This is a genomic window from Brevibacterium yomogidense (assembly GCF_900163715.1).
GTDB lineage: Bacteria > Actinomycetota > Actinomycetes > Actinomycetales > Brevibacteriaceae > Brevibacterium > Brevibacterium yomogidense_A.
The window spans coordinates 403,701-461,371 of record NZ_FWFF01000001.1; the positions used below are offsets into that span (position 1 = coordinate 403,701).

The 57,671-nt window shown below is 67.7% G+C and carries 51 protein-coding genes (1 of these 51 only partly in view); 15 read left to right on the top strand and 36 right to left on the bottom strand.

All coding sequences use genetic code 11. The features are described 5' to 3' along the window. Together FM105_RS01640 and pknB are read left to right on the top strand one after the other, a co-directional pair. On the top strand, positions 1 to 1,114 hold the 3' portion of the coding sequence (locus FM105_RS01640; RefSeq protein WP_087003680.1) for a protein kinase domain-containing protein. It extends 767 nt beyond the left edge of the window; only the last 1,114 of its 1,881 coding nucleotides appear in the window; its start codon lies beyond the left edge, outside the window; the stop codon is at positions 1,112 to 1,114. Further along, complete coding sequence (gene pknB / locus FM105_RS01645) at positions 1,111 to 3,018, top strand: Stk1 family PASTA domain-containing Ser/Thr kinase (RefSeq protein ID WP_087003682.1); 1,908 nt, start codon at positions 1,111 to 1,113, stop codon at positions 3,016 to 3,018. Before FM105_RS01640 ends, pknB begins: the two co-directional genes overlap by 4 nt. 160 nt (positions 3,019 to 3,178) lie before the next feature. Here the strand turns inward: pknB and FM105_RS01650 are convergent, their stop codons facing one another. The 9 genes from FM105_RS01650 to FM105_RS01690 all read right to left on the bottom strand — a co-directional run bounded on the left by FM105_RS01650 (position 3,179) and on the right by FM105_RS01690 (position 12,600). Then, positions 3,179 to 3,766, bottom strand: coding sequence for a flavin reductase family protein (locus FM105_RS01650; RefSeq protein WP_306298545.1), 588 nt, complete (start codon positions 3,764 to 3,766; stop codon positions 3,179 to 3,181). After that, a complete protein-coding gene (locus FM105_RS01655) occupies positions 3,756 to 4,121 on the bottom strand; it encodes a hypothetical protein (RefSeq protein WP_087003688.1) in 366 nt (121 codons plus the stop codon). The genes FM105_RS01650 and FM105_RS01655 overlap by 11 nt, the downstream gene beginning before the upstream one ends. Then, positions 4,118 to 4,543: an SRPBCC family protein gene (locus FM105_RS01660; RefSeq protein ID WP_087003694.1), complete on the bottom strand. Its 426-nt coding sequence runs from the start codon at positions 4,541 to 4,543 to the stop codon at positions 4,118 to 4,120. Before FM105_RS01660 ends, FM105_RS01655 begins: the two co-directional genes overlap by 4 nt. Before the next feature lies 1 nt (position 4,544). Then, on the bottom strand, positions 4,545 to 5,714 hold the full coding sequence (locus tag FM105_RS01665) for an LLM class flavin-dependent oxidoreductase (protein WP_087003698.1): 1,170 nt from the start codon (positions 5,712 to 5,714) through the stop codon (positions 4,545 to 4,547). 99 nt (positions 5,715 to 5,813) lie between these two features. Next, positions 5,814 to 6,626, bottom strand: a complete 813-nt coding sequence (locus FM105_RS01670) for a helix-turn-helix transcriptional regulator (protein ID WP_087003701.1) — start codon at positions 6,624 to 6,626, stop codon at positions 5,814 to 5,816. Positions 6,627 to 6,773: 147 nt separating this feature from the next. After that, positions 6,774 to 8,054, bottom strand: coding sequence for a TRAP transporter substrate-binding protein DctP (dctP, locus tag FM105_RS01675; protein WP_087003704.1), 1,281 nt, complete (start codon positions 8,052 to 8,054; stop codon positions 6,774 to 6,776). Positions 8,055 to 8,199: 145 nt separating this feature from the next. Next, positions 8,200 to 9,780, bottom strand: coding sequence for a long-chain-fatty-acid--CoA ligase (locus FM105_RS01680; RefSeq protein WP_087003707.1), 1,581 nt, complete (start codon positions 9,778 to 9,780; stop codon positions 8,200 to 8,202). A 49-nt stretch (positions 9,781 to 9,829) separates the two neighbouring features. Further along, entirely contained in the window at positions 9,830 to 11,293 is a 1,464-nt protein-coding gene (locus tag FM105_RS01685) for a phosphotransferase family protein (protein ID WP_087003710.1), read from the bottom strand. Continuing rightward, positions 11,290 to 12,600, bottom strand: a complete 1,311-nt coding sequence (locus FM105_RS01690; protein ID WP_087003712.1) for an acyl-CoA dehydrogenase family protein — start codon at positions 12,598 to 12,600, stop codon at positions 11,290 to 11,292. Before FM105_RS01690 ends, FM105_RS01685 begins: the two co-directional genes overlap by 4 nt. A gap of 196 nt (positions 12,601 to 12,796) precedes the next feature. Here FM105_RS01690 and FM105_RS01695 point away from each other — a divergent pair, with 196 nt between their 5' ends. Then, a complete protein-coding gene (locus tag FM105_RS01695) occupies positions 12,797 to 13,474 on the top strand; it encodes a TetR/AcrR family transcriptional regulator (protein ID WP_087003715.1) in 678 nt (225 codons plus the stop codon). Here the strand turns inward: FM105_RS01695 and FM105_RS01700 are convergent. The 3 genes from FM105_RS01700 to FM105_RS14840 are packed head-to-tail and all read right to left on the bottom strand — an operon-like array spanning position 13,460 to position 15,140. Beyond that, positions 13,460 to 14,107, bottom strand: coding sequence for an anthranilate synthase component II (locus tag FM105_RS01700; RefSeq protein WP_179207012.1), 648 nt, complete (start codon positions 14,105 to 14,107; stop codon positions 13,460 to 13,462). The genes FM105_RS01695 and FM105_RS01700 overlap by 15 nt on opposite strands. Then, positions 14,107 to 14,271: a hypothetical protein gene (locus FM105_RS14760; RefSeq protein ID WP_087003721.1), complete on the bottom strand. Its 165-nt coding sequence runs from the start codon at positions 14,269 to 14,271 to the stop codon at positions 14,107 to 14,109. Before FM105_RS14760 ends, FM105_RS01700 begins: the two co-directional genes overlap by 1 nt. Beyond that, positions 14,271 to 15,140 (bottom strand): class E sortase, encoded by an 870-nt coding sequence (locus tag FM105_RS14840; protein WP_256970143.1) that lies wholly within the window; start codon positions 15,138 to 15,140, stop codon positions 14,271 to 14,273. Before FM105_RS14840 ends, FM105_RS14760 begins: the two co-directional genes overlap by 1 nt. 715 nt (positions 15,141 to 15,855) lie before the next feature. On the opposite strand from FM105_RS14840, the gene FM105_RS01715 reads away from it, so the two are divergent. Further along, positions 15,856 to 16,542 carry a cell division protein CrgA gene (locus FM105_RS01715; protein WP_256970144.1) on the top strand — a complete coding sequence of 229 codons (687 nt, stop codon included), beginning with the start codon at positions 15,856 to 15,858 and terminating at the stop codon, positions 16,540 to 16,542. A 10-nt stretch (positions 16,543 to 16,552) separates the two neighbouring features. After that, the gene (gene yczE, locus FM105_RS01720; protein ID WP_087003731.1) at positions 16,553 to 17,218 is read left to right on the top strand and encodes a membrane protein YczE; all 666 of its coding nucleotides are present in this window, start codon (positions 16,553 to 16,555) and stop codon (positions 17,216 to 17,218) included. Positions 17,219 to 17,372: 154 nt separating this feature from the next. Here yczE and FM105_RS01725 read toward each other — a convergent pair whose 3' ends face one another. The 3 genes from FM105_RS01725 to FM105_RS01735 all read right to left on the bottom strand — a co-directional run bounded on the left by FM105_RS01725 (position 17,373) and on the right by FM105_RS01735 (position 19,904). Further along, positions 17,373 to 18,554 (bottom strand): pyridoxal phosphate-dependent aminotransferase, encoded by a 1,182-nt coding sequence (locus tag FM105_RS01725; protein WP_087003734.1) that lies wholly within the window; start codon positions 18,552 to 18,554, stop codon positions 17,373 to 17,375. Positions 18,555 to 18,651: 97 nt separating this feature from the next. Continuing rightward, positions 18,652 to 19,368: a rhomboid family intramembrane serine protease gene (locus tag FM105_RS01730; protein ID WP_087003736.1), complete on the bottom strand. Its 717-nt coding sequence runs from the start codon at positions 19,366 to 19,368 to the stop codon at positions 18,652 to 18,654. Further along, the gene (locus tag FM105_RS01735; RefSeq protein WP_087003739.1) at positions 19,365 to 19,904 is read right to left on the bottom strand and encodes a peptidylprolyl isomerase; all 540 of its coding nucleotides are present in this window, start codon (positions 19,902 to 19,904) and stop codon (positions 19,365 to 19,367) included. Before FM105_RS01735 ends, FM105_RS01730 begins: the two co-directional genes overlap by 4 nt. A 188-nt stretch (positions 19,905 to 20,092) precedes the next feature. Between FM105_RS01735 and FM105_RS01740 the strand changes: the two genes are divergently transcribed. Next, the gene (locus tag FM105_RS01740) at positions 20,093 to 20,929 is read left to right on the top strand and encodes a hypothetical protein (protein WP_087003742.1); all 837 of its coding nucleotides are present in this window, start codon (positions 20,093 to 20,095) and stop codon (positions 20,927 to 20,929) included. A 135-nt stretch (positions 20,930 to 21,064) separates the two neighbouring features. Here FM105_RS01740 and FM105_RS01745 read toward each other — a convergent pair whose 3' ends face one another. Beyond that, on the bottom strand, positions 21,065 to 22,672 hold the full coding sequence (locus FM105_RS01745; protein WP_087003745.1) for a PucR family transcriptional regulator: 1,608 nt from the start codon (positions 22,670 to 22,672) through the stop codon (positions 21,065 to 21,067). A gap of 158 nt (positions 22,673 to 22,830) precedes the next feature. Here FM105_RS01745 and FM105_RS01750 point away from each other — a divergent pair, with 158 nt between their 5' ends. Further along, positions 22,831 to 24,324 (top strand): CoA-acylating methylmalonate-semialdehyde dehydrogenase, encoded by a 1,494-nt coding sequence (locus tag FM105_RS01750; RefSeq protein ID WP_143275783.1) that lies wholly within the window; start codon positions 22,831 to 22,833, stop codon positions 24,322 to 24,324. A gap of 38 nt (positions 24,325 to 24,362) precedes the next feature. After that, the gene (locus FM105_RS01755; protein ID WP_087004279.1) at positions 24,363 to 25,805 is read left to right on the top strand and encodes an aspartate aminotransferase family protein; all 1,443 of its coding nucleotides are present in this window, start codon (positions 24,363 to 24,365) and stop codon (positions 25,803 to 25,805) included. Positions 25,806 to 25,974: 169 nt separating this feature from the next. Here FM105_RS01755 and FM105_RS01760 read toward each other — a convergent pair whose 3' ends face one another. From FM105_RS01760 to FM105_RS01780, 5 genes are all read right to left on the bottom strand, one after another. Next, positions 25,975 to 27,498, bottom strand: a complete 1,524-nt coding sequence (locus FM105_RS01760) for an AMP-binding protein (RefSeq protein WP_087003748.1) — start codon at positions 27,496 to 27,498, stop codon at positions 25,975 to 25,977. Further along, positions 27,495 to 28,706 (bottom strand): C4-dicarboxylate ABC transporter substrate-binding protein, encoded by a 1,212-nt coding sequence (locus FM105_RS01765; protein WP_179207013.1) that lies wholly within the window; start codon positions 28,704 to 28,706, stop codon positions 27,495 to 27,497. The genes FM105_RS01760 and FM105_RS01765 overlap by 4 nt, the downstream gene beginning before the upstream one ends. A gap of 140 nt (positions 28,707 to 28,846) precedes the next feature. Then, a complete protein-coding gene (locus FM105_RS01770; RefSeq protein WP_179207014.1) occupies positions 28,847 to 29,359 on the bottom strand; it encodes an aconitase X swivel domain-containing protein in 513 nt (170 codons plus the stop codon). After that, positions 29,349 to 30,674 carry an aconitase X gene (locus FM105_RS01775; RefSeq protein ID WP_087003758.1) on the bottom strand — a complete coding sequence of 442 codons (1,326 nt, stop codon included), beginning with the start codon at positions 30,672 to 30,674 and terminating at the stop codon, positions 29,349 to 29,351. The genes FM105_RS01770 and FM105_RS01775 overlap by 11 nt, the downstream gene beginning before the upstream one ends. Then, positions 30,671 to 31,276: a GntR family transcriptional regulator gene (locus FM105_RS01780; RefSeq protein WP_256970145.1), complete on the bottom strand. Its 606-nt coding sequence runs from the start codon at positions 31,274 to 31,276 to the stop codon at positions 30,671 to 30,673. The genes FM105_RS01775 and FM105_RS01780 overlap by 4 nt, the downstream gene beginning before the upstream one ends. Before the next feature lie 130 nt (positions 31,277 to 31,406). On the opposite strand from FM105_RS01780, the gene FM105_RS01785 reads away from it, so the two are divergent. Continuing rightward, a complete protein-coding gene (locus tag FM105_RS01785) occupies positions 31,407 to 33,647 on the top strand; it encodes an oxidoreductase (RefSeq protein WP_256970146.1) in 2,241 nt (746 codons plus the stop codon). Between the two features lie 116 nt (positions 33,648 to 33,763). Here FM105_RS01785 and FM105_RS01790 read toward each other — a convergent pair whose 3' ends face one another. From FM105_RS01790 to rraA, 5 genes are all read right to left on the bottom strand, one after another. Next, positions 33,764 to 34,876, bottom strand: coding sequence for a 5-methylcytosine restriction system specificity protein McrC (locus tag FM105_RS01790; protein ID WP_143275784.1), 1,113 nt, complete (start codon positions 34,874 to 34,876; stop codon positions 33,764 to 33,766). Between the two features lie 4 nt (positions 34,877 to 34,880). Then, positions 34,881 to 36,791, bottom strand: coding sequence for an AAA family ATPase (locus FM105_RS01795; RefSeq protein WP_087003767.1), 1,911 nt, complete (start codon positions 36,789 to 36,791; stop codon positions 34,881 to 34,883). Positions 36,792 to 37,068: 277 nt separating this feature from the next. Further along, a complete protein-coding gene (locus tag FM105_RS01800; protein WP_087003769.1) occupies positions 37,069 to 40,047 on the bottom strand; it encodes a DEAD/DEAH box helicase in 2,979 nt (992 codons plus the stop codon). Beyond that, on the bottom strand, positions 40,047 to 40,754 hold the full coding sequence (locus tag FM105_RS01805; RefSeq protein ID WP_087003772.1) for an alpha/beta fold hydrolase: 708 nt from the start codon (positions 40,752 to 40,754) through the stop codon (positions 40,047 to 40,049). The genes FM105_RS01800 and FM105_RS01805 overlap by 1 nt, the downstream gene beginning before the upstream one ends. Then, positions 40,751 to 41,230, bottom strand: a complete 480-nt coding sequence (rraA, locus tag FM105_RS01810) for a ribonuclease E activity regulator RraA (RefSeq protein WP_087003774.1) — start codon at positions 41,228 to 41,230, stop codon at positions 40,751 to 40,753. The genes FM105_RS01805 and rraA overlap by 4 nt, the downstream gene beginning before the upstream one ends. A gap of 169 nt (positions 41,231 to 41,399) precedes the next feature. Between rraA and FM105_RS01815 the strand changes: the two genes are divergently transcribed. The 5 genes from FM105_RS01815 to FM105_RS01835 all read left to right on the top strand — a co-directional run bounded on the left by FM105_RS01815 (position 41,400) and on the right by FM105_RS01835 (position 46,057). Then, positions 41,400 to 42,461, top strand: coding sequence for a pirin family protein (locus FM105_RS01815; protein WP_087003777.1), 1,062 nt, complete (start codon positions 41,400 to 41,402; stop codon positions 42,459 to 42,461). 68 nt (positions 42,462 to 42,529) lie between these two features. After that, on the top strand, positions 42,530 to 42,931 hold the full coding sequence (locus FM105_RS01820; RefSeq protein ID WP_087003780.1) for a GNAT family N-acetyltransferase: 402 nt from the start codon (positions 42,530 to 42,532) through the stop codon (positions 42,929 to 42,931). Positions 42,932 to 42,933: 2 nt separating this feature from the next. Further along, the gene (locus tag FM105_RS01825; protein ID WP_256970147.1) at positions 42,934 to 43,467 is read left to right on the top strand and encodes a carboxymuconolactone decarboxylase family protein; all 534 of its coding nucleotides are present in this window, start codon (positions 42,934 to 42,936) and stop codon (positions 43,465 to 43,467) included. A gap of 124 nt (positions 43,468 to 43,591) precedes the next feature. Continuing rightward, positions 43,592 to 45,145 carry a flavin-containing monooxygenase gene (locus FM105_RS01830; protein WP_218777886.1) on the top strand — a complete coding sequence of 518 codons (1,554 nt, stop codon included), beginning with the start codon at positions 43,592 to 43,594 and terminating at the stop codon, positions 45,143 to 45,145. A 102-nt stretch (positions 45,146 to 45,247) separates the two neighbouring features. Beyond that, positions 45,248 to 46,057 carry an alpha/beta fold hydrolase gene (locus FM105_RS01835; RefSeq protein WP_087003784.1) on the top strand — a complete coding sequence of 270 codons (810 nt, stop codon included), beginning with the start codon at positions 45,248 to 45,250 and terminating at the stop codon, positions 46,055 to 46,057. 40 nt (positions 46,058 to 46,097) lie between these two features. On the opposite strand, the gene FM105_RS01840 is transcribed toward FM105_RS01835, so the two are convergent. From FM105_RS01840 to FM105_RS01880, 9 genes are all read right to left on the bottom strand, one after another. After that, positions 46,098 to 46,997, bottom strand: a complete 900-nt coding sequence (locus tag FM105_RS01840) for an SDR family oxidoreductase (protein ID WP_087003790.1) — start codon at positions 46,995 to 46,997, stop codon at positions 46,098 to 46,100. A gap of 78 nt (positions 46,998 to 47,075) precedes the next feature. Beyond that, entirely contained in the window at positions 47,076 to 47,723 is a 648-nt protein-coding gene (locus FM105_RS01845) for a TetR/AcrR family transcriptional regulator (protein WP_087003793.1), read from the bottom strand. Continuing rightward, positions 47,720 to 49,369, bottom strand: a complete 1,650-nt coding sequence (locus FM105_RS01850; protein ID WP_087003796.1) for an AMP-binding protein — start codon at positions 49,367 to 49,369, stop codon at positions 47,720 to 47,722. Before FM105_RS01850 ends, FM105_RS01845 begins: the two co-directional genes overlap by 4 nt. Positions 49,370 to 49,414: 45 nt before the next feature. Beyond that, positions 49,415 to 50,161, bottom strand: coding sequence for an SDR family NAD(P)-dependent oxidoreductase (locus FM105_RS01855; RefSeq protein ID WP_087003799.1), 747 nt, complete (start codon positions 50,159 to 50,161; stop codon positions 49,415 to 49,417). An 82-nt stretch (positions 50,162 to 50,243) separates the two neighbouring features. Beyond that, positions 50,244 to 51,389, bottom strand: coding sequence for an acyl-CoA dehydrogenase family protein (locus FM105_RS01860; RefSeq protein WP_087003802.1), 1,146 nt, complete (start codon positions 51,387 to 51,389; stop codon positions 50,244 to 50,246). 34 nt (positions 51,390 to 51,423) lie between these two features. Further along, complete coding sequence (locus tag FM105_RS01865; protein ID WP_087004289.1) at positions 51,424 to 52,281, bottom strand: enoyl-CoA hydratase-related protein; 858 nt, start codon at positions 52,279 to 52,281, stop codon at positions 51,424 to 51,426. A gap of 130 nt (positions 52,282 to 52,411) precedes the next feature. Continuing rightward, positions 52,412 to 53,713, bottom strand: coding sequence for an amidase (locus tag FM105_RS01870; RefSeq protein ID WP_087003806.1), 1,302 nt, complete (start codon positions 53,711 to 53,713; stop codon positions 52,412 to 52,414). A gap of 25 nt (positions 53,714 to 53,738) precedes the next feature. Further along, complete coding sequence (locus FM105_RS01875) at positions 53,739 to 54,695, bottom strand: phosphotriesterase family protein (RefSeq protein ID WP_087003809.1); 957 nt, start codon at positions 54,693 to 54,695, stop codon at positions 53,739 to 53,741. A gap of 162 nt (positions 54,696 to 54,857) precedes the next feature. Continuing rightward, entirely contained in the window at positions 54,858 to 55,769 is a 912-nt protein-coding gene (locus FM105_RS01880) for a LysR family transcriptional regulator (protein WP_087003812.1), read from the bottom strand. A gap of 71 nt (positions 55,770 to 55,840) precedes the next feature. On the opposite strand from FM105_RS01880, the gene FM105_RS01885 reads away from it, so the two are divergent. After that, positions 55,841 to 56,899 (top strand): YeiH family protein, encoded by a 1,059-nt coding sequence (locus FM105_RS01885; RefSeq protein ID WP_087003816.1) that lies wholly within the window; start codon positions 55,841 to 55,843, stop codon positions 56,897 to 56,899. 46 nt (positions 56,900 to 56,945) lie between these two features. Here FM105_RS01885 and FM105_RS01890 read toward each other — a convergent pair whose 3' ends face one another. After that, entirely contained in the window at positions 56,946 to 57,602 is a 657-nt protein-coding gene (locus tag FM105_RS01890; protein WP_256970149.1) for a GntR family transcriptional regulator, read from the bottom strand. Positions 57,603 to 57,671 lie beyond the last annotated feature (69 nt).

The following is a 57,671-nucleotide window of genomic DNA, read 5'->3' on the forward strand; positions in this document are numbered from 1 at the left end:
GGACTCCGGCGAGGCACTCGCGAAGGCCGCCCGATCGCTGCGCTCCGGAGACACCGCCGGCGCCGAGGCCGCAGTTCCGCAGATGCTCGCGGGCGCGGCTGCCGGTGCGGCCGCCTCGGACGCCGTCACGCGCGCCTTCCACCAGCCCGGTGACGAGGCGACGCGGGTCATGGACCCGGCGGCGGCCTCGGCGGCGGCAGCTCCGGCAGCCGCACCCACGACGGAGACCCGCGCGCTTCCGCAGCAGGGCGAACTCGATGAGAATCCCGAAGGGGAGCTCGACGAGGACGACAAGAAGATGGGCACCGGGATGAAGGTGACCATTGGCGTGCTCATCGCGCTGGTGATCGCGGGACTGGTGTGGGTCGGGTGGATCTTCTTCGGATCCCCCGGCGAGCCGGAGCCCACGGGGACCACGACGCCCACGGCGGAGTCGACCGAGGAAGACGCGACCATCGAGATCGACCCGAACGACTACGTCGGCCAGTCCGAGGGGACGGCGACGCGGAACCTCGAGCAGCAGGGGCTCGTCGTCGAGTCCGTGGAGGCGGAGTCTCAGCAGGCCGCCGGCACCGTGACGAACGTCCGCTCCGGCAACAACGGCTACGTGTTCTCCGAGGGCGACACCATCACGATCGAGGTGTCCTCCGGCCCCGCCGAGGCGCCTGAGCCCGAACCGGAACCGGAGGAGCCGGGCAGCGATTCGGGATCCGACTCCGACAGCGATTCCGGATCGGACGGCGGCAGCGAAGGCGGCTCGGACTCGAGCAGCGGCTCCGACAGCGGCAGCGACTCGGGATCCGATTCCGGCAGCAACGGCGGTTCCAACTCCGGTTCCGGCAGCGACTCCGGCAGCAGCGGTGGCTCAGGTACCAACAGCGATTCTGGTTCGAACGGCGGCAGTGACAGCGGTTCCGATCCCGGCGCGGAATCTGACGCCGGTTCGAACGGCGGCAGCAACGGCGGTTCAGATTCTGGGAGCAACAGCGGTTCAGGATCCGACGACGGCGCTGGTTCCGGCTCCGACGGCGGCAGCAACGGCGGCGGCGATGAAGACGTGCAGTTCGGTTCGGAGAACTTCCGCACCGATGCAGCGAACGGAGGCCATCCATGAGCGAGGTCCGCAAGCTGTCCGATCGCTATGAGATCCGACGGGTCATCGGCCGCGGCGGTATGGCCGAGGTCCACGAGGGCGTCGACACCCGTTTGGGCCGACGCGTCGCGATCAAGCTGCTGCGCTCCGACCTCGCCCGCGATCCCAGCTTCCACACCCGGCTCGAGCGCGAGGCGCAGTCCGCTGCCAGCCTCAACCACCCGGGCATCGTGTCCGTGTACGACTCCGGCGAGGAGCAGTTCGCGGAGCCCGGCGGCGGGACGATCACGGTCCCGTTCATCGTCATGGAGTACGTCGAGGGACAGACCCTTCGCCAGGTCCTGTCCGAGCACGGTCCCCTCACGGCCACCGAGGCACTCGACGTGGCGGCGGGGGTGCTCGCACCGCTCGAGTACAGCCATCGCAACGGCATCGTCCACCGAGACATCAAGCCGGCGAACGTGATGCTCACGCCCGAGGGCGACATCAAGGTGATGGACTTCGGGATCGCCCGCGCGCTCGAGGACACCGGGTCGCTCACGCAGACCCAGTCCGTCGTGGGCACCGCCCAGTACCTGTCGCCGGAGCAGGCGCGCGGCGAAGTCGTCGACGCGCGCTCCGACCTCTATTCGACCGCGTGCCTGCTGTACGAGCTACTCACCGGACGCCCGCCGTTCGTGGGCGATTCCCAGCTGGCCGTGGCCTATCAGCACGTCGGCGAGGCGCCGCAGGCACCGTCCACGCTCGTCCCCAGCATCCCGCCGGCGATCGACCGTCTGGTGATGCACGGCCTCGACAAGCAGCGGGACTCGCGGTACCAGGATGCGCACGCCTTCCGCGAGGACGCCCTGGCTGCTCGTGACGGTCGCCCGCTGTCGATCGACGGCGAGGGTCCCGCGACTCAGCTCATGGCGGCATCCGCACCGGCTGCGGCGTGGGCCGATGCGCCGCCCACGCAGGCGGTCGAACAGCAGCCCGGTCCGCACACCGGGATGCTGGGCGAGATCGAGGAGAACCAGCAGGAGGAGAAGAAGAGCCGCACCTGGCTGTGGGTGGGCGGGGCTCTCCTGGCACTCGTGCTGGCCGGCCTGGGTCTGTGGATGTACACGATGAATGCAGAGCAGGAGCCTCAGACCTTCGCACTCGAGGACATGTCCGACCGCGAGGCGAACGAGGCGGAGACCTATCTGGAGGGGCTCGGGCTGGTCGTCGGCAGGGAGGACCAGGCGGACGACGAGATCGACGAGGGCAACGTCGTGGAGACCGATCCCGCTTCCGGTTCCCAGGTCTCCGAGGGCGATCGCATCACGATGTTCGTCTCCACCGGACCGGACAGCATCGAGGTGCCGGAGGTCGCAGGCGATACGGAGTCGCTCGCACGCCAGAAGATCGGCGACGCGGGGCTCACCGCCGGCTCGAACATCGAGGAGAACTCCCCCGACGTGCCCGGCGGCGAGGTCATGGAGACCCGTCCCGGTGCCGGCACCGAGGTCCCCCGGGAGTCGAGCGTCGACCTCGTCCTGTCATCAGGTCAGGTCGAGGTTCCGGACGTCACCGGCATGACGGAGGAAGAGGCCTGCACGACGCTCGAGGGCGACGAGTACCAGCTCTCGTGCTCGGTCGAGGAGGAGGAGACCGGCGATCACGAGGCCGGCGAAGTCTTCGAGCAGGCCGCGCCCGCAGGCACGGACGTCGATCAGGGCTCGACGGTGACCATCACGGTCGCCGAGGAAGAGGCGACCCCCAGCCCATCCCCGTCGACCCCCAGCCCGGGCTTCACCGTGGATCCGCCGCAGGTTCCGGGTCCCGGTGGCGACAACGGCAATGGCGATGACGGGAATGGCAACGGCGGGGGAGGCAGCGACAACCGCGGCTGGGGCAGCCTGACCCACGCCTGGGACCGCATCGTGTCGCGCGTGAGCTGAGATGGCTCGGCCCCTGGGCTGACATCCCCGGACCGCTGCGAGGGTCCAATCGCTCGTCCACACGACTGACCGGTCACTTCTGCACAGATTCCAGCGAGATTCTGTGCAGAAGTGACCGGTCAAGTTCATCCGTGACGGGTCAGTGATCCCCGCTCCTTCTTCAGCCAGCCATTGCATCACTGCTGTGCAATGTCGCGTACCCGCCGCGGAAGAACACGAGGGGATCAACCTCTTCGCGCGCGTGCATTCCCTTGACCTCACCGACCACGATGGAGTGATCTCCGCCGTCGTACTCGGCGTGCAGAGTGCAGTCGATCCAGGCGAGCGCTGCATCCAGGATCGGATTTCCCAGGTCGGAAGGTGCGTAGTGGATACCTGCGAATTTGTCGGCTCCCGACTGTGCGAACGTCCGCGACAGCTGCTGCTGCTCGATGCCGAGCACGTTCACGCAGAAGCTGCCTGCCCCCTTGATCTTCGGCCAGCTCGTCGACGACAGTGCGGGATTGAATGTCACCAGCGGAGGATCGAGAGACAGCGACGTGAAGGACTGGCAGGTGAAACCCGCTGGCCCGGATTCGGTGTCCGCGGTGATGATGGTGATCCCTGAGCAGAAGTTGCCCATGATCTGTCGCATGCGCTCCGGCGATACGTCATTGTGTTCGTTCATTCTGGCTTCCCTTCTCGTTTCACCGCCCGGCGCCAGCAAGCGGGAGCCGGGCGGTCTCTGGCCGACACGCTCAGGCAGCATGCAGCGGTGAGTAGGCCACGATGCTCAGCCCCGCCGACGACGTCAGCGGAAGACGCGTCTCGTGCGCCCCTTCGACCGGCTCGCCGACGTGCCAGTTGAGATCGGCTGCTGCGACGGCCACCGCCTCGAGGTCGGACGTCTTGGCCAGCAGCGACCACTCCGGCCCGGACTCGTCCGACAGCACGACTGACCCGAAGGCCGCCCAGCCATTCCCGTCGGAGAATGCGGGCTCGCCCAATACTGCTGCGAGATCGTGCTCTGCTTCCGCCCACTGTCGACTGGAGTGCATGACCTTGACCTTCTCGAACAAGCCGGCCAGGGCCGATGCACCGCGGGCACCGCCGACCTCTGTCATCGCGATGCCACCGTCACAAGGTGCGTCAGTGCAGCGCGGTAGATCGATTCGATGCCTTCCTGAAGCTGCTGCTCGACCGCCGCATCGTCACCGGCCGCGGCGAAATCAGCATCCCACCGGACCTCGGCACCAGAACCTCCGTCGGACCCGGCGGCTGTGACCCGGATCGTCGAGGAGTAACTCGCCAGCGGCAGGGGGCCCTCGACATACTCGTAGGTATAGTTCCGGCCAGCTTCATCGTGGCCGACGACTCGTTCGACCAACATGGTGCCGTCGGCCTGTTGTGCGTACCGGTCCTCGCCGTCCATGCGAACGGATTCGATCGATGGCACCCACTTCGCGATGTCCGCGGGGTCGCCGATGATGCCCCAGAGCACCTCGGGCGAGTGCGCGAAAGTCTGACGCACTGACACCGTCGCCATCTCAGACTCTCCCGAGTTCGGCGTTGTACTTCTCGGTCATCTGCTCGACGGCTTTGATGTGCTCGTCGGTCTTCGCTCCGCGCACGGCCTTGGCCCTCTCCGACGCCTCGATCATCGGCTGTGCCTGACCCTGGAAGTGGGGCATGACGTCCTGCGCGAACAGCTCGAACGAACGCTTCGTCGCTTCGGGGTTGGCCCAGTCATGACCCTGGAGCAGCAGCGTGCCGAACCCACCGGACTGGTCGACGAGCTTCTGCACCTGTGCGCGTGCCTGCTCAGCAGTGCCGATGACGCCCACGCCGGAGGTGTTGATGAAGTCGATCATCTCCGTCAGGTTGTCGCCTCGGACATCCATCTGCGGGAAGGCAGCGATCTTCTGGAAGTAGTCGAACCAGAACTCGATACCGTGCTCGACGTCCTTGTAGGCCTGCTCGACGGTCTCGGCGATGTGGAACGGTCCCACGAGACGCCACTTCGACCGGTCGACCTGATCGGTCCGACCGGACTGCTCGGCGAACTCATTGAGGACTCCCCAGTGGTGCTCGAGGGCACTGAAACCCTCAGGATTCATGGTCGCTGCGATCGACAGCAGGCCGATTCCCAGCTTCCCCGCCATCCTCGCTCCCGTCGGCGAAGCGACTGCTGCGACGGTGACGTCGAAGAGCGGATCGGAGTAGGGCGCCATCTGGACGCGTGCATCGATGAGTTCGTGCGTCTTGGTCTTGGCGGAAACGACCTCGCCTCGCAGCAGTCGCATGATGATGTCGGCGTCCTCGGCCAGCAGCTCACGAGTCTCGACCTGAGTCAGTCCGAGCATCGCGGCATCGGTCGGCAGCGAGCCCGGTCCCATGCCGAGCATCGAGCGGCCGCGGGTGAGGTGATCGAGCATGATCATCCGGTCAGCGACCCAGAGCGGGTTGTGATAGCTCACTGACGTCACTCCGGTGCCCAACTTGATGCGCTGAGTGCGCTCGGCGGCCGCAGCGATCATGATCTCCGGCGACGCGTAGATCTCCGAGCCGGCCGAATGGTGCTCACCGAACCACGCCTCGTCATAGCCCAGCTTGTCGAGGTACTCGACGAGTTCGAGGTCACGCTGCAGGAGCAGGGTCGGGTTCTGTCCGGGAGTGTGGATCGGGGCGAGGAATGTACCGAACTTCAGTCGACTCATGGGAGCCCACCTTCCTGGTGATCGTCGTCGTTGACATCCATCACCGTATGGGGCGCTCAGAGCTGCCGGTAGTCCTCGAAAGTGGACAGCATCGTCACGTCAGCGACGTCGTTGCACCGCGACTGCGAGCATCGAGCGGTTGGTCATGCCTGTAGCCTCGAAGATCCTGCTGATGTATTTCTTGACGGTCATCTCAGTGACGCAGAGCCGCTCGGCGATCGTGGCATTGGTCAGTCCCTGGCCGACGAGCTCAGCGACCTCGAGCAGGCGTGGGCTGAGTGCCGCGCAGTGGTCTGGCAGGGCCTCGGTCCCGCCTATGGCGATACTCCGTGTGCTCGCCTGCAGATGTCGGGCAAGCGCCTGCATCGCGATGACGTCGGGAGGTGTCCACACGCGGTCCCCGTCGAACAGCCCGAGGATCGCTTCTCCATCTCTGAAGCGCAGGTGCAGTGCCGCCGCCGAGCCGAGGCCGTGCGGGATGAGTTGGCCGTAGAGGTACTCCCGCTGCTCGTCCGGGAGGTATGAGATGTCTTCGAGCGTCACGAACCCTCTGTGTGTGAGCGCCCGCTGCGCGCTGGGCAGAGCGAAGACGTCCTTCTCGAACCAGTGATCGTGGTAGTTCCTCATCATCCGGTTCGGGATGCCCTGGACCTGCGGGTTCATGTCTGTGAACATCTCCGCATAGGTGGGCCCGAAGAAGAAGGTCGAACTATGCACGCCGAAGACCCGAGCGAGCGTTTCAACCATCGTCTCCTTGAACGGCACGCCGGGCGGAGCCTGATGCGCGGCTTCGAGCACCGTGAAGATCTGCTGGAAGTGGTCATACGAGAGAACGTCCTGCCATGACGGCGCCGAACCGGCGGAGCTTCGTGCCCCCTCCTGCTCGTCGCTTGTCTGCCCTGTGATCGCCATTGATCTCCTTCCGCTGCGCGGTTCTCGCTCTCCTCGCCTTAGGCACAGCGAGGAGAGCGAACGAACGCTCATGCGGTTCGAACACGTGGCCGTCAGTGTAGCGGCGAGCGGACGAGTCGCCGTGTCCCTGCCGGACGATGCCGAGGGTCACCTCGGCCGATGCTTCGAGATGACATCGGTGTAGAGACGATCGACGTAGGGCCGTGCGTCGAACGACTCTTCGTCGAACCAATTGTCCATGTCAGTCAGAGTCCCGCCATCCTCGTACCCGAGCTCTGAGACCACGTATTCCCACTTCTCAACGGTCTCTGCGGAGCGCGTGTCAATGTCTTCTCCGAGGAGTCCGGATTCCACCGCGGCGTCCATCGACGATCGACGGTTCTCCTCGATGAGGCCGAGTACCTCATCGCTGAACTGCTCGATCTCACCGCCCTTCTCCCTCGCCGCGGCAACGGCATTGTAGTTGTCGGCCGGAACCCTCGCTACGCCGTTGTAGTGGGAGGGCTGCCATGCATCGAAGATGATCTGCTGGTACGGGGTGGGCATGTTCGCCACAGTTGAGCCGGCCAGCATAGACCCGAACACACGCGGCAGAGCGCCTTCGTTGGTGTACTGCATATTGGGTGCGGCGTCGAAGTATCCGGATTCGACCGCAGCACTCATGACGATCATGGTGCAGTCGATGGTGCCTCGCTGCAGTGCCTCGTAGGTTTCCAAGTAGTCCAGCGACACCGGCGTCGCGCCCATTGCACGGACCAGGTCAGAGTGCACTGTGCTGCCGATCCGTACCTGACGCCCTTGCCAATCGTCCGACTCGCCCCCTGGTTCGCCGCAGAGTGAGAAGTACGCGCCGGGTGGGTTGACAGGCACCAGTGGGACCAGTCCCTGCGCCGCGAAGTCCTCATTGATCTGCTCCGAAGACCACGCCAGCTCTGTCAGAGCCGCAATGGCGACCAGTTCTCCTGCCACCGGTGACTCCGGTAGCGAACTGGTGATCGAGACCAATTCATCGAAGGCCGGGAACAGATCCGGCTCGTATGCCGGATTGGTGTAGGAAACATCGACTCTGCCATCCGCCAGCGCATCGAAGATCTCTGAGTGGTCCGCAATCGGGTGACCGTAGTGCGTCTCGACCGTGATCTTTCCGCCAGAACGCCTCTCAACTTCTTCAGCGAAGTCGATATTGGATTCTGCGACTGCGGAGTTCGGAGAAGCCGCTGATGCTTGGAACACGATCTTTGCAGGTCGAAGATCGGCGATCGCGGCATCGACCTCCTCTTGCGAAGCACCGTAACTGAAGCCTCCTGCGCCGTCCTCACTTTCATCTGTACCTGCACTTCCGGCGCACGCTGAGGCCGTCAAGAGCAGGGCAGTGGCACAAGCAACCGTCGGAGAAACTCGCCGAACCGCCGTTCGAGGTGTCATCATTCTTCGTCATCCTTCGATTCAGTCATTAGCAGTGCACCCATTCGGCACAGTTGCGGGTTCGGCCAGGAGACCGATCGCGTGAACTAGCGGATCGGCGTAGGAGTAGGACGGGTGTCAGGTGGTGCGACCGGTGAAGAACTGCCGTCTATGTCAGCGCCTGCGCATCCTCGCGCAGCTTGAACTTCTGGATCTTGCCGACCGCGTTCTTCGGCAGCTCGTCGACGAGCACGATCGCCGTCGGCTTCTTGTATGACGCCAGCCGCTCCCGGCAGAACGCGATGATCTCGTCCTCCGTGGGGCCCTCCACTCCTTCGACAGGCACGATGAACGCCGTCGGCGTCTCGACCCATCTCGCATGGGGGCGGGCGACCACAGACACTTCTCGGACCTTCGGATGGGCATCGATGGCGGCCTCGACCTCGGCGCTGTAGATGTTCTCACCGCCGGAGATGATCATGTCCTTGTTCCGGTCCACCACGGTGATGAAGCCGTCCTCGTCCTCGACGCACAGGTCGCCCGAATGGAACCAGCCGTCGCGGAACGCCTCCGCCGTCGCCTCCGGGTTCCGCCAGTACTCCTGCATGACGGTCGGTCCGCGGTAGACGATCTCTCCCACCTCACCGACCGGGCAGTCGTTTCCGTTCGGGTCGACGATCCGTGCTTCCACGTTGGAGATCGGTCTGCCCACGGTTCCCATCTTGCGCACGGCGTCCTCGCCGCGCAGCATGCATGTCACGGAGCTCATCTCCGTCTGCCCGAACATGTTGAAGTTCGGCACCCCCTCGAACGTGTCCGCCATCGCCTGGAGCGTCGACGGCGGAGCGATGGAGGCGCCCCACGAGATGCGCCGCAGGGAGGACGCCCGCCGGGAGACGTCGGGGACCTCGCAGATGTCTCGCCACTGGGTGGGAACGAAATAGCAGGCGGTGACTCCGTACTCCTCGATGGTGGTCACGGCCGCCTCCGCGCTGAAGTTCCCCGATTCCATGAGGACTGAGTGGCCGCCCACCAGCAGGTACATGAGGATTCCGTTGAGTCCGCCGATGTGGAACAGGGGCAGGCCGGACAGCCAGACTTCATCCTCGCGGGAGACCCCTTGGATCGTGTTGGCGTTCACGCTGTTCATGAAGAGGTTCATGTGGGTGAGGACCGCGCCCTTGGGACGCCCGGTGGTGCCCGACGTGTACATGATGAACGCGGGATCCGATTCGGGGACGTCGAAGTCGAAGTCCGCATCATCCTCTCGGAGCAGGTCGGCGTAGGAATGCGCACCGTCGACGGGACCGCTCGACGCGTGGACGAGTACCACGGGACTCTCCGCGTCGGCCTGCACCGGTCCCAGCTGTCGCGCGGACTCGATGAGGTCGTCATCCGCGATGAGGACCTTCGCATCAGCGTTCTCGACGATGTACTCCGCCTCCGGGACCGTCAGCCGGAAGTTCACCGGCACGACGATCGCGCCCAGCTTCATCACCGCCAGGTAGGACTCGACGACCTCGGTCCTGTTCATCATGAAGACTGCGACCCTGTCGCCGCGCCCCACGCCCAGTGCTGCCAGTCCGCGCGCCACTGCGCAGACCCTGCCGTTCAGCTGGGCGTAGGTGAGCGTCACTCCCCCGTGGCTCAGTGCCGCGGCATCGGGGATCTTGCGCGCCTGCCGCGACAGCTGCGTCGCGTGCGACATGCGCCGCCCCGCTGCGATTCTCTCGTCATCCGTCTGTGTCATATCCACTCCCTCGTGCAGATGGTTGTCCCGGTGCGCGGATGTCACTTCGTCACCGGCGCTCTGCGATCCGGCTCAGGTGGCGCGGGTTCGACAGGGTGATCCGCTCGATGACCGGCGCTGCGATCGCTGCGCGCACCCGCTGATCGTCCGTGTCGACCGCCCCGGCGCGGATCGCCTGGGCGAGGTCGGCCTCCGCCGCGAATCCGGCGGTGGCGAGCGCGTCCGACGACGCCTCGCGCAGCGCAGGTCCGACACGCAGGTCCCGCAGGACGGTGTCGAGCGCCGCCGCCTGCATCCGACCCTCGTACGTACGGTCGAAGGAGGCGGCGAGTCCCTGCACCATCGTCTCCGTCGCCGAGGCCCCGGTTCCGTCGCCGTCCGAGGCCCCGTCATCGCCCGAGGCGCCGGCTCCGTCCGTGCCCGACGATCCGCCCGTGCCCGAGGATCCCGCCGTCGCCGGGGCAGACACAGGCAGGTCGAAGCCGAGTGCGTCGAGCACATCCGCCTCGCACTCCGCGAACCTCCGTCCGATGAGGGCGAGCTCCAGACCGCGCTCGGGCTCCGCCTCCGCCCGTGCCGCCTGGCGGAGGCACATGACCCCCCATTTGAGGATCGAGAGGGTCTCCCACCACTGGACCGCGGCCTCGGCGATGGGCCGTCCGCCCGCCGCGCTGTAGCCGCGCAGCAGCGCCTCGCGTGAGCCCACGCCGGCGACCACGCCTGGCCCCCCGAACCTCCACTGCACAGCACTCACCCATCCGAGGTCCGATGCCGGATCCCCGATGTGCGCCAGTTCCCAGTCGAGGACCGCCTCGACCCGCCCGCCCCGGACCATGAGGTTCCCCATCCGCAGGTCACCGTGGACGAACGCAGGCTCCGACGAGGGCGGCGGCGTCTCACCCAGGTGGGCGAAGGCCAGCTCGAAGGCGGGCGAGACGACGCCGTACTCGTCGAACTGGGACCGCCACGCCTCGAGCTCGTCCGTCCTCGCCTCGAACAGCCCGTCCGGCACCTCCGCTGAGTGGAGGCGGGCGGCGATGTCGCCCAGCTGCTCCGCAAACGCCTCGCCGTCGTGCCCGTCCTCCCCGTCGAACGTGCGCAGGATGGGGCGCGGCAGGGATTCGCCGTCGACGAACGACGTGACGACGTAGGGCGCAGGGATCACTGCGTCACCGCTGCTGGCGCGGAAGACTTCCGGAACCGGTACTCCCGCAGCACTCGCCGCGCGGATCGCCGCAGCCTCGCGCTCCATGCCCGTCGGATCCACGTCGTCCGTCGGCTCCGCGCGGAGCACGACCCGCGACGGTGCTCCCGCGACGACGGCGTCGATGATCTCGATCCGCTTGCTCGCGCCCTTGCTCACGGGTACGACGGACGTGACCGTCGCCGGTGCCCCGAGGACGTGCGACAGCATCGCGTCGTACAGGTGGCCGTCAGCATCGCCTCCGCTGCCGGGGTCCGTGTCTCCCGAGGTGTCTCCTGCAGTGTCCCTGCCGGTCCTCGCCTTGCTCATCGGGCCTGCCCGGACTCGTGGGGCCTGCCCTCATCCGCCACGCCCTTGGGCGCGCGCTGCTTCATGAACCCGAACATGTAGCCGGCGACGCGGCGCATCTGGATCTCCTCCGCGCCCTCGGTGATCCGGTAGCGGCGGTGGTGACGGTAGATGTGCTCGAACGGCGTGTGCCGGGAGTAGCCCAGCCCGCCGAACACCTGCATCGCCCGATCCGCCGCCTCGCAGCACAGCCGGTTGGCCCAGTAGTTGCACATCGACACCTTGTCGGACACGGCGAACGCGCCGCGGGTGTCCATCTGCCACGCGGTCTTGTGGACGAGTGCGCGCAGCATCTCGCACTGCGTCTGCAGCTCCACCAGGGGGAACTGGATGCCCTGGTTCTGTGCCAGGGGCTTGCCGAAGGGCTTGCGCTCCTTCGCGTACTCGACCGCCTGATCGACGCAGAACTGCGCGGCGCCCAGGCTGGAGGCCGCCTGACGGATCCTGTTCTCGTTGAAGAAGTGCTGGACGACGCCCAACCCCTTGCCCACCGGCCCGAACACCGCGGAGTCGGGCACACGCACATCGGTGAGTGACACATGCGCGTGGTCGGTCGGCATGTTGAAGGTCCACAGGTACTCCTCGACCCGGAACCCCGGCGCGTCCGTGGGCACGAGGAAGCAGGTGATCCCCTCACCGTCGCCGGCATCGCCGCTGGTCCGGGCGAAGATCAGATCGTGCGTCGCCGTGTGGACTCCGGTGTTCCACGTCTTCTCCCCGGAGATGACCCATTCGTCGCCGTCCTTCCGCGCAGTCGTCTCCATGTGGGTCGCGTCCGAACCGTGATCCGGCTCCGTGATCCCGAAGGAGAAGGAGGCCCGGTCCTGTGCGAGCGCCTCCAGCCACTCCTCCTTCTGCTGCTCCGTGCCGTACTCGAGCATGAGCAGGAGCCCCACGTTGTTGCTGACGACGGAGTGCTCGGTCTGGAGATCGTTGTGCAGCCCCAGTCCCTGGGATGCCATGTGCTCCCGGATCACAGCCATGTCGAAGTTGGACCCGCCGCGGCCGCCATGCTCCTTCGGCAGGGTGTACCGGTAGATCCCGGCCTGATCGGCCCGTCGGCGGGCCTGTGCCAGCAGCGCCTCCCACGTCTCGTCCGGCAGGCCGTCCCTGTCCCAGTCCGTGCGCGCGTGCTCACGCCGGTGGTCGAAGAAGCGGATGTTGTCGTCCTGCTGCTCCAGCGGGCGGATCTCCGCCTCGATGAAGGCATCCAGCTCCGCGAGGAACTCCTGGAGGTGGGTGGGAAGCTCTGTGTACTCGTCGATCATCGGTCTGCGGTCCTCTCAGCGGTGACGGTCCACCCCATGACAGTGCTGGTCAGAGACCTGCGGGACGAGATGCACGCCGGCGTGCACCACGCGATCGCGCCTCTGATCAACTGATCAGTGGGTGATTGTCTGCGACACTACTGTCGTCCCGTGGACCGCGCAAGAGGTCGGCTCCATCCGATTACACTGCAGAGACATGACCGACTCCCCTCCCGCCGCGGATCTCACGGACCGCTTCCCCGGCGGCGTCCTCCGCGGCGATGACGATCCGATGGCTGCCCGCATCCTGCGCGCCGCGACCGGGGCGATCGCAGAGAAGGGATTCAACGGCACGAACATCCGGGACATCGGTGCGCGCGGAGGCATGAGCTCGGGGTCGCTCTACAACCACTTCGGATCGAAGGCAGACATCCTCGCGACGATCGCCCTGCGCGGGATGATCGCTCTTGTCACCGCGAGCCAGAGCGCGAAGGCCGAGGCGGGGAGCGACCCGCGCGCTCAGCTCGATGCGCTCGTGGCAATGCACGTCGGAATCCACGCGGCCCACCCCCGCGAGAGCGCGATCGGCAACGCGGAGCTGCACAACCTCGACGCGGACTCGTACGCAGAGGTCGTCGCCTACCGAGACCGGCAGGAGGAGCTCTTCACCTCGACGATCGAGCAGGGCGTCAGCCAGGGCGTCTTCGCCACGGACATCCCCCGCGAGGCCTCCCGCTTCATCATCGTGGCCTGCACGGGGATCGCACGCTGGTACCGACCGGACGGGCGCACCGACATCGACACGATGATCGCTCGCTATCAGCAGCTTGCGCGCAGCACCGTCGGTGAGACGTCGAGGCAGACGATGGAGTCCCCTCGCTCAGACCTGCGCTGAGACCACCGGCGTCCGGCCGGCCGCCGCCTCGACCGCCGCCGGCATCCCCGCCATGGCGAGGAAGTTCCCGACCATCAGGTAGCCGTCCTGTGTGAGGACCGATTCCGGGTGGAACTGGACTCCTGCCAGCGGTGCGCTCCGGTGCTGGATGCCCATGACGATCCCGTCGGGGGTCTGCGCGGTGATCTCGAAGACGTCGGTGTCGATCGTGTCGTCGACGATCGACAGCGAGTGGTACCGCGTCGCGATCAGAGGGCTGCGGCATCCGGCGAACACGCTCGTGCTGCGGTGCTCCACCTGCGATGTCTTGCCGTGCATCAGCACCGGCGAATGCGCCACGGTCGCCCCGAACACCTCGCCCAGGGCCTGGTGCCCCAGGCAGACGCCGAACAGCGCCGTGTTCGTGCGCGCAGCCTCACGGATGAGGCCCGGGCAGATCCCGGAATCGGCCGGCGCTCCGGGACCCGGCGACAGCAGGACCCCGTCGTGGTCCGCGAGCAGAGCCGCGGCCTCGGCGTCGGTCACCTGGTCATTGCGCACCACCGTCGTCGTCGCCCCGAGCTCTTCGACGTAGCTCACCAGTGTGTAGACGAAGCTGTCGTAGTTGTCGACGACCAGGATCCTCGCGCCCATCAGCCGCCCTCCTCGATCGTCGCGTCATTGAACGGCATGTACGGCGCGATCACGGGGAACACGTACTCCATGAGCAGGAACACGACAGCCGCGATGAGGATGAGGCAGATGATCAGCTTCACGATCCACGGCCCCGGAAGAGCCCTCCACAGCAGCGCGTACATCAGGCATCCCCTCCGACCTTCTGGAAGGCGGGCGAGTCGGCGATCGACGCGGGTGCGCCATCGCCCGCGGGCTTCCAGTCCGTCAGCTCCGCGTACGCGACGTAGCGTTCCTGCGCGGAGAACATCGGATTGCAGGCAGTGAGAGTCATGATGCGGTCCTTGCCCTTGTAGTCGGGCATCGTCGGGACGGCCGCGAGCACTTCCGTCGCATCCGGCAGGACGATCTCGAAGTTGCGGAACGTGTACGTGTAGAACCCGTCGCCGGTCTGGACGACGATCTCATCGCCGGGACGCAGCTGGTGGATCTGGTTGAGCGGCTTGCCGTACGTCACGCGGTGGCCGGCGACGGAGAAGTTGCCGACCTCGCCGGGCATCGCGGAGCTGGGGTAGCGGCCCACGCCCATCCGGTTGAGGACGGGCTCCATGGACACGCCCTCCGCGACCGTCCGGTAGTAATCCTCGCCGAATCGGGGGACGTACATGATGCCGAACCCGGTGTTCTCCGCGACCGGGTCTGCGACGAAGGGCGTGTCCGGGTCGTCGGGGAGCGTGTTGTCGGGGTTCTCCTGCCAATCGGTGATCAGCTGGTCCGCGAGCACCTCGTTGTCCCTGTTCGCCGCGATGTCGGTCCACCACAGCTGCCACACGACGAAGAGGATGAGCACCATGCCCGCCGTGATGCAGAGTTCGCCGAACGCGCGGATCGTGCCGCGGACCGGACCCAGCGGCTGATACTCGGTCTTCCGCCTGCGGTCGGTCCGCCCGGCTCCCACCGCCGAAGCCGCAGCAGCACCCCGCGCATCGCCCCTCCCGCTGGGATCGGCCGCGGAGGTCGCGCCGGCGGACTGCGCCGCGCCCGGACCTCGCACGGCGCCCTGCCCCTGCGAGGTCGACCATCCGCCGGTGGGCCCTGCTGACTGGAACGTCGATGTAGGGGAACCCTGGGCAGGAGTGCTCTGTGCGGGGGCGCCCGGAGCCGGATACGCCTGTGCGGGATGGGCCTTTGCGGGATATGCCTGAGTGGGATATGCCTGAGTGGGATATGCCTGAGTGGGCTGCCCCTGTGCAGGAGGACTCTGCGGAGCGGCGTGATGGTGTGCAGGGCCGGAACCGGTGCGGCCCGGCGCACGGGACGCCGGCCGGATGAGGGGACGCTGCTCGCCGGCCGGAGCGGGCTGCTGTGAGCCGGCCGGCTGCGACCACGGTGCCCTGGACTGCTGAGACCCAGGCGGACCAGCGGTGGGCGCGGTGTTCTGTGAGCCCGCACCCGGCGGTCCCGCAGCCGGTGAATCCGCGGTCGGGCCGGCGGGGCGGTCGCTTCCGGCAGCCTCGGCGGCGCGCTCGCGCTCCCGGCGCTCACGCCTCGTCATCGGCTGGTCCACATCAGCCCCCTCCGGCTTCCATCCAGCGATCGTCTGCCGTGCGGCTCCAGCACGATGCGGATCGGGCTGGGCACACCCCGCCCATGATAGTCGCATGCGCGGACGTCCTCTGCGCGAAGAAGGATGTCGGGAGCTAGACTGGCCAACGATCATCAGCCTGAGACACCACGGTCGGACTGCAGCCGACCTCCCGAGGAGAGACGTGGCCAAGTCGAATCGCACGAACCGGGTCCGCCGGACATCCGACTCCGCGGAGGACCAGCAGGACACCGTCGGCACGGGAGCCTCCGACCTGCCGGTGGAGGATCTCGACGCCGACGAAGCCGGGCTGGACGCCCACGACCTGCCCGGCGTTGAGCCAGAGCAGGACGACGCACCGGACGATGCGGACACGGTCGTCGATTCGGGGAAGACCTTCCCCGAGACGCCGGCACCTGCGACGTCGGACGCCGTGAAGACGGATGACGAGGACGACGCAGAGGCGGAGACGGTCTCGACGACGGAATCCGAGGCTGACTCGACCACACAGGCAGCCTCGTCGAAGAAGTCCGCGACGGCCACGGGCCGGAACCGCAAGGCCGCAGACTCCAAGGCCACCGGTGCGAAGAAGAGCGGCAAGAACTCAGCGAAGTCCGGCGATCCCGCGAAGCGCGCAGCCAACCGCAAGACCGCTTCGTACACCAGCACCCCCGGCGCGCAGACGATCAAGCCGAACGGCCGCTGGTTCGTGCCCACCATGGTCACGGTCCTGCTGCTGGGCCTCGCCTGGCTGGTCGTCTTCTACGTCTCCAGCGGGGCCTACCCGGTCGGGGCGTGGGGCTACTGGAACCTCGGCGTCGGATTCGCGATCCTCGTCGTGGGTCTCGTGATGTCGACACGCTGGCGCTAGTCGAGCGTCAGTGAAATCGACCGGCAACTTCCGTCTGCTGGGCGGCCACCCCCTGTGGATCCGCCTCATCACCCTCTACGGAGGGCTCGTCCTGTTCGGCGCATCGGCGGGGCTCGTCATCGAGTCCCGCCTGGGCAACTTCCCCTGGGACGTCCTCCACGAGGGCATCTCGATCCAGCTGGGCAGCCTCGGACTGACCGTCTCCGTGGGCGTCATCGCGATCATCGCCTCGTTCATCATCCTGTTCCTGTGGATCCCGCTCAAGCAGCGGCCGGGGCTGGGAACAGTGTCGAACGCCGTGCTCGTCGGCGTCTTCATGGACATCACGATGGCGATCGTCCCCGATCAGGACTCGCTCGCGATCCGCATCGCCCTGCTGGTGTTCGGCATCGTCCTCAACGGCATCGCCACTGTCCTCTACATCATCCCGAACTTCGGCCCCGGCCCGCGCGACGGACTCATGACCGGCCTCGTGCAGCGCACGGGCAGACCGGTGTGGGCGATGCGCCTGATCGTGGAGATCGCCGTCCTCATCGCGGGCTTCCTGCTGGGCGGCACATTCGGCGTCGGAACGATCGCCTACGCGGTGGGAATCGGCTACATCACCCAGTTCTTCCTCATCCTGGCGGAGAAGCTCCTGGGCCGCGCCGATCCCCTCACGACAGACGCGGACTGACGCCCATACACCCCTCGCCCGGCCTGTCCACACGTCTAGTGGACAGGGGCCCTGCCGAACTGATAAGCGTTTCCGCGCACGGTTCTGACCAGCTGAAACACACTGGTGTCATTCTATCCACTGCTGTGGAGAGACTTGTGGATAACCCTGGGAATCACGCCACAGACGCCATGAGGGCGGCGATCCCGGCGACGCCCGCCGTGATCGTCGCCTCATCCGTCGCGTAGGACAGCCGGATGAACCCCTCGCCCTGTGCTCCGAACGCCGACCCCGGGATCACCGCTACCCGGTGGTCGATGAGCAGGCGCTCCACGAATTCGGCGCTGGAGAGGCCCGACGGCCGGATGTCCGCGAACACGTAGAACGCACCGTTCGCACCCGTGCACGACACCCCCGGGATCGCGGAGAGGCCCTCGACGATGAGGTCTCGCCGCGACCGGTAGGACGCCACCATCGCATGCAGCGCGTCCTGCGGGCCGTCCAGTGCGGCGACCGCCGCCTTCTGGACGAACGCGGGCGAGCAGGAGGTGACGCCCTCCTTCATGTGAGTCGTCGCCGCCAGCAGGTGCGCGGGTCCCACGATGTACCCGACCCGCCAGCCGGTCATCGCATAGGACTTCGACAGGGATCCCACCATGAGGAAGTGCTCGAAGTCGGGAACCGCCTGTGCGATCGACACGTGCCGGACATCGTCGTAGATGATCCGCTCGTACACCTCGTCGGAGACGACGAGGAAGTCGTGCTCGCGAGCGAGCTGCGCGATCCTCACCAGCTCCTCCTCGGGCACGACTGCGCCCAGCGGATTCGCCGGCGAGTTGAGGATGAGCGCCTTCGTCTGCGGTGTGAGAGCGGCCTCGACCTGGTCCGCGGTGACGATGAAGCCGTTGTCCTCCGTCAGCGGGACGGCGACGGCCCGCGCCCCCATGAGGTGGATCTGTCCCTGATAGTTCGCATACGACGGGTCTGTCACCAGGACGTCGTCGCCGGGATCCACCGCGGTGCGCAGGGCGAGGAACATCCCCTCCTGTCCGCCCACGGTCACGACGACGTTCTCACGCTGCAGATCGCGGCCCCACTGCTCCGAGTACAGCCGCGCCACCGCATCGCGCAGCTCTGGGATGCCCGCGTTGGGGGTGTACCGGGTATCGCCGGCGCGCAGGGAGTCGACGGCCGCGTCCACGATGTGCGCGGGGGTGTCGAAGTCGGGTTCGCCCACCGTCAGCGATGTGACGTCGTCGAACGCCGCGACCCGCTCGAACACCTGCCGGATGACGCTCGCGGGGTAGGTCGTCGCCATCTGCGAGGCGGTGGGCCCCGCAGCGTCGTCGTGACTCATCGTCGGATCTCCGTTTCTGCCCGTACGGGCCGTGAGGGCTCCTCGACCACGCTATCCGGCGGTCCCGCGCGGGCGGGGCGGACACGCGGAGCGTCCGTCAGCCGGCCATGAGGGCAGAGGCGCGCAGTCCCGGCAGCACCGCGACGACCATCGTCACGAGGAGGACGCCGGCCGCCGCCCAGAACCACACGGTCACGGCGCGATCCCGCGTGGAGCGCTCACCGCGCCGCGGCAGCAGCGCCGCGCACCCCAGGCCGAAGCCGACCACCAGGCCGCCCAGGTGCGACTCCCAGGAGATCCCCTGCGACACGACGCTGTAGATCACGTTGAGGACAAGGAAGGCGGCGGCGCCGCCCCAGTTCCGGTCGAGCGAGCGGGTGGGCGTGAGGACGACTCCCAGCAGACCGAACAGCGCGCCCGAGGCCCCCACATGCAGGGAGAACCACCCCGGCTCGTACGGCGCGGCCAGCAGCAGCACGGCTGCGGATCCGCCCAGCCCCGACAGCAGGTACACCGCCAGGAAGCGGGCATGGCCCAGCGACCGTTCCACGAAGGAGCCGAACAGCAGGACGCCCACCATGTTGAAGAGGAGGTGGAGCACGTCCGCGTGGACGAGCATGACGGAGAGTGCGCGCCACGGCTCCGTCGCGGACAGGAGCGGGCTGAAGCCCAGGAGCCTGCCGAGTTCGACCCCGGGGATGAGGCCGACAAGCCAACAGGCCACCGTCACGATGACGATGGCCTGTGTGACGGGCGCCCCGGCCAGGATCCCCGTGCGGGGACGCCTGGCCGGCGGCGGTGACGGGTGGGTCACGCCTCGACGATCTCCACCGACTCCATGACGATGGGCTCCTTGGGACGGTCCATCGCGCCGGTCGGAGCCGCGTTGATCGCGTCGACGACCTTCTTCGACTCCTCATCGACGACCTCGCCGAAGATGGTGTGCTTGCCGTTCAGCCACGTGGTGGGGACCGTGGAGATGAAGAACTGCGAGCCGTTGGTGCCCTTGCCCCCACGCTGACCGGCGTTCGCCATGGCCAGCAGGTACGGGCGGTCGAACTGGAGCTCCGGGTGGATCTCATCGTCGAACTCGAAGCCCGGGCCGCCGGTGCCGGTGCCCAGCGGGTCGCCGCCCTGGATCATGAAGTCCTTGATGATGCGGTGGAAGCCGATGCCGTCGTAGAAGCGTCCGGTCTTCTTCTCACCGGTCTGCGCGTCGACGTACTCCTTGTCGCCCGTCGCGAGTCCGACGAAGTTGGCGACGGTCTTCGGAGCGTGGTTCCCGAAGAGCTCGATCGTGATGTCGCCCTTGTTCGTGTGCAGGATGGCCTTGCCAGTTGAAACAGTCATACGCTCATTGTTCCATGAGCCGCGGACACAGGACGGCCGGAGGTGCATCGGGTCGTGGGTGCGCGCTCTCCGGACCATGGCAGTACGCCCACAGTCTGGCCAGTTGGCGCTATCGGTGCGTCCGGACTCGACACCACCCCATAGACTGTGAGCGAAGAAGAAGTCTGCCGACCACCTCGGAGGGTGAGATGTTCAAGAAGAGGTCCCAGCCGAAGACCTTCATCGACGAAGTCGGTGAGAGGCTCCACTCCGTGGGTGATGTGGTCCGCGAATCGTCGGCCCAGGCCCTCGAGGCATCCGGCCCGTACCTCGAGCGCGCGAATGCGTGGCTCAACGAGGCGTCCGACGCCGCCGCACCGCGCATCCGCGAGGCCAGCGGTCGTCTGCAGTCCGCTGCAGAGACCGTCCGCCCCCACGTCGAAGGCGCGCTCAGCGACGCGAAGTCGCGGTTCGACGACGCCCGTGCGTCTGCGGAGAAGGAATACGAGGCGCGCGTGGCGCCGGCTCTGCGCGAGCAGTCCGCAGAGGCGGAGAAGCGTGCCCGCGACGTCGCGGAGAAGGCCGGCGCGAAGGCGTCATCGGTGGCGGGTCTGCTCGCCTCGACGGAGACCTCGAAGGGCTTCGATGACGCGGTCGCTCGCTTCACCGGCGACAAGAAGGCCGTGAAGAAGGCCCGCAAGGCGCTCAAGAAGGCCGGCGCGGACCTCGAGAAGCGCACTGCGCAGAAGTCCTCGGGCGGCGGCAAGTGGTTCTGGATCGTGCTGGGCGTCGTCGGACTGGGTGCGATCGGCTTCGCCGTGGCCCGCCGTCTGCAGCCCGTCGACGATCCGTGGTCGACCCCGCTGCCGAGCAACCGTCCTGCGGATGCCCGTCCGGTCGGCTCCACGCCCGCCTCGGAGCAGCCGGCCAACGAGTCGATCACCTCGCAGGTCCCGGCCCCGGCGGCTGCAGTCGCCCAGGCAGAGGCCGAGGGCGTCGACGTCGACGGCCAGGATGAGGACGACGAGGACACGCAGAACCGCTGAGTCCTGCTCTCTGAGTCCGACTCGCTGAGCCCGACCCACTGAGTCCCGCTCAGACACCGCATCACCGCTGCGCCCGGGGGATCCGCTCCCCCGGGCGCAGTCGTGTGCGGGCACGGACTGCCCTCACTCCTGCGCTCACTCCTGCGCCCGGAACCAGAGCACAGCGGTGTGCAGGGACGTGCGCGATTCGGCGTCCTCCAGAGAGACCCCCAGCGCTGACTCGACCCGCTTCACCCGCGCATAGACGGAGGGCCTGCTGAGTCCCAGTGCATGGGCGATCGCGGACTTGTTCCCGCCCTCCCGCAGGAACAGCTCGAGGAACTCGAGGTCGTCGCTCGCCCCCTCGTCCGTGAGCGTCCCCAGCTCCGACTCCGCGAACGCACGCAGCCGCGGATCATCCCGCAGCGCGGAGACCAGCCCCCGCAGCCGCACGTCCGCGAAGCGGTAGAACGGCCGGTCGCGCACGGACATGGTCGCGACGATGTCCGCCACCTGCACCGCATGCTCGAGGTCACGCCCCGCCTCCAGCAGCGTGTCGGCCTCGGCACCGGCACCGGCGCTGTGCCGTTCCCCCGACTCCTCGCCCAAGCGCTGGAACAGCGCCGTCAGGGTGTCCTCGACCCGTCTGCCGCTGCAGCCCACGACGCCGACGATCATCCCCGACCGGCGGCCGCCTGAGATGACGGTGGCTCCGGCGTGCTTCGCCGCCGCGACGAGTTCGGTGCGCACGGCCTGCTCGCGCAGCTGGAGGGACGTGATCCCCTCCTCCACGGCCTCGGGAGCGGAGATCCGCACCGCGATCGGCACGTAGGCGCGGGCCGGTCCCAGGCCCAGGGACCGGGCACGGAGACGCGCCTCCTCCTCTGCCATGTCGCTGGAGCCCATGAGCTCGTGGATCAGCGCGTCCGCCGCATGCTGCAGCAGGTCCCGCTCGTTCTGCGTCGCCATCCGCACGAGTGTGACGGCCTGTCCCGCCCGCTCCAGCACCTCACCGGCATGGTCGTCATCCGCCGCGGCGAACGGAGCGACGAGCCTCCCCCATCGCCTGCCGCGCACACCGACGGTTACCTGCTGGCGGCTGGGCAGTGGCCACTCGTCGAGCAACTCGCCCGGGGAGGAGGCGGCGGAGTTGAAGGCGAGCACGCGGTGCGCGGCGTCCTCCAGGACGACGGCCGATCCGAGGAGCTCTGCCGTCGTGTCGACGATGAGCTGCTCGTCCGCGCTGCGGAGGCTCAGGTCGGTGAAGACGTCGTGCACGCGGCGCGCACGCTCGACGCGGGCCAGCTGCTCCCCGATCAGCAGTCTGTGCGCCGCCTGCGTGACCCGGACGTAGCGCGCACGGGCCGCCAGGACGATCACGGGGAAGTCCAGTCCACGAACGGCCTCCGTGAGGACGTCCCGGTCGATGGTCGACGGCCTCCCCGCCTCATCGACGATCTCGATGACGAACCCCGCGGCTCCCGCCTGATCCAGCCGCGTGAGGAAGTCGCGCGTCCGCACGGGCGACTGGCGGAACATCGTGCCGCTGCTGAGGATGAGCTCCCCGCCCTCCAGCAGGGACGGCACCTCTTCCGTCTCTGCGATGTGCACCCAGCGGACGGGGCGGTCCAGGCGATCGGACCCGCTCAGGACCTGGGGGCGCGCCCCGCGGATCTCATCGAGGTGGAGGATCGAGCGGACTGTCACAGCAGGTGTCACAGCAGGTGAGGAGTGCGGCTCCGGAACAGCGGTGTGCACGGACATGCCTCGATCTTACAGACCGTCAGTTTCACGCATTCATACTTCACACTGTGCATCTGGCGCGCAGGCTCCGCACCACCCACACTGGAGGCATCGGATCGTCGCACCCGCGCGGACGCCGCGCATGCGCGATCACAGTACTCGCAACGAAGGGAGTCACCGTGAACACCATCAGTCACTGGATCAACGGACAGACAGTCGCAGAATCCGACGGCGCGCGCTTCGGCGACGTCGTGAACCCCGCCACCGGCGTGAACTCCGGCAGGGTGGCACTCGCCTCCGCCGACCGCAGCCGTGAGGCGATCACGGCCGCCGCAGAGGCGTTCCCCGCCTGGCGCGACACATCGCTCACCAAGCGCACCTCGATCATGTTCGCCTTCCGCGAGCTGCTCAACGCCCGCAAGGAGGAGCTGGCGGCGATCATCACCGCCGAGCACGGCAAGGTCCTCTCCGACGCACTGGGCGAGGTGAGCCGCGGGCTCGAGGTCGTCGAGCTGTGCTGCAACATCTCCTACCTGCTCAAGGGCGGCCATTCGGAGAACGCGTCGACCGGCATCGACGTCCACTCCGTTCGCCAGCCCGTCGGCGTCTCCGCCATCATCTCGCCGTTCAACTTCCCCGCGATGGTGCCGCTGTGGTTCTTCCCCGTCGCGATCGCCACGGGCAACACCGTCGTCCTCAAGCCGTCGGAGAAGGATCCGTCCACCGCGAACTGGCTCGCGGAGCTGTGGAAGGAAGCGGGACTCCCGGACGGCGTGTTCAACGTGCTCCACGGCGACAAGGAGGCGGTCGATACGCTGCTGACCGACCCGCAGGTCGACTCCGTGTCCTTCGTGGGCTCCACGCCGATTGCGAAGTACATCTACGAGACGGCGAGCGCGCACGGCAAGCGCGTCCAGGCTCTGGGCGGCGCGAAGAACCACATGCTCGTCCTGCCGGATGCGGACCTCGACATCACGGCCGATTCCGCTGTGAATGCGGGCTACGGCGCCGCCGGTGAGCGCTGCATGGCGATCTCCGTCGTCGTCGCCGTCGATGCGATCGCGGACGAACTCGTCGCGAAGATCGCAGAGCGGACCAGGGGCCTCAAGGTCGGCGACGGCACGCGCGATTCCGACATGGGACCGCTCATCACGGTCGCGCACCGGGACAAGGTCGCGGGCTACATCGACGCCGGCGTGGAATCCGGCGCGGAGCTCGTGCTCGACGGCCGCACCACCAGCCCGAACGCGGACAGCGACGCCGCGTTCCTCAACCCGACGCTGTTCGACCGCGTCACGCCGGACATGTCGATCTACACGGATGAGATCTTCGGACCCGTGCTCGTCGTCGTCCGCGTGCCGTCCTACGAGGAGGGCCTCGCGCTCATCAACGCGAACCCGTACGGCAACGGCACCGCGATCTTCACGAACGACGGCGGTGCGGCACGGAAGTTCGAGAACGAGGTCCAGGTCGGGATGGTCGGCGTCAACGTGCCGATCCCCGTGCCGGTCGCCCACTTCAGCTTCGGCGGATGGAAGAATTCCCTGTTCGGCGACACGCACGCGTACGGCGCGGAGGGCGTGCACTTCTTCACCCGCGGCAAGGTCATCACCAAGCGATGGCTGGACCCCAGCCACGGCGGCATCAACCTCGGGTTCCCCACCAACTCGTGAGCAGCGGCTCCCACGGAGACAAGGATTCGATCATGACCATGACGAACACAGAGCACAACACATCCACAGCAGCGGGTGACATCGGCGCCGAGGCCGCAGCGGCCTCGGCGGCGGGGTCCGCCACTGCGGCCGGTCCGGTGACGGAGGAGATGCTGGCCCGCGGCCGGCGGGCCCATGACCTGGACCGGAAGCACGTCTTCCACTCCTGGCAGGCGCAGGGCCCCTTCAACCCGATGACGATCGTCAGGTCCGAGGGAACGCGGGTCTGGGACGGCGAGGGGCGCGAGCTCCTCGACTTCTCATCCCAGCTGGTCAACACGAACATCGGCCACCAGCACCCGGCCGTCGTCCGTGCGATCCAGGACCAGGCGGCGGACATCTGCACGATCGCGCCGCAGCACGTGAACGACGCCCGGTCCGAGGCCGCCCGCCTCATCGCGGAGATCGCACCCGACGGGCTCGAGCACGTCTTCTTCACGAACGGCGGCGCGGACGCGAACGAGCACGCGATCCGCATGGCGCGCCTCCACACGGGTCGACAGAAGGTGCTGTCCGCCTACCGCAGCTACCACGGCGGCACGAACCTCGCGGTGAACCTCACGGGCGATCCGCGCCGGTTCGCGAACGACAATCCCGGCGACGGCGTCGTCCACTTCATGCCGGCCTACCCGTACCGGTCCTACTTCGGATCGACGACGGAGGCGGAGGAGACGGAGCGGGCGCTGCGCCACCTCGAGGACATGATCACCCTGGAGGGCCCGCAGAACATCGCGGCACTCCTCCTCGAGACGGTCCCGGGCACGGCGGGGATCTACGCGCCTCCCGCGGGGTACCTCGAAGGGGTCCGGGAGCTCACGGAGCGCCACGGGATCATGTTCATCGCGGACGAGGTGATGGCCGGGTTCGGCCGCACCGGCGAGTGGCTCGCGATCGACCACTGGGGCGTGACGCCGGACCTCATCACCTTCGCGAAGGGCGTCAACTCCGGCTACGTGCCGCTGGGCGGCGTGATCATCTCCGACGAGGTGTACTCCTCGTTCGTCGACCGCCAGTACCCCGGCGGACTCACGTACTCCGGTCATCCCCTGGCGTGCGCCGCGGCCGTCGCGACGATCACGGCGATGCGCGACGAGGGCATGATCGAGAATGCGAAGCGCATGGGCGACGAGGTCATCGGTCCGCGGCTGGAGGAGATCAAGGCGAAGCATCCGTCTGTGGGCGACGTCCGCGGGATGGGCTGCTTCTGGGCCATCGAGCTGGTGAAGAACCGCGAGACGAGGGAGCCGTTGGCACCGTACGGCGGTTCGTCCGATGCGATGAACGCGGTGATGGGTGCGATCAAGGAAGGCGGCGTCCTGCCGTTCGCCAACTTCAACCGCATCCACGTCGTCCCGCCGCTCAACGTGAGCGAGGCGGACGTCCGCACCGCGCTCGACGTCATCGACCGCGCGCTCGATGTGGCGGACGGCTACGTGGAGTGACGTAGGCGAGCATCCACGCGTGGGCTGCTTGGGTCGATCCGGGGCGGGCCCGATCCCGCGGCCCGACCCCTGGGCCCCACGCGAGTGAGTGCAAACTGGTCCAGAGCCCGATGGTTCTGGACCAGTTTGCACTCATTGGATCGCGCGAGATGCTGTGGGGCCCGGGCCGTCACACCTCGTCGCGGAGCACGTTCTTCTGGATCTTGCCGGTCCCGCTGCGGGGGAAGGCGTCGCGCAGGACGATGTCCTTCGGCATCTTGTACCGCGCCAGCTGACCGTCGCAGAACTCCCGCAAATCATCGAGGGTGGGCGGCTCGTCGTCGCTGTGCGGCACGACGACCGCGACGGGGACCTCGCCCCACTTCTCGTCCCTGCGCCCGACGACCGCGACTTCGGCGACCTTCGGGTGCCAGGCCAGCACGTTCTCCAGCTCCGCGCAGTAGATGTTCTCACCACCGGAGATGATCATGTCCTTCACCCGGTCGACGACGTAGAAGTAGCCCTCCTCGTCCTGCTTCACGAGGTCGCCGGAGTGGAACCACCCACCGGCGAATGCGTCCTCCGTCGCCGCTTCGTTGTTCCAGAAGCGATCCATGACGCCGGGGCCGCGGTACACGATCTCCCCCACGTCGCCCTGCGGCACATCGTTCATCTGCCCATCGACCACGCGGACCGACACGTTGCGGTCCGGCAGCCCCACCGACCCCAGCTTGCGCACCGAATCCTCGTGGTTGAGCGACATGCCCGAGGCGGTCGTCTCCGTCTGCCCGAACGCGGCCTGCGACATCGCCTCCGGGAACGTCTCGCGCAGTGCGGTGAGGAGAGCCTCCGTCGCTGGGGCGGCGCCCCAGCTGTAGAAGCGCAGGTCCACATCACGCGGTGCGCGACGCTGCTCATCGATGATCAGCTGCCACTGAGCCGGCACCATGAAGGTGCGGGTCACGTGGTGCTCGGCCATGACATCGAGCAGGTAGCCCGCATCGAACCCGGTCGACGCGGTGATCACGGATGCCGCACCGTTGGCGATGTTCGTCGTCATGACGTTGAACGCCGCGATGTGGAACATCGGTGACGCGACGAGGACGGCGTCTCTGCCCGGCACGTACGCCCAGGAGGCGGACGAGCGCATCGTGGTGCTGAGGAAGTTCGAGTACGTGAGCACCGCACCCTTCGGCCTGCCCGTCGTGCCCGAGGTGTACATGATCGCCTGGTCGTCAGTCTCTGCGCAGACCACCGGGTCGGGGATGGTCGACTCGCCCGTCGACGCGGCGAGCACGGCGAGGTCGACGACCGGTACCGCGTCCCCGCTCTCGGCCAGCGCGTCGCGGACGGTCAGCACCCGGTCCGCATCCGCGATGACGACCGCAGGCTCGCAGTCGCTGATGATGTAGGCGACCTCGCCGGCGGCGAGGCGGAAGTTCACCGGCACGATGATCGCACCCAGGTAGTTGGCCGCGTACACCGCGACGGGGAACTCGGCGGAGTTGCCCGCCACCACAGCCACCCGATCGCCGCGCTCCACTCCGGCGGCGACCAATCGGGCCGCTGCCTGCTGGACGCGCACCAGGAACTCACCGAACGTGATCCGTGTGTCGGCGTCGACCATCGCGGGGCGGTCGGGCAGCTCGTGGGCATGCCGGTACACCCCTGCGATCGGCAGGTGAGTGCGGGAGAGCTCGAACTCGAGATTCACTGATCATCCTCCGTTGCTGTTCCGGGGCGGTGCTGTTCCGCGGCTTCTGTGAAGAGCCGCTCGCCCAGGGGCCTGAAATCGATGCTGCCCGGCTCGTACCACTCATCGAGCTCCGACAGTTCGCCGTCGTCGGTGTAGCCCAGCTCCTCGACGATCCCCGTCCACTTGTCTGCGAGCCCGTGCATCTGGTCCCGGATGTCCTCGGGCAGCTGCCCATCGGCGATGAGGTCGTCGACCAGCTCCTCCTGCTTCGCGACGAGCATGTCCTCCACCTCTGCGTCCATGACGGAGAACTCTCCGCCTGCAGCGCTCGAATCGAGGACCGACTGGTGACCGGCATCCAGCGTCGCCTGGACCACGCCGTGCATATGATCGGCCTCTGCGTCGAAGATGATCTGCTGATATGCGAGTGGGAGCTGCTGGAAGCCGGAGCCTGCCACGTGCATGGCAGTCGCCCCACCCGTCATCCGCTGATCCGAGAAGTGCGAGACGTGCGGAGCGACTTCGAGCAGCCCGGTGGAACCGGCGACCTGCGGCTGGACGAACGTGCAGTCGACGGTGTTCCGCTGAAGTGCTTCATACGTCTCGCCGTACTCCATCGACACGGGGCTCGCCCCGATCGTCTCTGCCAGCGCGGTGTGCGCGGTGCCGGCGATTCTGATCTGGCGTCCCTTCCAGTCATCCGCCAACGTCCCCTCAGCCCCGCAGGCTGTCCAGTAGTCACCGGAGCTCATGAGCGGGGACAGCGGGACGAGTCCCTGATCCTCGATCGACTGGAGGTGCTCATCGCTGTTCCACGCGAGCTCACTCATCATCGCCGCAGAGATCGCTTCACCTGTCAGCGGAGCAGGGGTGGAGTACTGCGTGAGCTTGCTGAACGCATCCACGGTGGGGAACTCGTCCGGGAAGTAGATCGCGGCGTGGTAGGCAATGTCGACCCTGCCGTCATTCAGCGCATCGACGAGTTCATCGTAGGGAGCGATCGCCTGTCCCCAGGTCGTCTCGAGCGTGATCTTCCCGCCGGAGCGCTCCTCGACGTACTCCTTGAACGCGAGCCCGTTGGCGGCCGTGACGGACTCCGCAGAGGACCCACCGGGCTGGTAGCTGAGCGTCACGGGCTCCAGGTCTGCGAGCACAGCATCGACGTCCTCCTGGGACGCTCCGAACGCGAAGCCCTCGCCTGCTCCCTGCGCGGCGTCACCGCTCACTGACCCCGCGCATCCTGACACCAGCCCCAGTACTGCTCCAGCTGACACGAGTGAGACGACAGCTCTGTTCCTCGTCCTCATACCTGAACCACTTCCTTGTGCGTACGCGCTTCCTCGGCGAAGCGCGGGTCCAGGCAAACTTAACAAACAATCGATTCATGCGGCGAGGACATCTCATGCAGTTCGCCGAGCGCACCGATCTCCGTCCTCACGCAGTCCACCGCGAGGAGATCCGACCCTCCTCCCCGCTCGAGGTCCTCCGCCGTCACCTGCACAACGGGCAGACGGATCCCGGAGATCTCCGCCGCAGCAAGGCACCCGGAGACGAGCACGGCGTCCGGTTCGCTCACGACGAGGAGCGCTGGTCCGCGTCCGTTCACGATGAGCTCCGCGAGCACACTCGACCCGGATGACGAGCCCTTCGACGTCGACAGGACCAGCGCCCGCCCGACGATCGATTCCCCGCACGCCGGATGGTGGACGTCCACGATGCGCCCTTCACCGTCGATCCCTCCCCAGAAGGAGACGGGAGGGATCGATAGGGTCCTCCCAGCACCCTTCCCCGGGTGGAGGACACGAGCGGTCAGTGCTGCTGTGCTCCCGCCCACCGGACGGAGCTCTCCGCCCACGTCGTCGTCGACCTCACCGTCCACCGGACACCGCCTGCTCGAGGCACTGCTCCAGTGACGCGAAGACGACCCGCACCCCCAGATTCCCGGGTCCGTAGTGCGCCCACTTCGCGGAGTCCGTCATGACGACCGACCAGTCATCATGCAGCCGCGGCAGGAGATACGTGCACGTATCCGTGACGATGCGGACCCCTGCGTCGCGCAGCGTCGCGTGGTCGTCGGGGTGGTCAGCAGCGAGCGCGTCGGCTGTGAAGCGGCCGGTGTTGACCCACACCGGCAGGCGGGGTTCCCGCCCGTGCGACCGCAGCAGCGCGGCGATCCTCCGCAGCTGCGCGAGCGACGCGTGGGGCGTGCCCAGGCAGACGGCGTCGACGATGGCGTCCGCCTCCGCGTGTGTGAGCTCGTCCTGGGCGCGGGCCACGTCCGCCGGGCCGACGACGGTGACCGGCGTGCGCTCCGGGTCGCATACGGCCTCGAGCTCTGCGCACTCCGGGGTGACGCCCTCGATGTGGAACAGGGCGACGCCGCCGGACGAGGCGGCGGCCGCGCCGAAGGCCTTGAGGTCGTCCTCGGTCGGGCGCATCGCTCCGACACCACTCCCGGCAGTCCCACGGCCGAGGTCCTGGTCGCCGGTCACCGATCCCGGATCTTCCAGCCCGGTGACGACAGGGACCCCCGTCCCGGCGATCTGTCCCGCGAGGTAGCCCAGCAGCGGGTACACGTGCTCCCCGGCGAGCGGCACCGCACTCACGTCGATGATGTGGGTCGCCCGGCGGTTCTCATCACGGTGGAGGCCCGCGTACGGGGCACACCCGCTGATCGCCGCGCAGACGTCGAGGAAGTCGCCATACCTGTCCGTCCGCGCTCCGAGGACCGAGTTCGCGAACACCACGGCATTCGACTCGGCCCACGCGATCTGCGTGCCGAAGCGGGGGCGCTCGGGCAGCTGATAGGGCGCGCACGTCCAGGTCTGCGCCACGCCGAGTCGTCCGTAGAGTCGCATCAGCTCGGTGCCGTCCCGCGTCTCCTCGGGCGAGCGCGCGGGCAGCTCCGGATGCCGCAGGTTCACCGACCCCACGTTCGTCGTGGTCGGCACGCGGCACTGAGCGCCTGCGTCGACGAGGCGCTGGACGAAGTCGATCCCGCTGCGCCCGTGGAACAGGCAGGAGTCGATGTGGACGCTCTCCACCGCGACGAGCCTCGTCGCGCCCTTCACCCGGGCGACCCCGGTGACCATGCGCATGGCCATCGCCTGCGCCTCACCACAGTCGCCGCTCAGCTGCGCCTCCTGCTCCGCCGTGAGGCGCAGCGGTGGGGACGGCTCCATCGGGAGTCTCATGTGAGGAAGTAGCGCAGGTTGTCGTCGACCAGGTCCACCGCGGCCTCCGCGTCGCCCGCCTCCACGAAGCCGACGAGGGTGCACAGCTGCGCCGCGCTCTCGCGATCGGCCTCCTGCGGCTTCTCCTCGTCGTGGGCGACACGGCTCTGATCCCGCAGGCGCAGTCCGATCTCCGCTGCCCGCTCTCCCAGCCCCCTGCTCAGCACGAGGAAGTGGAACCTGCGGTCCGCAGCGAAGAAGGACTTCCGGTCTGCGGCCCCGGCCGCGGCCAGCGCATCCTCCGCAGCAGTGCGGAGATCTCTCAGGGTGCCCGGGTCACGGCTCTCGCACAGGGACCGCACCGCCGGCTCGGCAAGGAGCAGCCGCAGTTGGAGGATCTCGTCGAGGTCCGCATGCGTGACGGGTACGAGCCGGTACCCGCGGTTCGGCACAGCCTCGACCGTGCCGTCCGATACGAGCGACATCATCGCCTCACGCACAGGACTCAGTGACATGCCCAGGGTCTTCGCGAGTCCCGCAGCGGAGAAGATCCGATCCTCCCCCAGGTCACCGACCGCGATGGCGGTGCGGATCTCATCGAGTGCGGTCTCTCGCAGCGACATCGTCAGCGCCCCTCGGGTCTTGTGCGAATGTGGTCTCGGTCACTACAGTACATGTACTCGGTAATCGATTACCGAGCACCAGGATCGCAACGAAGCGATTCGACACCGCGATGCGCTGGAGGTCCCCCTCATGTCATCCCACGTCTCGGACCCGCTGCTCACACCGTTCTCCATCGGCTCCGTCCGACTGCGGAACCGGGTCGTCTCGACCTCCCACGAACCCGCCTACACGGACAACGGCATGCCCGCAGACCGCTACCGCCGCTACCACGCGGAGAAGGCTCGGGGCGGTGTAGGCCTCACGATGATCGGCGGCTCCGCGATCGTGTCCCGTGACTCCCCCGCCGCGTTCGGCAACATCGACCTCAGCACGGACGACGTCGTCCCGTGGTTGCGGAAGCTCACCGACGAGGTACATGACCTCGGCACCAAGGTCATGATCCAGGTGACCCATCTGGGCGCCCGGTCCTCGAACTTCACCGGCGACTGGCTGCCTCTCGTATCTGCGAGCCGGTATCGCGAGCCCGCCCACCGCGCCTTCGCGAAGGAGGCCGAGGACTGGGACATCGACCGCATCATCGCCGACTACGCGGAGGCGGCGCGGCGGGTGGCCGACGGCGGCCTGGACGGCCTCGAACTGCAGCACTGGGGCCACCTCATGGACTCCTTCGTCTCCCCGTGGCTCAACCACCGCGAAGACGAGTACGGCGGACCGCTCGAGAACCGCCTGCGCTTCCCCCTGCGCCTCCTCGACGCGGTGCGAGCCGCGGTGCCGGACGACTTCGTCGTGGGCGTGCGGATGAGCATGGACCAGCTGCGAGAGGACGGGCTGGACAGCGACGACGCGATCGCGATCCTCCAGCGCTACATCGAGCACGGCGTCGAGTTCGTCTCCATCACCGGCGGGCGCATCGAGAGCGACCGCGCCCTCGCGGAGTCGATCCCCGGCATGGGCACCCCCTCGGCTCCCTTCCTCGAACTCTGCCGCACGGTGCGAGCTGCGGTGTCCATCCCGGTCCTCCACGCCACCCGCATCGCGGACGTCCCCACGGCGCGCCACGCGGTGGACGACGGGTGCGTCGACCTCATCGGCATGACCCGCGCGCAGATCGCGGATCCGTACCTCGTGGAGAAGATGGCTGCCGGGGAGGAGGACGACATCCGCCCCTGCGTGGGAGCGAACGCCTGCCTCGACGCGATCTACGTGTCCGGCTCCGCCCACTGCATCCACAATCCCGCGACTGGGAGGGAGGAGACGCTGCCGCAGCGGATCCGCACCCTGGGACTCGCACGGCGCTCGCGGCGCGTCGTCATCGTCGGAGCCGGCCCCGCCGGGCTCGAGGCCGCCCGGGTGTGCGCGATGCGCGGGCATGACGTCACGCTGCTGGAGGCCTCCGATCGCCACGGCGGTCAGGTCGCGATCGCCGCCCGGTCGGAGCGTCGGAGGGACCTCATCGGGATCGTCGACTGGCGCCTGCAGCAGGTGCGCAAGAACGGTGCGGACGTGCGGTTCAACGTGCTCGCGGACGAGGACACCGTCATGGAGCTGGAACCGGACGTGGTCATCGTCGCGACCGGCGGCGTGCCGAACACAGAGATCTGCGAGGGAGAGGAGCACGTGCTCGATGTCTGGGACGTCATGACGTCCCCGGTCGTCGCCGGTCAGCGGGTGCTCGTCTACGACGACAACGGCTCCTACCCGGCCCTCGACGCGGTCGAACGGCTGGCACGCGGCGGCGCCGAGGTCGTCTACGCATCGCCGGAGCGCACCATCGCGGTGGAGGTCGGGGCGATGAACTCTCCCGCGTACCTGCGCTTGATGGCCGAGCGCGGTGTGCAGTCACGCCTGACGGAACGACTCATCGCGGTCGAGGAGACCGACGACGGGCTTCGCGCCTACCTGAGGAATGAGTACTCGGACACGGACACCACGGCCGACGTCGACGCGGTGGTGGTCGACAACGGCACCCTCCCCAACGACGAGCTCTACCTGGCGCTGCGCGCCGGATCGCTCAACGGCGGAGCGGTGGACTACGACGCGTTCGTCGATCCGCTGGGCACGCTGCGGGCGCAGACGCTGACCGCTTCACCCCACGCCGCCGAGGTCCGGGAGCCGGTCCTCGCAGGTGCCGGTGTCCGCGAGGGTGCGGGCTCCGAGGCCGCACCGACGCTGCTGGGCACCGGCTCATCGGTCACCGAGACCCCCGGCGCCGAGGCCCCGGCCGCCTCGCATACCGCTGCTGGCCTCGTGCGTCCAGGCACCGCCCCAGACGCGGCGGGATACGAACTGTTCCGAATCGGGGATGCGACGAGCAGCCGCAACGTCCACGCGGCGATCCTCGACGCGCTGCGCCTGTCGCTGCTGGTGTAGGCCGGGACTGCACAGTGCTGACCTCCAGAAGCACCGCGGCCTCGGTCACAGCGGAGCGCTCGCCAACAGCGCGCTCGTCGATTCACCTGACGCAGCGCCCGCTGCGAACCTCGCGGTCAACTCCACACCGCGATGCCCATCAACGCATTCCGAATCTGGTCACTGCTGCCGGTCAGATCGACCGTCTTCACGCGGATGGCGTGGTCACCCACAGAGGCGGCCATGTCGACGGGCTCCTCCACCTGCGGGTACAACAAGACACCGGTCAGCTTCTCCGCTGGAAGCCGCCCCAGGGTGGTGAGGTAGGTCTGCAGCTGGAAGAGATGCTCACGGCGGAAGGCCCGAGTTCCGAACTGCGCGTGGATGGAGATCGGTGACGTGAACTTCGTCTCGACGACGATCCGGTGGCCCGGACGCCTCAGTACCACGTCAGTCTCCATCGAGGGCATGAGTCTGTCCATCCCCGGGCTGGCTACTTGCAGCGGCCATCGGTGCTGTTCCTGAGATTGCTGCACCTGCCACGGTTCTTGCAGGACCGTGTGGAAGAAGCCCCGAACCGCGGACTCATACAGCGTCCGCCATCGGGCGATGTCGCGTCGTGGCGTGACGGCTCGCTCGGGTCCGCCCGCCTCCGTCAGAAGGCTCATCCGGAGGAGTAGGCGCGCAGCGCTGACGCAGCGCCGTTCGGTCTCGTCATTCCGCCCCAGGACCAAGGTCGCCGCTTCCACCGCGGATACCTCCCGGTGGCCGACACCCGACCAGTGGAAAGTCCGCCGCGCGGCCGCAGCACGCTTCCGCACGGAGGGATCCGTACTGCCTCGCTCTGCGGCTTTCAGCCCTGACGCCACGAACCGGTTGATCAGATGATCAACCGACAGATCCTCATAACGGCACGACACCCTCCCACGGGCCAGCAGATTGCGTTCGGACGTCCGAAGATGATCGATACGACCGCGGACCCGGGTGAGGTCATCGCGGTGTGCCAGGTGACGTCGAGACAGCGGTCGATGCAAGCGGTGCTCAGCGGCGTTCACCAACACCTCCGCAACCAGGTCCAGCAAGTCGTCCGGCGAGTCCTCCAGCCCCGCTCTGCGGATATCGGACTCATCGGCGAACAGCTCAGAAGCGTAGAGCATGAGCAGCCAGAGATTCCGAACGGGTATCGACGTCTTCCCACTGAACAGCATCCCATCTGTCTCCGGCTCATCGCCTACAGCCCCGGCAGTCACGAAGTCACTCTGCTGCTTCGATGGCTGCCACCAGGCCGCCGACGAGCGTCTTGACGCGCTCGGGCTGGTCGAACCAGTACTCGGAGAGGAGCGGCTCAATCTCTTGGACCACCACAGTCCGCGCCCAGAGTGCGAAGGGGATGTTGCGGTCGTTCTTCGCCGGTGTGAAGAAGCTGTGCCCGATGCGATACTGCTCTCCCAGTCCCGGCGCCTGGGCGATCGCTTGGTTCAACACCTGAACCGCGGCGCCGAGTCGCTCGACATCCGCTCGATTGGCGTCAGAGACTCGCTCAGTCACCCACGTGGACCACGAGAGGTTGTACTCAGGGCTGAGGTCGGCGAACCCAAAACGACGACGAAGGGCGAAGTCAACCATCGCGAGCGACCGGTCGGCCAGGTTCATCGTGCCGATGAGGAACAGGTTGGCGGGCAGATGGAACGGATCCTCACCCTCACGTCGGTATGCGAGGTGCATGCCGTGGTCGGCCGATCGCTTATCCGCTTCCAGAAGAGTGAGCATCTCCCCGAAGATCTGGGCAAGGTTGCCGCGATTGATCTCCTCGATCACCAGAACGTGTTCTTGATCAGGTGTTGCGGCGGCACGCTCAGCGATCTGCAGCAGAGTCCCATCCACCAGAGACAAGCGCCCGTCCCCGGAGGGGCGCCAACCACGCACGAAATCCTCGTAGGAAACCGTCGGGTGGAATTGCACGGCCGTAATCAGAGTCTGATCGTTCCGTCCGATGAGAGCCCGCGCCAATCGTTTCGCCAACCAGGTCTTCCCGGTGCCGGGCGGCCCTTGAAGAATGAGATTCTTCTTCTGGCGCAGGGTCTGCAACTGCTGTGCCAGAACCTCCTCTCCGAGGAAGCACCCATCCTCGATGATGGACTCGACCGTGTAGACGGGCTGAGCAGCGCTCTCAGCGTGCCCGTCGCGTTCAGCACCACCACCGCACTCTTCACCCTCGGCACCCCCGTCATCGTCGGTGGACGTCGCGCCGTCGCCGAATCGGTCGGTCCAGTAGGGCATGTTCCGCAGGCTGTCGATATCCTGCTCGGCACCGCCGAAAGCGAACTCCACGAGATTCTCGGCTCGCTCCGAATCCGGGACGAGGCGCCAGATCGTGCCCTGGTAGGTGTAGAGAAACCACTCTCGAGGTTCGGCGGTCAAGTCCTGATCCCACGACACATCGACAGCGATACCGGTTCCCGGATTGCCCGTGATGGTGCCCGTCGCCTTGATCGCCATCACGGATACCGGGTGGCCGTTGGTCCTGAAGGGAACGCCAGCCTGCCGCCTGCGCACGTAGACCGCTTTGATCGCGATCCTGTCGCCGGCACGCATCTCCCTCACCTGGTTCTTCAACTTCTCAGTCGAGTCAGGGTGGAGCTCCCACGTGCCCCGCGCGATGAAGTCGGCAGAGTGATCTCGTATGGCTTCGGCCTCAGGATCATCGAACGTCGCTCCGACGAACCAGAATCCCCGCTCTGCATAGAGAAGAGCGCCATCGACCTCGTCTTCTTCAGTGACGGTCTCACCCGACGATTCACGGTTCGGCACATACTCCCGATATGCGGGGATCTCGGTCAGATCAGCGACCGACAGTGCATTCATGTGCTCGGCAAGCAGCCGCCGCCCCACTTCGGTGATCTGAGCGACGCCATAACCTCCTTCGACAGCTGTCGCCCGACGCAGGTGATGGACAGCGAGGTTCGCCCGAACATCCACACGGCGCTGGCCCGACTTCTCGTGCGTGTAGACGCGCTGCTTCGCGGTCAAACCCATTGCGTCGAAGACGGCTTCACGCAGGTCCCGGCTTGCCCACTGATGTCCGTCTGACAGCACCCTCAGGGTCGGCAGGAGGTAGTCCTCGTACCGCGGCTCGTAGCCCTCGAAGAAATCAGACGACATCATGGTCCTTTCGCACACCCCGCCACGGCAATGAGCTCCGTTGCCGGATACTCGAGAACCGGCCGAAAACGACCGGACCTGAGCTCGACTCCGATGCGAGCCCAGTTCACCCTATCCGGGTGCCGCACGACGTGTTCTTCTCCAGAGGACGAGACCTCGGTCGACGAGATCGGCACCTCGTGGGAGGAGTGGGGACGGCAGGAATGACGCTGCCGCGTGCGATCCTCACAACTCCGGGTCGGGATCTGCATCCCTGAACGGGTATCGCGATTGAGCACCCTCACACGTCCAGCAGCCCGCGCACGTCGTCGGCCGTCAGCGCCCGGGAGAACGCACCTTTCCGGAAACCGTCGCCGTCGTCCCACAGCGCATCCGTCAGTGCGGTCTTGCGCTGCTGGAGGTCGACCACCTTCTCCTCGATCGTGCCGGCAGCGACCATGCGGTAGACCATGACGGAGGAGTCCTGGCCGATCCGGTGCACGCGGTCGATCGCCTGCTCCTCCGCTGCGGGGTTCCACCACGGATCCATGAGGAAGACGTAGTCAGCCTCCGTGAGGGTGACGCCGAAGCCGCCTGCCTTGAGGCTCAGCAGGAACACCCCCGCCTCTCCCTCCCGGAAGCCCCGGATCACGTCGTCACGCCGCCTAGTCGTCCCGTCCAGACGGGAATATGCGACCCCGCGCTCCGTGAGCTCCTCCCCGATCCGGTCGAGGAACGACGTGAACTGGCTGAACACCAGCACGCGATGCCGCTCCCCGAGCACGCGCTCCAGGTCCTCCATCAGCGCGTGCAGCTTCGAGGACATGATGCCCGCGTACTGGCCGTCATCCACGATCGACGGGTCCAGCGCGAGCATGCGCAGCAGCGTGAGCGAGCGGAAGACGATGAAGCGGCCGCGGTCCATGCCCGGTTCGCGCACGTCGTCCAGCAGCCCCAGGACCTTCTTGCGCTCCCGCTGGAGCACCGCGTCGTACACCTTCCGATGCTCCGGCAGCAGGTCGACGGTGCGCACCTGCTCCTGCTTGGGCGGCAGCTCCTCGACCACCTGCTCCTTCGTGCGGCGCAGCACGAACGGGCGGATCCTGCGCTTGACCAGCGCGAGCCTGTGCGGTGCCGTGCCGTTCCCGATCGGCTTCGTGAACTTCTCCCGGAACGCGACGGGCGACGGGAAGAGGCCCGGTGCCGTGAGCGACAGCAGCGCCCACAGGTCGTCGAGCGAGTTCTCCACGGGCGTGCCGGTGATCGCCAGGCGGAAGGGTGCGCGCACGCGGGCGAGCGCGTCATAGGCCTGGGTCGAGCGGTTCTTCGCGAACTGCGCCTCGTCGATGATGAGCCCGGCCCAGGGCAGGGCGGCGTAGTCGTCGGCGTCCAGGCGCAGGCGCGCGTACGAGGTGACGACGACGTCGGCGCCCCTCGCCTCGTCCGCGAGCGTCGTCCTCCGCGCCGCGCGGGTCGCCTCGATCACCCGGACGTCCAGCCCGGGAGCGAACCGGGCCGCCTCCCCCTGCCACACGCCCACGACCGAGGCGGGAGCCACGACGAGGAACGGTTCGGCGGCCTCAGCAGCGGCCTCGGACGCCGCCTCGCGCGCCCGCACGATGAGGGCGAGCGCCTGGATCGTCTTGCCGAGGCCCATGTCGTCGGCGAGGATGCCGCCCAGTCCGTGGTCGTACAGGAAGCTCAGCCAGGCGTACCCCTCCCGCTGGTATCCGCGCAGGTGGGCGTCCAGGCCCGCCGGCGGATCCGGCTGCGGGATCTCCTCGAGGTCGCGCAGTGCGCCCACCGTCCGCTGCCAGGCGATGGCCTCAGCGGACGAATCCGCCGCGTCGACGAAGTCCTCCCACAGACTCACCTGGAAGCGGGAGATCTTCGGGGCACGGGGGTCCCACTCCCCCAGTTCCTCGGCGCGGGCGATGAGCTCCTTGAGCCGATCGAAGGCTGGGTGGTCGAGCGCGAGGAAGGATCTGTCCGGCAGCAGGATCTTCTTCCTCCCCTGGGCCAGGGCCCGGAAGAGCGTGGCGAACGGGATCGTGCGCCCGGCGACCGTCACCTCGAAGCCCAGATCGAACCAGTCCCGTGACTCCGTCTCCTCGCTGGTCACGCGGACGGTGGGAGGCTCCGTCAGCTCGCGGTAGTCCGGCCGGGCGCCGCTCACCTCGACGCGGACGCAGTCCAGCTCCTCGAGGCGCGGCAGCACGCGGACGGTGAAGGCGGCGGTGTCCACACCCCGCAGGTCCTCCCGCTCCGCAGTGCCGGCCCCGGGCCAGAGCGCGGCCGCACGGTCGCGGACCTCGGCCTCGGCGGAGGTGTCCCGGCCTCCCCCGGTGCCGGGGGCGATCGGGTACTCCCGGCGGGGGCCGGAGTAGGACCAGGACCAGTGGAGCTCGGCGTCGTCCCCCTCACCGAAGACCACGAGCAGCGCGAGTCGCGGCGGTTGCGCCTCGGGCAGCGCGACCGTCTCATCGGTGCTGGTGACAGGTGCGATCGAGCGGAGGACCGGGAAGAACTCACGCGTGAATTCCTCCGCGTCCCCGGCGTCCACGACCAGGGGTTCGTGCCGACGCATGAGGTCGACCTCGTGCGCGGGGATGGGTCGCTCGACGGGGGCGAGCACCATCTCCAGGTCCGCGCCCGGATGCGTGAGGTCCCCGTGCAGGCCCGCGAAGCCGTGGGTGCCCACCAGGCTGAAGGCGCTGACGGGCCGGCCGTCGATCGCCAGTTCCGGTTCGACGTGGATCCGATCGCGGGCGTCACGGCGGAGGTCGAACCGCTTGACCGCTGAGTCTCCCCGGGTAACGCGGGTGACGAGCCCTCCTCCCACGAGCGCGACCCCGGCGGAGGTGAGGCGATCGAGCAGCGTCCACAGGAGCGGACTGGGGTAGCGGTCCAGCCGGAGCACGCCGGCGTCGCCCGGGTTCAGGTTGCGGTCGTCGCGGGAGAGCCTGTTGATCTGGTCGAGGAGCGCGCGCACGGGGGCGTCGGAGCCGCGGCCGTGCTGGGCGAAGGACCGCCACGTGAGGCCTCCGCGGCGGAAGGTCCCGGGCCGTGCACCCTCCTCGAGCGGCCGGACACCGACGAACCACGGGTCGCCGGCCTCGAGCCGGGCTCGGTCGAGCGCTTCCAGGGTGGAGGAGTAGAACCATCCGCGCGCGTCGTCGGCGAAGAGCTCGAACGACAGGGCATAGCGGGTGACCGGCTCATCATGGGTCGCAGCGCGGTTGAGGGGCGCCAGCAGGCGCTTCCATTCGGGTTCGCGCATCAGGTCGCCGACCGCACCCGCTCCACCAGGCGCTCCAGCGCCGCGCCGACGATGACAGGGTCCTCCAGCGGCGGGGTGTGGCCGACGGACTGGTCCACGACGACACGCGCTGCGGGGAACACGTCCCGCCACGCCGCCGCGTCGTCCGGGGAGCGCTTGGGGTCGAGGCCGCCGTGCAGCACCTCGACCGGCAGGCGCGGGAGGGTGCCGCGCGTGCGGAGGTCGGTCGCCGCCTGGTCGGCCAGGACCTCGACCGCGGGTGCTCCACCCACACGACGGGCGTAGGCGACCATCGCGTCGATCCACTCCTCCGGGCTGCCGTGGGGAACATTGCGCCGCGCATGACGGATGAGCACCTCGTCGTCCACCGGGTCCGCGAGCTCGTCGAGCATCTCCGCGACCGTCGCGTGTCCCCGCATATCGGGTCCCGAATCGATGAGGACGAGCCCCTTCACCTGGTCCGGGAATGCGAAGGCCGCAGTCGCTGCGATCGCTCCGCCCGTCGAGTGTCCGACCAGCACGCACGGGGCACCCTCAGCCAGCCCCACCGCGTGCGCCGCAGCGTTCAGGAGCGTGCACGGCTGCGCGTTCTCCATCCACGCCGCACCGACCGCACTGCTCCCCAGCGGCACGGGCACATCCGCGAATACATCCGGGCTCACATGGGTGCCGGGGATGAAGACGGTGGTGAGATCCTCTGCGGTCACGGTTCGATCAGGATCCCGTCCTCGTCCGCCCACAGAGTGTTCCCGGGCGTGAATGTCACGCCGCCGAACTCGACGGGCACGTCCTGCTCACCGACCCCGGCCTTCGCGGACTTCCGAGGGTTGGATCCGAGCGCCTTGATCCCCAGGTCGAGCTCCCGCAGTGCCGCACGGTCTCGGACGGCGCCGTGGATGACGACGCCAGCCCAGCCGTTCTCCACCGCCGAGGCCGCGATCAGGTCTCCCATGAGAGCGGACTCGAGTGATCCCCGGCCGTCGATGACGAGCACCGCGCCCTCGCCCGGTGTCGCGAGCAGGTTCTTCACGAGTGCGTTGTCGCGGAAGCACCGGATGGTCCGGATGGGGCCCGCGAAGGCCCGTCGTCCGCCCAGATCCTGGAACTGCTGGGCGCACGAATCGAGCGCATCGCCCCGTTCGTCGTAGAGGTCTGCCGTGATGACTTCCTGCACGTTCTCCATCCCGCCAGGGTACCGAGCCGCCGCAAGAGCACGTGACCCCGATCATCGTCCCCATGGCACGATGGGTGGGGAATACGAAGGCGCTCCACGAGGTTCTCAGTTGAGATTTGAATTACGTGGTTGACGAGAATGCGGTTGACGGACGAGCCCTACGCCCCAGGAGGTTGCCGTGAGCAACGTCGAAGCCCACCCGGCCGAGGTCCTCTGCCGGAGCGAGGGGCTGCCGGGCCCTGACTCCGCGTGCGCCGACGGTGCCCCCGTCGAGCTCATCACCTCGCGCGATGTCCCCCTGGGAGGTCCGCGAGCCATGCTGGTGCGCAGGACGCTGCCCCAGCGGCAGCGCTCCCTGATCGGCGCATGGTGCTTCGTCGACCACTTCGGGCCCAGCGATGTCCGCGACACGGGGGGCATGGACGTCGCCCCGCACCCCCACACGGGGCTGCAGACGGTCAGCTGGCTGTTCGAGGGCGCGGTCGCGCACATCGACTCCGGCGGCGGCGTCGGCACCGTGGTGCCCGGGGAGATCAACCTCATGACCGCCGGCACCGGCATCTGCCATTCCGAGACGTCGACTGAGGGGACGACGACTCTCCACGGCGTGCAGCTGTGGCTCGCGCTGCCGGACGCCGTACGGAACTCGCTGGGCCGCGCGTTCGAGCACTTCGAACCGCAGCCGGTGACGTTCGACGGCGGATCCGCACTCGTCTTCATCGGTTCGCTGCTGGGTGCGGAGTCGCCGGTCAGCGTGTACTCGCCGCTGGTCGGGGCGGAGCTCCGCCTGGAGCCGGGCGCGGTCGTCGACCTGCCGGTCGATCCTCGGTTCGAGCACGGCCTGCTCGTGGATTCCGGCGACGTCACGCTGGAGGGCGTCGAACTCACGCCCGGCACCCTGGGCTACACCGGGATCGGCAGCGAGCGCCTGCGCATCGCGCACACGGGCGGGGGTGCAGAGGCCGCCCCCGCACGGCTCATCCTCATCGGCGGTGAGCCGTTCGAGGAGGAGATCGTCATGTGGTGGAACTTCATCGGCCGCGACTCGGATGAGATCGCGCAGTACCGCGAGCAGTGGCAGGCAGAGGATGACCGATTCGGACGGGTCGAGGGCTATGTGGGCCACGGCGGGCCCGGCCGCGATCCGGACGGCCGCTCCCGCCTGCCGGCCCCCACACTTCCGAACGTCCGCATGCGCGCGCGGAAGAACCCGCCGCCGCACGTCCAGTCGACCGACTGACAGCGGGCAGTGGGGTTCGAGGACCCCACCCGCAGATCTCATAGGAACAGCCCGATAAGGAGCGGATCATGACCGACCAGCAGCTCACGGACAAGACCGGCGCAGCCGTCACGGTGACATTCGAGAAAGACCGGAACGCGTACGCGATCACCCTCGACACCGGCGAGGTGGCGGGGCGGGCATTCTTCACCCCGGCCTCGGCGACGGAGGGTTCCGGCGGAGCCGAGGAGTGGATCTTCTTCCACACGGAGGTCGACGAGTCGTTCGGAGGCCGTGGGCTGGGCGGGATCCTCGTCGGCCAGGCGATGGCCGATGTCGCGGCGCGCAGCGTGACCGTCGTGCCGCTGTGCCCCTTCGTGAAGGGGTGGCTCGAGAAGAATGAGGACGCATACGCCTCGCAGGGCGGGACGATGCGCAAGGCCCGGCCAGCGGATGTCGACGCGGCGAACGCCGCCGCGAAGGGAGCCTGAACGTGACGACGACGCAGGATGCGGCAGTGAACAACGCCGCCGATCCAAAGACGAACGCTGACGCAGCGGCCCCGAAGCGCCGGCCGTTCATCGACAAGGAGCATCCGACCGTCCAGAAGGCACTGGTGAAGGCGTCGACGGCCTCGCGCACCGCCTCGCACGGAGTGGGGTTGGGCGACGACACGATCGAGCTCATCAACATGCGGGTGTCCCAGATCAACGGGTGCCTCACGTGCCTGAGCCTCCACGCCCCCCGCGCACGCGAAGCCGGCGTGACACAGCAGCAGCTGGACGTGCTGCCCGCCTGGCGCGACGCGATGACCGTGTATTCGGGTGTGCAGCGTGCGGCGCTCTTGATCTCGGAGTCCCTCACGGTCATCGACACGAGCCAGGACCGCGATGCGATCGTCGCGCAGGCGGCCCAGCATCTCTCGACGGAGCAGATCGCTGCAGTGGAGTGGACCGCGGTCATGATCAACGCGTTCAATCGCGTCTCGATCGCGAGCGGTCACCCGGCACTCTCCGCGACGGGCTGAGGCGCGGGGCGTCTCTCCAGCAGCACGGGTGCGGCGGCTCCTGACGTATTCGCAGTTCACAGATAGGGTGAGGAATACGGACCAGCAGCAACGTCGCTGACAGGAGCCGTCGAAGGAGAGTCGATTGACTGCAATTCGAACCGATGCGCGCTCAGCGAGCGGCACCCCGACCGAGGCAGAGATCCGGACGAATTCCGCCTCCGCGACAACGCATGTCGATGTGCTCATCATCGGTGCCGGCGTCTCCGGCATCGGCGCAGCCCACCACCTGCGGGAGAACTTCCCGCACCGCAGTTTCACCATCCTCGAGACCCAGGAATCGTTCGGCGGCACCTGGCTCACCCACCAATATCCCGGCACCCGATCGGACAGCGACCTCTTCACCTATGGGTATCGGCACAAGCCCTGGGCCGGCCCCTCGATCGCTCGCGCGGAACCGATCCGCGAGTACCTGCAGGAAGTCATCGCCGAAGACGACCTTGCCGATCACATCCGGTACGGTCACCGCGTCCTCGACGTGACGTGGGACTCCGCCGACGGCCAATGGACGGCCACGGTCGCTCGTGAGACAGACCGAGCTGACGGTGGAGACAGCACCATCCGATACAGCGCGTCCTTCCTATGGATGTGCAACGGCTACTACGACCATGAGTCCCCCTACCGCCCGGAGTGGACCGGCGAAGAGGACTTCCAGGGAACGATCGTCCATCCGCAGCACTGGCCGACCGATCTCGATTACACAGACAAGCGCATCGTCATCATCGGGTCAGGCTCCACGGCAACGACCGTGGCGCCCGTGCTCGCGCAGGACGCCGCACACGTCACGATGCTGCAGCGCTCCCCGTCCTACTACTTCATCGCACCGACGGTCCACGACCTGTCCGCTGCACTGGAACCGCTGGATCTTCCCGAAGAGTGGACCCACGAGATCCTGCGTCGTCAGTACATCAAGCAGACCGACGAGATCGTCACGCTCTCACGCGAGCAGCCGGACGCCGCACGGGAGTTCCTCCTCGACGGCATCCGCGCCGCGGTCCCCGAGGACGTCGATTTCGAGAAGCACTTCCTCCCCGACTATCGCCCCTGGCAGGAGCGGCTCGTCGCGATCCCCGACGGCGACTTCTTCACGCAGATGCAGGCGGGGAAGCTGACCGTCGAGACTGACACGATCGAGCGATTCACCGAGCGCGGAGTGCTGCTCGCATCCGGCGAGGAGCTTGATGCCGACATCGTGGTCACTGCCACGGGCATGACCATGACCTCGTTCGCCAACATCCCCTTCACAGTCGATGGGGAGCCCGTGGACTTCACCGATCGCATCACGTGGCGCGGAATGATGATCACGGGCATCCCGAACATGGCCTTCGCGCTCGGGTACTTCCGGTACAGCTGGACTCTGCGCATCGACATCGTCAACGACCTGCTGGCTCGCATCCTCACACACATGGAGGCCACCGGCGCCACCACTGTGACGCCCGCGCTGCGAGCAGAGGACGACGGAATGGAGAGGCGGCCCTGGGTCGACCCGGACAACGTGTCCGCCGGATACATGGTCCGTGCACTCGATCGGCTCTACCGTCAGGGCGACCGCGCCCCCTGGCAGCAGATGCTGGAGTACGACCACGAACGTGAGGTCTTCCCCACCGTCGACATCACCGACGGACTCTCCTACAGCTGAACATCGGGTCGCACCGTCCCGAGGGACACATGGTCGGTTCCTGCGACTCCCTCGCGCCACACCACTCACCGTCGAGTCCAGTCACACCTCAGAGGAGCAGCCATGCCACACATCCCCGTCCGCACCGGAATCACTATGAACTACGAGATCACCGGCAGCGGTGAACCCCTCCTGCTCATCATGGGCACTACCGGTTCGATCCCTCTGTGGGGCGGTTTCCGCACTGGTCTGGAGGCGAAGCACCAGGTCATCGCCTTCGACAACCGCGGTCTTGGTGGCAGCGAGCGGGGCGAAGGCGCCCTCTCCGTCGCGTCCATGGCCGAGGACGCATCAGCTCTGCTCGAAGCCCTGGAGATCCCCCGCGCGCATGTCCTCGGATGGTCTCTGGGCTCGGCGATCGCGCAGGAACTCGCCCTGGCCCATCCGGATCAGGTCGCCTCAGCAGTCATGTATGCGACATGGGCAGGATGCGACGGATACCAGCGCTCCCTGCTCAGCGCACTGCGACTTCCCTACGTGCATCGTGATTTCGAGAACGCCATGGCCGCCACCGGCCTCGCCTACTCTCCGGAGATGCTCGACCGACCGGATCTGGCGGAGCTCATGGCGCCGTCCATCCCGGCGCTGCCGCAGACGGAGGAGCAGATGCAGGTGACCGTCGAGCAGTGGGACGCGGATCTCGCGTTCGATTCGCTCGATCGGATTCCCGCCATCACGGCCCCGACGCTCGTCGTGGTGGGAGAACAGGATCTGCTCACCCCGCCACGACAGGCGAAGAAGGTCGCTGATGCCATCCCCGGTGCGCGCTTCGAACTCGTGACCGGCCCGGGCTCCAGTCACGCTCTGCACGTCGAGAGACCCGACGAGCTGCTGACGATCGCAACGGAGTTCCTGGACGGACAGCGGATCTGAACCTGCTCGTCGATCGTCTCCGCAGCCCTGCCCCAGCCCCTCACCCCTCGGAGAACAGCGACTGCTCCACCGCGTCGGAGATGTGCCCGGAGCCCACGAGCCCCAATCCGCCGTCCACGATGTACTGGGAGCCGGTGACATAAGCACTCAGCGGGCCGGACAGCACCGCGGCCATCGCGCCGATCTCCTCGGTCTCCGCGTAGCGTCCCAGCGGCACGGCCCGCTTCCACATGTCATCGCCTGTCGGGCCCGCCAGCCGGGCCATCCCCTCAGTCCCGGCGACCGGGCCGGGCACCAGCGAGTTCGAGCGGATGCCGTGCTCGCCCCATTCGACGGCCAGGTCCTTCATGAGCATCTCGATGCCGGCCTTGGCCGCTCCCACGTGGGCCTGGTACTTCGTCGCCTTGAACGCCTGGCTGGCGGAGATGAACAGGATCGAGCCGCGCGTCCTCTGCAGGGACGGGAAGGTGGCCCGGGCCGCGTGGTATGCGCCCATGAGGTCGATGTCGATGACGGTGCGGAAGGCATTGGAGCTCATCTCCTCCGCCTTCGCGAAGAAGTTCCCTGCTGCTCCGGCGACAGTGATGCTGATGTCGCCCAGCTCGGAGACCGCGTGATCGACCGACGCTTGCAGAGCCTCGGGATCGCGCACGTCCGCAGCTTTGTAGGCGACCTTCGCGCCCATCCCGCGCAGCTCCTCGGCGGCCGTCGCCAGCCGCTCCTCGGTGCGGCCGCAGATCGCGATCGAGGCGCCGCAGCGCGCGAAGGCCCGGGCGATGCCCAGGTTGATTCCCGACCCGCCGCCGGTGATGAACGCGACGTGCCCCTCGAGCATCGTGGGAGACAGGTGTCCGATCGGGTCGTGCGCCGATGCCGCTGCTGGTGTCTCTGTCGCTGATGCCGCCGATACTGCCGATGCCGCTGCTGGTGTGCCGGTCATGGTCGTCCTTCTGCAGTGTCCGTCAGGTGCGGCCTTCGCCCTCCGGCCACGTCGCCGGTCAGCGCGGTGCTGTGAGCCTCATCGCTCCACGCGGCTTCGCGCGGCGTCGGTGAGTGCACCCAGCACCACGGTGCGCACCTGCTGCTCCACATACTGGTCGACGGAGAGCCCCTGCGCATGGAAGTACCAGTGTTTGAGAGCCCAAGTGTGCGCGAGCACCAGGAGGTCGTAGGCGAAGAGCTCCGGCGGAACGTCGCGCAGGTCGCCGGCATCAGCCGCACCGCGCACCGCGTCGACCAGCGGCCCCAGCGTCTCGAGTTCCTGCCCCTGGATGTCTGCGAGTCCCTCACGGCTCAGCGACCGCGATTCCCGGTATGTCAGCACGACCGCATGGCGGTGGTCGTCGACGGCGCGGCAGAACTCGGCGAACGCCTCGGTCACACGGTCGACCGGATCGTCGATCCCCTCGATGGCCTGCGGCACGCGATCGCGGAAGGCTCCCAGCACCCGGGTGATGGCCGCGAGCAGGATCTGCTCCTTGTCGGAGAAGTACTTGTAGAGGAGCCCCACGCTCACACCCGCGGACTTCGCGATCGCCTGCATCGAGACGGCGTTGGACCCCTTCTCCTGCATGAGTGCGATCGCCGCGTCCACGATCTGGCGTGCACGCAGCTCCGCTCGCGCGCCCTGCACGGCGGCGGTCACGTCGTTCCCATCGATGCTCACGACCGTGAGGCTACCTCGTCGCGGAGCTTGAACTTCTGGATCTTCCCGCTGGGGGTCCGTGGGAAGTCCTCCACGACGCGCAGCTCCTCCGGCCAGTACTGCTTCGCGACGCCCTTCGACTCGAGGAACTCCTTCAGCCCGTCGAGGGTGAGCGCTTCGCCCTCCTTCACCGTGACGACCGCGCACGCGGTCTCCTGGAGTCGCGGATGCGGCACCGCGACGACGGCGGCCGCGGTGATCGCCGGGTGCTCGTAGAGGACGTTCTCCACGTAGGCCACGGGGATGTTCTCACCGCCTCGGATGATGATGTCCTTCGTGCGGCCGCTCAGCCGGATGAACCCCTCCTCATCCATGATCGCGAGGTCTCCGGTGTCCAGCCAGTCCCCGTCGAACGCGTCCGCCGTCTGCTGCTCCTCTCGGAGGTAGCCGACGAACAGGAACGGCCCGCGGACCTGCACGGCGCCTTCCGTCCCCGCGGGGACGGGCTCGCCCAGCGGATCGACGATGCGCACTTCCATATCGCCCAGGGCGCGACCGTCCGTCGATGTCACCTTGTCCGCGGAATCCGTGGGCGCGGTCATGGTCACGAGGCCGCACTCCGTCTGACCCCATCCGCCGAACACGCTCATGCTCGGGACCAGCGATCGCGCTTCCTGCACCATGACCCGCGGGATCGGCGCGCCCATGCAGCAGAAGTGTTTGAGGCTGGAGAGATCTCCGCTGGTCGTCTTCGCCGCTTCGAGCAGGTCGTGGAGGAACGGGGTGGCGCCGGAGGTGTGCTCGATGCCGTGCTCGCCCACGAGCCGCACGAACTCCTCCCCGTTCCACACGTCCTGAAAGACACCGGTCCCGCCCACCAGCAGCGGCAGGCACACGCCGTACATGTACCCGGTGAGGTGCCCGAACGTCGACGCCATGTGGATGACGGAGCCTGGGCCCAGCCCCAGCCCGTCCGGCCACGGCAGTGCCGCCGCGAGCACCGAGTTGTGCGTGTGCATGACGCCCTTCGGGTCCCCGGTCGTGCCGGAGGTGAAGAGGATGAGGCCCACGTCGTTCGGGTCTGGCCGCCGTGCGCTCCAGTCGACATCCCCCGCGCCCGAGGCCCCGGCCAGGAAGTCGTCCCACCCCACGAATCCGTCACGGGCGGTGAAGGACTCCTCGCCGGGTGCGTCGAGGACGACCGTCAGGCGCAGGTCGGGCAGGTCGGGGCGCAGGCGGTCGACCATGTCCGGGTAGTCGAACTTCCGGAACCGGTTGGGCACGACGAGGACGGAGACCTCCGCCTTCTTCGCCATGAACCCGATCTCCCGATCGCGATAGATCGGGATGAGCCCATTGGTCACCGCGCCCGCCTGCTGCGCGGCCAGGTGCATGACGACCCACTCGTACCCGTTGGGCAGCTGGACGCCGATCACGTCGTTCGGCTGCACCCCCGCCGCCACGAGCGCACGGGCGCATTCGTCCACGTCGGCACGCAGCTGCGCGTACGTGTGCGATCCGTAGGGGTCGTGGATGACGACAGCATCCGGCGTCTTCTGAGCCCATTCCTCGAGGTGGTCGAGGAGGATGCGGTTCTTCCACGCCCCCTTCGCGGTGTGCTGCTCGATGAGTGTGTCGGTCAATCGTGTCTGGAAGGTGGTCGGCATGCTCTCAGTGCTCCTTTGCGCTGGGATCTGCGGGGATGCGCAGGTTCAGGCCATCGTGAGTCCGCCGGAGACCGACAGAGTCTGGCCGGTGATGAAGTTCGAGTCCGGGCGGGCGAAGAACGCGACAGCGTTCGCCAGGTCCTCCGGCTGCGCGAGCCTGCGCATGGGGATCGCCTTCTCCAGCGCCGTGCGCAGTTTGGGGTTCTCGGCACTGATCTGAGCGAACATCGGGGTGTCAGCGGGTCCCGGGCACACGCAGTTGGCGTTGATGCCGCTGCGGGCGACCTCGCGGGCGAACGTCTTCGTGAACGAGATGATGCCGCCCTTGGCCGCGGAGTACACGGCCTCACCGCTCGACCCCACGCGACCCGCATCGGAGCCGATGCTGACGACGGAGCCGGAGCCGGCCTCGATCATGTGGGCGGCGGCGGACTGCGTGCAGTTCAGCGTGCCGATCAGGTTGATCGCGATGACGCGGTCCCACGTGTCCGCGGTCGACTCCATGAAGGGCTCGACCTTGTCCCAGCCGGCGTTGTTCACCAGCGTGTCGATCCGGCCGAACCGGTCGATGACCTCCGCCGTCATCGCATCGACTGCGGTGCGGTCGGTGACATCGGTCGCGATTCCGATCGAGCCGTTGCCCAGTTCCGCGGCGGTGTCCTGCGACTTCTGGGCGTCGAGGTCCGCGACGACAACGGTCGCGCCGTCGGCTGCCAGTCGGGTCGCGATCCCCTTGCCGATGCCGGACGCGGCGCCGGTGACGATGATGATGCGGTCTGTGAGTGCGGACATGGTGTCCTCCTGGTGGTTCTCGTCGGATGTCTATGTCTGTGTCTGTGCGGGGAGGCGGCGCGGCGGAAGTCCCCGGTGATGCTCAGGGCGCGTACGCGCGGCCGGCCGACTGCCGGGCGATGACGAGCTTCATGATCTGGGCGGTGCCATCACCGATCTGCATGCCGAGCACGTCTCGCATGCGCTTCTCCACGTCTCTGCTGGTCATGTAGCCGTTCTGCCCGTGGAGCAGCAGGCATTGGTGAACTGCGTGGTAGGCCTCGAGCGGCGCCCACCACTTGCACATCGCAGCCTGGGAGGTGTGGGGCAGCCCCTCGTCGCCCAGCCACAGCGTGTTGATGCACAGCAGGCGGGCGGCGGCCATCTTGGTCTCCGCCTCGGCCAGCGGGAACGACACTCCCTGGAACGTCGACAGCGGCTGGTCGAAGGCCTCGCGGTTCTTCACGTACTCCCACGTGTCTTCGATGGCGCGGGCCGCGGTGCCGGTGCACTGCAGGCCGATGAGGGCACGGGAGAAGTCGAACCCCTGCATGACCTCGGTGAACGCGGCGCCTTCCGCGCCGAGCAGGTGAGCGGCCGGCACGCGGACATCCTCGAAGTCGATGAACCCGCGGGCCACCGCCGCCTGCCCCATGTCCGTCACGGCCGTGCGGGTCACACCGGGCGAGTCGAGGTCGATGAGGAACGCGGAGATCCCCTTGCCGCGGCTTCCATCGGGGTCCGTGCGGGCGAAGATGACGGTCGCGGTCGACGTGAGCGCCAGGGACATGGACTTCGTCCCGTTCACCACCCAGTCGTCGCCGTCCTTCCGGGCGGTCACGGACGGGTTCCCCGCGTCCGATCCGGCACCGGGCTCAGACAGGCCGATCGCGACCGTGCCCTCCCCCGAGGTGATGAGGGAGCAGTAGTGGGCGGCGACCTCGGGCGCGGCGTTCCTGGCGATGATCTGTCCCATCAGCGAACCGACCACCTGCAGGTACGCGACCGTCAGGTCGCCGCGGGCGACTGCCTCCGTGACGAGACCGGCAGCGACCTTCGTCTGTCCACCGCCGCCGAGGTCCCGGCTGAGTTCCGGCGCGATGAGGCCCGCTCGTCCCATCTCCCGCGTGAGGTCGGCGCCGATGGCGCCTGCGGCCTCGCGGTCGCGGGCCTCGGTGATGAGGCGCTCCTCGAAGCCGGCGGCCGTGTCGACCAGCGTCTGTGCCTCCGGCGTGATCGTGAAGTCCATGGCGATGCTCCTCGTCGGGTTCTCTGGGTCGCCGTCAGAAGCCGTTGACGTACGGGGTGAAGTCCGCTGCGCGCTTCTCTGCGAACGCGGCGGCTCCCTCGTGGGACTCCGGTGAGTGCTGGTAGAGGTCGAGGGCACTCATCGCGAGGCTGGTGAACCCGGCCTGGTGGTCGGAGTCGGCATTGAACGACTGCTTGAGGAAGCGCAGAGCCGTCGGGGCCTGCTGCCCCAGGAGGCGAGCGCGCTCCTTCGCGTAGTCCAGCAGCTCCTCGCCGGGGACCACGGCGTTGACGAGGCCCCAGGATTCGGCCTTCTGCGCGTCCATGAGCTCCGTGAAGTACCAGATCTCGCGGGCACGCTTCTCGCCGACGACGCGGGCGAGGAATGCGGTGCCGAAGCCGGCATCGAATGATCCGACCTTGGGTCCGGCCTGGCCGAAGCGGGCATGCTCCGCGGCGTAGCTGATGTCGCAGACGACGTGGAGGACGTGCCCGCCGCCCACCGCCACGCCGTTCACGGCGGCGATGACGGGCTTCGGCACGTCGCGGATGAGCTTGTGCAGTTCGGACACGCGGAACATCCCGTATCGGCTGGGACCGTAGTCGCCCGTCTCCGCCTTCTGCTTGACGTCGCCGCCGGCGCAGAACGCCTTCTCACCGGAGCCGGTGAGGATGATCGAGCGGACGCGGGCATCGCCCCACGCGAACGTGAAGGCCTCGATGAGCTCGTCGATCGTCTGCGCCCGGAACGCATTGAACGCCTTAGGGCGGTTCATCGTGATGACCGCGAACGTGTCTTCGACCTCGTAGAGGACGTCCTCGAATTCGGGAACCTGCGGGGTCGTGGGCTGCTGGGCACTCTCGCCTGACGCACCGTTCTCTGGGGTGGGCATCGTCGCCTCCATCTGTCACGGGTCCTGGCGACCCGCAACCATGAGTGAATGTCTGTTCATTATTAGTGAACATGAGTTCACGGCGCACGTCAAGGGCCCCGAGAAGACGTCATATGGTTCTCGATGCGCCTCAGTGAGAGTGCAGGAACTGCTCCGCATAGGCGAGGAGGTCCAGGTCCTCGTGCGGGGCCGCGACCAGCTGGACGGACTCCGGCAGTGCATCCGGCTGCACGCCATCGGCGCCCCCGGCGCTATTCAGACGGCCTGAAGCACCCACCGCATCACCGGCGATCGGCAGTGTGATCGCCGGCCATCCGAGCACATTGAAGGGCGTTGAGAAGTAGGTGAACGCGGCGCGGTGCTCCGGACCGATCTCCGACCACCGCGGCACGGGCACGTCCATCGCAGGGGTGATGATGACGTCCGCAGCATCGAACAGGCTCAGCGCCGTCCTCCGCAATACCTCCTGGCCAGCACGCGCGTCCTCGTACTGCGCAGTCGTCACATCCGCACCCGCCAGCGCACGCTCCCGCACGACAGGCTGATAGCGGTCACCCTGCGTGGCCAGGAACTCGCGGTGGATCGCGTACGCCTCGTACTTCCGCAGCACCTCGTACAGGCGCAGCGCCTCATCGATGACGGAGTCGAGGTGCCGACCCGCCGCAGAATCCTCCCCTGCCCGGAGCACCCGGTGAGGTGGGACCCCGGACCCCGCACCGGCCTGCTTCCGCGGTTCCGTTCGCCCCGGCGGAACCTGCACCTGACCCGCATCCACCGAGTACCCGCCCTCGATCCGCGCTGCGAGGAAGGCACTGCGGACGAGGCCGACGTCGAGCGCGAAGAAGCCGACGGTGTCGCACGACGGAGCGAGCGGGAAGATCCCCTCGACGGGGACGAGGCCGAACGTCGGCTTGAAGCCGATCGTGCCGGTGCAGGCGGCCGGGATGCGCACGGACCCGGCTGTGTCCGTACCGACCGCCAGGGGAACGGCACCGGCGGCTACGAGGGCAGCGGACCCCGAACTGGAGCCGGCAGTGCAGAGCTCCACTCCGCGTGGATTCACGACCTTTCCGAAGACGCTCTCGTCACCCAGGATGCCGTAGGAGAACTCCTGGCAGTTCGTCTTCGCGACCGTGAGTGCACCGGCTTCTTCGAGGGCGGCGACGACGGGGGCGGTCGTCACGTCGCCTCGGTGCGTGTCCACGGCCGATCCCATCGACGTCGGGTACCCCTCGATGTCGATGACGTCCTTGACGGCGAGCGCGATGCCCTCGAGAGGTCGCGACTGACCACCGGATGCCTTGGTCTCACCACTGCGCGCGGCCAGCGCCCGCGCGCGATCTCCTGTCGTCACGGTGATCGCGTTGAGCGCTTCGCCTCCCTCCGCAAGGAGTGCCAGCGCCTCGTCGACTGTGATCGCCCCGCCCGCCATTCCGACGTCTCCTCTTCTTCGTGTCCTACTCGAAGTACCGCTGGATGTTCCCCACGAGCATGGTGTCGATCTGCTCTTCTGTCACGCCGCGCTCCCGCAGTGCGGGGAGGACCTCTTCCGTGATGTGGCGGTAGTTCCACGTGGGCACGGCCTGCTTCTTCGCCTCCGGGTCGAACCAGTCGATGAAGCAGGCAGCGTCGTGGGCGAGCACCATCCGGTCGGCGTACCCGTCTGCCGCCAGCCGCGCGACGGTATCGACCCGGTCCGAGAAGGGCAGCAGCACCTCGAGCCCGAAGCGGTCCATGCCCAGGAGCGATCCGGCGTCCGCGACCTCCTTGAGGTAATCGAGGTCCGTCGAATCACCCGAGTGCCCGATGACGACCTTCGTGAGATCGACACCCTCTTCCCGGAGGACCCGCTGTGCGTCCAGACCGGAGCGGGTGTGCGGGTTCGTGTGGACAGTGATCGGCGCGCCGGTTCGCACATGCGCCTGTGCGACCGCCCGCATCACGCGCTCGACTCCGGGGGTCATCCCCTGCTCCTCGATCGCGCACTTGAGGAACGCTGCGCGCACTCCGGTGTCAGCGATCCCCTCCGTCAGATCCTTGACGAACAGCTCTGTCAGCGGCTCCGGCTGATCGAAGAGCAGCCCGGGGCCCGAGTAGTGGAACTGGAAGGGGATCTCGTTGTAGGTGTACAGCCCTGTGGCGACGACGATGTTGAGGTCGGTCCGCTCTGCGATCCGCTGGATGCGCGGGATGTACCGGCCCAGGCCCAGCACCGTGGGGTCCATGATCGAGTCGATCCCCAGTCCCTTGAGCTCGTTGAGGTCTCGCACCGCAAGGTCGATCATCGCCTCGTCGTCCCACTCCTGGTAGTTGAGGCGATGCTCTTCACCCAGGACGAACACGTGCTCGTGCGCGTAGGTGCGCCCCAGCTGTGTGCTGTCGATCGAGCCCTTGACTGTCTCCACTGCCGCCATCTTCGGCCTCCTCCCGGCGTCTCCGCCGAACCTCGTCACCACGCTGTGACACGCCACCACCCTGTGGCGTACAGCACAATCGTAGCCTGAGGCTCGGACACGACGGAGGACGTCACCTGCGCAGACGGAAGGACGCCTGCGCCTGCACCACGGACGGGAGCCTCACACCTGCGGCTCGCCAGCGACCTCCACGAGTTCCGCTGCGGCTCCGGTCAGGCGTCGCGGCCCCTTCCACACCGCTGTTAAGGAACGGCGCACTCCGTCGCCTGCAATCGGCACGCGCAGGAGTTCTCCCGAGTCCAACTGCGCACGCACTGCCAGCGCACTGAGCACGGCCGGTCCCGCTCCAGATGCGACGGCGATCCGCACCGCGGCGTTGCTCCCCAGGACCATCGCGGGCGGTGCCAGCGGACTGTCGCCCACCACCGCCTCGAGCGCTTCCCGGGTGCCGGAGCCGCCCTCCCGCACCACCAGCGCCGTCGCCGCGAGCTCGTCCAACCCGACGGAGTCCGTCCTCTCCGCCCACGGATGATGCGCCGCGATGACGAGGATCAGCTCGTCATCTGCGACGACGCGCGCGTGGATGTCGCGGGGGATGTGGGGTGTCTCTACGAACCCCAGTCGCAGACGTCCCTCCCGCACGTCATCGATCACCCGCGTCGAGTTCTCGACCTCGAGGTGGACATGGGTATCCGGCGTACGCCGCCGCAGCTCCGTGAGCCAGACGGGGACCAGGTGCTCCGCGATCGTCATGCTCGCACCGACGCGCAGCTCCGGCGCGTCCTCGTCACGGGACGTCCGCAGCCATTCGGTGAAGTGATCGGCCGCCGCAAGGAGCTCACGGGCATGCGCTGCGTAGACCAGACCCGCAGGGGTGGGCCGGGAGCCTCGCGGGTGCCGATCCAGCAGCGGGGACGCAGCCTCTGCTTCGAGGCGCGCGATGAGTCGGCTCGCATTCGGCTGGTGGAGGCCCAGAAGTCGTGCCCCCGCGCCCAGGCTGCCTTCGTCCACGACCGCGACGAAGAGGGCGAGCGCCTGCAGGTTCGGCAGGTCATGCGGTGGCTCCAGTGACATATCACGATGATATGCCCTGGTGCTGTTTCCCCGTCTACCGGCGGGGCCGTGCGCTTGGAAGAGTCGAGCTCATGCAGGAACCCCCCTCGTCCGCACCGGTGTCGCACACCGCTGAGACGGCCGACGCCCAGGCCTCACCCGCCGCGACCCGCCTCCCCGGCATCACCCTCTGCACTGTGGCAGCGCTCGTTGCCTACGGTGCGGGCCTGCTCCTGCCCGGCGTGAGCCCGCTCATCCTCGCGATCGTCGGCGGAATCGTCGTGGCGAACCTCGTGCCCCTCCCGGCTGCCACTGCTCCCGGGATCGCGTTCTGCGCGAAGCCGGTGCTGCGCGCCGGCATCGTCCTCCTGGGTCTGCAGGTGGTGCTGGGCGACATCCTCGGACTCGGCCTCGGGGTGATCGCGGTCGTCGTCGGCATCGTCGCGATCGGAATCATCGGCACGATCGCGATCGGCAGGGCGCTGGGCCTCTCACCGGTGCTCACCGTGCTCGTGGCCTGCGGCTTCTCGATCTGTGGGGCCGCTGCTGTCGGTGCCGTCGCGGGTGTCGTTGATCCGAAGCAGAAGCACGACAAGGACGTCGTCACCGCGGTGGCTCTGGTCGTCCTCTTCGGCACCCTCATGATCCCGCTGCTGCCGCTGACCGCGAACCTCCTTACCCTCGACAGTGCGACCGCCGGACTCTGGGCCGGCGGGGCGATCCACGAGGTCGCGCAGGTCGTCGCGGCCGGCGGTGTGCTGGGCGGCGGAGCGCTGGCGATCGCGGTCATCGTCAAGCTCGCACGCGTCCTCATGCTGGCACCCGTCATCGCGATCCTGAGCGTGCGGGAGCGCCGTCGCGCCACCGCGGCCGAGGCCCCTTCGGTACACCTGCCGCCGATCGTGCCGCTGTTCGTCGCCGGGTTCCTCGCAATGGTCATCGTGCGCTCGTTCGTGCCCGTGCCGGAGGTCGCACTGGACATCGCCGGCGTCGCCCAGACCCTGCTGCTGTCGACTGCGATGTTCGCGCTGGGGTGCGGGGTGAAGATCCGTGCGCTCGTGCAGGTCGGTCCGCGACCGTTCGTCCTCGCCGCCCTGTCGACGATCCTCGTCGCGACACTCGCGCTGACGGGGATGCTGCTGGTCAGCTGAGCTCACCTGGCCACCTGAACTCACCTGGTCGACTGAACCCAGCCACTCACGGCACGAACCCGAGCGGCTCCACGGCCGCGTTGTGCGTGTCGCGCAGGTGAGCGCGCAGCGACTCCGCAAAGCGCGCAACGTCGCCCGAGCGCAGAGCCTCGATCAGCGCGCGGTGCTCCGCGATCATGGCCGCCCGCCGCTCGATGAGCCGCTCCCCCTGCCGGAAGAGCATGAAGCGGCGTCGATCGGCCAGGCGGTCGCTCATCTCCAGCAGCACCGCATTGCCGCCCATCTCGACGAACATCCGATGGAAACCGGTCGTGAGGTCGATGAACAACGGCAGGTCACCGTCCTCCAAAGCGGCCTCCTGCTCCCGGAGCGACTCCTCCAGCCTCGGCAGCAGGCGCTCGGTCGTCACCGCTGTCGCCCGCTGCGCCGCAGACGCCTCGAGCATGTACCTGGCATCCGCGATCTCGGAGATGTCGCGGTCGCTCAGCCCGTTCACCAGGGCTCCGCGCTTGGGGTAGATCGTCACCCACTGCTCCTCCTGCAGCCGTGCCAGCGCGGCGCGGACAGGAGTGCGACTCATCCCCAGGTCCTCGGCGAGGCCGCTCTCACCCAACATCTGGCCGGGAGCGAACCCGCCTTCGAGGATCGCATCGCGGAGGTGCCGGTACGCGCGCCCGGCCGCCGACGAATCGTCAGTCGTCACCTGTCCACTCCCCTTCATCCGGCACTCACCCACCCTGTAGGATCCATCTTGTATCCTAGATGACGAGGA

Bases quoted from the DNA above. Each gene is read 5' to 3' on its own strand.
- FM105_RS01840 (WP_087003790.1), bottom strand. From the start codon at position 46,997: ATGACCGGCACACCAGCAGCGGCATCGGCAGTATCGGCGGCATCAGCG.
- FM105_RS14760 (WP_087003721.1), bottom strand. From the start codon at position 14,271: ATGTACGCGCTGCTGTGGAGGGCTCTTCCGGGGCCGTGGATCGTGAAG.
- FM105_RS01735 (WP_087003739.1), bottom strand. From the start codon at position 19,904: ATGACTGTTTCAACTGGCAAGGCCATCCTGCACACGAACAAGGGCGAC.
- FM105_RS01700 (WP_179207012.1), bottom strand. From the start codon at position 14,107: ATGGGCGCGAGGATCCTGGTCGTCGACAACTACGACAGCTTCGTCTAC.
- FM105_RS01725 (WP_087003734.1), bottom strand. From the start codon at position 18,554: ATGAGTCACGACGACGCTGCGGGGCCCACCGCCTCGCAGATGGCGACG.
- FM105_RS01785 (WP_256970146.1), top strand. From the start codon at position 31,407: ATGTCATCCCACGTCTCGGACCCGCTGCTCACACCGTTCTCCATCGGC.
- FM105_RS01685 (WP_087003710.1), bottom strand. From the start codon at position 11,293: ATGAGCAAGGCGAGGACCGGCAGGGACACTGCAGGAGACACCTCGGGA.
- FM105_RS01880 (WP_087003812.1), bottom strand. From the start codon at position 55,769: ATGTCACTGGAGCCACCGCATGACCTGCCGAACCTGCAGGCGCTCGCC.
- FM105_RS01665 (WP_087003698.1), bottom strand. From the start codon at position 5,714: ATGAGTCGACTGAAGTTCGGTACATTCCTCGCCCCGATCCACACTCCC.
- FM105_RS01870 (WP_087003806.1), bottom strand. From the start codon at position 53,713: ATGGCGGGCGGGGCGATCACAGTCGACGAGGCGCTGGCACTCCTTGCG.
- FM105_RS01690 (WP_087003712.1), bottom strand. From the start codon at position 12,600: ATGATCGACGAGTACACAGAGCTTCCCACCCACCTCCAGGAGTTCCTC.
- FM105_RS01695 (WP_087003715.1), top strand. From the start codon at position 12,797: ATGACCGACTCCCCTCCCGCCGCGGATCTCACGGACCGCTTCCCCGGC.
- FM105_RS01660 (WP_087003694.1), bottom strand. From the start codon at position 4,543: ATGGCGACGGTGTCAGTGCGTCAGACTTTCGCGCACTCGCCCGAGGTG.
- FM105_RS01835 (WP_087003784.1), top strand. From the start codon at position 45,248: ATGCCACACATCCCCGTCCGCACCGGAATCACTATGAACTACGAGATC.
- FM105_RS01855 (WP_087003799.1), bottom strand. From the start codon at position 50,161: ATGTCCGCACTCACAGACCGCATCATCATCGTCACCGGCGCCGCGTCC.
- FM105_RS01670 (WP_087003701.1), bottom strand. From the start codon at position 6,626: ATGGCGATCACAGGGCAGACAAGCGACGAGCAGGAGGGGGCACGAAGC.
- FM105_RS01795 (WP_087003767.1), bottom strand. From the start codon at position 36,791: ATGATGTCGTCTGATTTCTTCGAGGGCTACGAGCCGCGGTACGAGGAC.
- FM105_RS01850 (WP_087003796.1), bottom strand. From the start codon at position 49,369: ATGCCGACCACCTTCCAGACACGATTGACCGACACACTCATCGAGCAG.
- FM105_RS01755 (WP_087004279.1), top strand. From the start codon at position 24,363: ATGACGAACACAGAGCACAACACATCCACAGCAGCGGGTGACATCGGC.
- FM105_RS01655 (WP_087003688.1), bottom strand. From the start codon at position 4,121: ATGACAGAGGTCGGCGGTGCCCGCGGTGCATCGGCCCTGGCCGGCTTG.
- FM105_RS01680 (WP_087003707.1), bottom strand. From the start codon at position 9,780: ATGACACAGACGGATGACGAGAGAATCGCAGCGGGGCGGCGCATGTCG.
- dctP (WP_087003704.1), bottom strand. From the start codon at position 8,054: ATGATGACACCTCGAACGGCGGTTCGGCGAGTTTCTCCGACGGTTGCT.
- FM105_RS01860 (WP_087003802.1), bottom strand. From the start codon at position 51,389: ATGGACTTCACGATCACGCCGGAGGCACAGACGCTGGTCGACACGGCC.
- FM105_RS01865 (WP_087004289.1), bottom strand. From the start codon at position 52,281: ATGCCCACCCCAGAGAACGGTGCGTCAGGCGAGAGTGCCCAGCAGCCC.
- FM105_RS01650 (WP_306298545.1), bottom strand. From the start codon at position 3,766: ATGCTGCCTGAGCGTGTCGGCCAGAGACCGCCCGGCTCCCGCTTGCTG.
- rraA (WP_087003774.1), bottom strand. From the start codon at position 41,230: ATGGAGAACGTGCAGGAAGTCATCACGGCAGACCTCTACGACGAACGG.
- pknB (WP_087003682.1), top strand. From the start codon at position 1,111: ATGAGCGAGGTCCGCAAGCTGTCCGATCGCTATGAGATCCGACGGGTC.
- FM105_RS01740 (WP_087003742.1), top strand. From the start codon at position 20,093: ATGTTCAAGAAGAGGTCCCAGCCGAAGACCTTCATCGACGAAGTCGGT.
- FM105_RS01745 (WP_087003745.1), bottom strand. From the start codon at position 22,672: ATGTCCGTGCACACCGCTGTTCCGGAGCCGCACTCCTCACCTGCTGTG.
- FM105_RS01875 (WP_087003809.1), bottom strand. From the start codon at position 54,695: ATGGCGGCAGTGGAGACAGTCAAGGGCTCGATCGACAGCACACAGCTG.
- FM105_RS01775 (WP_087003758.1), bottom strand. From the start codon at position 30,674: ATGAGACTCCCGATGGAGCCGTCCCCACCGCTGCGCCTCACGGCGGAG.
- FM105_RS01820 (WP_087003780.1), top strand. From the start codon at position 42,530: ATGACCGACCAGCAGCTCACGGACAAGACCGGCGCAGCCGTCACGGTG.
- FM105_RS01885 (WP_087003816.1), top strand. From the start codon at position 55,841: ATGCAGGAACCCCCCTCGTCCGCACCGGTGTCGCACACCGCTGAGACG.
- FM105_RS01780 (WP_256970145.1), bottom strand. From the start codon at position 31,276: ATGTCGCTGCGAGAGACCGCACTCGATGAGATCCGCACCGCCATCGCG.
- FM105_RS01800 (WP_087003769.1), bottom strand. From the start codon at position 40,047: ATGCGCGAACCCGAATGGAAGCGCCTGCTGGCGCCCCTCAACCGCGCT.